This window comes from [Lactobacillus] timonensis (assembly GCF_900240275.1).
Classification (GTDB): domain Bacteria; phylum Bacillota; class Bacilli; order Lactobacillales; family Lactobacillaceae; genus Limosilactobacillus; species Limosilactobacillus timonensis.
Genome location: NZ_LT964761.1, coordinates 295,691 through 353,361, shown reverse-complemented (window position 1 = coordinate 353,361; position 57,671 = coordinate 295,691). Strand labels below are relative to the sequence as shown.

The following is a 57,671-nucleotide window of genomic DNA, read 5'->3' as shown; positions in this document are numbered from 1 at the left end:
CACGGCACGTCACAATGAAGCCGAAGGGTGGACAAAACGCACTGGAATGGCTGATTGACTTCACTAATTCCATCGTGCGGGGACAATTTACTGCGGATACAGCAGGGTTCTTTGAATTCTTTATCTTTATCCTGTTCGTTTTCCTGTTTGTCTCTAACCAGTTAGGGCTGTTTGTTCAGATTGGCTGGGGTGGTCACGAATTAGTCAGAAGTCCAACTGCTGACCCCGTGATCACGTTAACCTTCTCCATGAGTGCGATCCTGTTATCACACTTTGCGGGGATGACTCACCGGGGCCTCAAGGAGTACTTCAAGGGCTATGTTCAACCAAATGCAATTATGATGCCAATTAACTTTATTGAAGAGTTCAGTAACTTCTTAACGCTGGGTCTTCGTATTTTTGGGAACATCTATTCAGGCGAATTGCTTTTGAAGCTGCTTGGTCAGTTGGCCTTTTCTCACGGGGTACCAACCATCCTGGTTAGTCTGCCAATTGAAATGGTATGGCAAGGCTTCTCGGTCTTCATTGGTGCCATTCAAGCTTATGTCTTTGTAACATTAACATCGGTTTATATTTCTCGGAAGGTCGTTGGCGAATAATCTATGGTCAACACCTTCACCACATATTTTTAGGAGGATTTTTATTATGGGTGCAATTTCTGCAGGACTTGCAGCTGCTTTTGCTGCTATTGCCGCTGGTTTCGGTAACAGTATTGTTATTAGTCACACGATTGACGCTATGGCTCGCCAGCCAGAAATCGTTGGTGATCTTCGTACTACTATGTTCATCGGTGTCGGCCTTATCGAAGCCGTTCCGATCCTGGCCATCGTTGTCAGCTTCCTGGTCATGAACAAGTAATCTTGAATTTTTCAATTCAAGACAAATCATTGAACAGGAGGAGGTGTCAATAGATGTTTGTCTTAGCTGAGTCCAATCAGTTATACGTGGGCGATATGCTGTTTTACCTGATTTCGTTCATTATCCTGGCTGCACTGGTTTGGCATTTTGCCTGGAAACCAGTCACCCAGATGATGGAAAAGCGGGCAAAGCGGGTTGCTAACGATATTGATAGTGCCCAAAAGAACCGCAAGGAAGCCGCAGCATTAGCCGCCCAACGGCAGGCTGAACTGAAGGGTTCCAAACATGAAGCGGCACAAATTGTCAGTGACGCTAAGAAATCTGGTGAAAATCAACGCACTAAGATTGTCGAAGCGGCCCAAAACGACGCTGCCAGCATCAAAGCACAGGCAGCGATCGACGCTGAACAGGCTCGTCAAGATGCGCTGCTCAGTGCTAAGGACGACGTAGCAAACTTATCTGTTGAGATTGCTTCTAAGCTGATTCAAAAGCAGTTGAATGCTGATGATCAACAAGCATTGATTGATTCATACATTGAAGGGCTGGTAAAACATGAAGCTTGATAAGAAAACGGTCGCCCGCCGTTACGCGCGGGCTCTCTTTGAGCTCGTCGACGAGGCCGGTCAATTGGACCCGACTTATCAAGAACTGCTGGCGCTTCGCCAGGTGATCACTGCCAATCCACAGCTGGTCCCTTCATTAATGGGGGTTCAGTTAACTGCCGCCCAGAAGAAGCCGCTGGTCGATGCCCTGAAAAGTGGTGCTGCCCAGCCGGTCGCCAACCTCGTACAGATGGTTTTTGACTATGGGCGTATGAATGACTTGGTCGCAATTATTGATGAGTTTGAACGGCGGTACGATGCCCACTACCAGCGGGTGCACGCCGACGTGGTTACTGCAGTTCAACTAGATGACTCCCGTAAAGAAGAATTGTCCAGCGCCTTAGCAAAACGCTTTGGTGCTTCCGAAGTGGTCCTCAATGACAGTGTGGATCCTTCAATTCTCGGCGGAGTGATTGTTAAAACGGCGAACCAAACCCTTGACGGGAGTGTTCGCACCAAGATTGAACAAATTCGTCGGTTGCTGGTTAATAAAGATGTTTGATAATGAAGAGGTGAAATCCGTATGAGCATCAAAACTGAGGAAATCAGTTCACTCATCAAGAAGCAGCTCGCTGGTTACCAGGACGAGATTGTCGTTGCCGAAACCGGGACGGTTACCTACGTTGGTGACGGGGTTGCTCGTGCTGATGGCTTGGAAAATGCCATGGCTGGTGAGTTGCTCGAATTTAGCAATGGCGTCTACGGAATGGCCCAAAACCTCGAAACCAGTGACGTTGGTATCGTCGTATTGGGTGATTTCACCGGGATTCGTGAAGGCGACACCGTCAAGCGGACGGGTCGGATTTTGGAAGTTCCGGTTGGCGATGAATTACTAGGACGGGTTGTTGACTCCCTAGGCCGGCCAATTGACGGCTTGGGCGACATTAAAACAACAAAGTCCCGTCCAATTGAAAAGAAGGCTCCTGGTGTTATGCAGCGGAAGAGTGTTTCCGTTCCACTGCAGACCGGGATTAAGGTGATTGACGCGCTGGTTCCGATTGGCCGTGGTCAACGTGAGTTGATTATTGGTGACCGGAAGACCGGGAAGACGTCAATTGCCATTGATACAATTATTAACCAAAAGGGTAACGGGATGATTTGTATCTACGTTGCCATTGGTCAAAAGGAATCAACGGTTCGTTCCCAGGTTGAAACCCTGCGTAAGTACGGGGCTTTAGACTACACGATCGTTGTTTCAGCGAGTGCCTCCAACCCGGCGCCAATGCTCTACATTGCGCCGTATGCTGGTGCCGCAATGGGTGAAGAATTTATGTACAACGGTAAGGACGTCCTCATTGTCTATGATGACTTGTCGAAACAAGCCGACGCCTATCGTGAACTTTCCTTGATTCTTCGCCGGCCACCTGGTCGTGAAGCTTACCCAGGTGACATTTTCTACACTCACTCTCGTCTGCTCGAACGGGCTGCACGTTTGTCTGATGATATGGGTGGTGGGTCAATGACGGCTCTGCCAATCATTCAGACGCAAGCCGGTGACGTTTCTGCCTACATTCCAACCAACGTGATTTCGATCACCGACGGGCAGATCTTCTTAAACTCCGATGCCTTCTATGCCGGTCAACGGCCAGCGATCGATGCCGGGACTTCAGTTTCCCGTGTCGGTGGTGACGCGCAGGTTAAGGCGATGAAGAAAGTTTCCGGGACCCTTCGTCTGGATATTGCTGCTTACAACGAACTGGCATCATTTGCTCAATTCGGGAGTGACCTGGATGCAGCTACCCAAGCACGATTAGCCCGTGGTCAACGGACCATGGCCGTGCTGAAGCAGGGGCTGCACCAGCCAGAAACGGTTCCAGAACAAGTTGGAATTCTGTTTGCCCTGACTCGTGGCTACCTTGATGATGTACCGGTTGACGACCTGCCGCGGTTTGAAGCGGAAATGAAGGAATTCATGCACGCTAACCACCAGGACGTCTACGATGGGATTACCAAGACTGGCAAGCTTCCTACTGATGACAGCCTTGGCAACGCAATTAAGGACTTCAAGGACAACGCCTTTCAAACGACTGCTCAACTAGAAGCAGCTAAGAAGGGTGAAGACGTCGACAAGAAGGACGAACAATAAAATCAACCAGGAAAGGATGGTGACAGTTAGTGCCTGCATCATTAGCTGCTGTAAAGCATAAGCTTGAATCCACACGCAGTACGCGTCAGATCACGACGGCTATGCAGATGGTTTCAACTTCCAAGTTAAACCAAATTCAGCACCACACAAAAACGTATGAAGTATACGCGGCCAAAGTAAAATCGCTGTTGGTCAGCCTGGTTGAATCGCACTATGCCGCACTAGCAAAAAAGAACAAGGATAATGAGCAGGGGACTGACGTGTCTGAGCTCAGTCTTGTTAACCAGCTTTTTCATGGTCGGAAGGTTCAAAAGACTGGAATTCTGGTCGTTACTTCTGACCGGGGACTAGTAGGGTCATATAACAGTAACGTTATTAAGGCTACGCTAGACTTGATGGAGCAACATAATTTAACAAAGGATAATACTGTCTTCCTGACTATTGGGAAAACGGGTTCCGAGTTCTTTAAAAAGCGCGGGATGAACGTTGTCTACGAGTACAATGGTGTCAATGACGTGCCGCAATACGCTGAAGTGCGTAAAATTGTGACGCAGAGTGTCCAAATGTACTTTGATGGCGTTTATGATCAGCTGTACATGTCTTACAGTCACTACGTTAACCGGATCACTTCCAGCAACATTACCAAGGTAGTGCTGCCAATTACAAAGGAATCACTGGGTATTGACGAAAAGAACAAGAAGGAAACCAATACTGAATTTAAGACGAGCAACGGGACGGAGTTGTATCCTTCTGCGAGCGAGTTAATTAAGGTTCTGGTTCCCCAGTACTGTAACAGTTCGATCTACGGGGCTATTTTGGATGCGAAAACGTCTGAACATGCCTCCAGTGCTAATGCGATGCGGTCTGCCTCTGACAACGCCAACGATATTATTTCAACGTTGCAGTTGCAGTATAACCGTGCGCGGCAAGCGGCAATTACCACTGAAATCACTGAAATTGTCGGTGGGATGGCTGCTCAAGAATAATGATTTTTTAAAGGAGGAAACAGCATGAGTGCTGGTAAAGTTTCACAGGTTATCGGCCCGGTCGTTGATGTTGAGTTCCCCCAGGATGAAAAGCTGCCGGAGATTAACACCGCGCTGAAGATTCACCTCGCTGATGACAAAACGCTGACGGTCGAAGTTGCCCTCGAACTGGGTGACGGCCTTGTGCGGACGATTGCCATGGACGGGACCGATGGACTTCAACGGGGAATGACGGTGGAGAACACCAACGCTTCTATTAGCGTACCGGTCGGTGATGACACTCTTGGCCGGGTGTTCAACGTTCTGGGCGAACCAATTGACGGTGGTCCAGAATTCGGACCAGACGCCAAGCGGATGCCGATTCACCGTGATGCGCCGAAGTATACTGACTTGAACAACTCAACCGAAATTCTGGAAACCGGGATCAAGGTTATCGACCTGCTCGAACCATATGTTCGTGGTGGGAAAATTGGGCTGTTCGGTGGTGCCGGTGTTGGGAAGACTGTTCTGATTCAGGAACTGATCCACAACATCGCTCAAGGTCACAACGGTATTTCTGTCTTTACGGGTGTTGGTGAACGGACCCGTGAAGGTAACGATATGTACTACGAAATGAAGGCTTCGGGGGTTCTGAACAAGACGGCCATGGTTTATGGTCAGATGAACGAACCTCCTGGTGCCCGGATGCGGGTAGCGTTGACTGGTTTGACGATTGCGGAATACTTCCGTGATGCGAAGGGCCAAGACGTACTGCTGTTTATCGATAACATCTTCCGGTTTACGCAAGCCGGTTCTGAAGTTTCTGCCCTGCTGGGCCGGATCCCGTCAGCCGTTGGTTACCAACCAACGCTGGCTACCGAAATGGGGCAGCTGCAGGAACGGATCACTTCCACTAAGGAAGGGTCTATTACTTCTATTCAGGCCGTTTACGTGCCAGCCGACGACTACACCGACCCGGCTCCAGCAACGACGTTTGCCCACTTGGACGCAACGACCAACCTGGAACGTCGCCTGACTCAGATCGGTATTTACCCGGCCGTTGACCCACTGGAATCAACTTCAACTGCCCTGACACCGGAAATTGTCGGCAAGGAACACTACGAAGTTGCTACTGGGGTTCAACACGTACTTCAACGTTACCGTGAACTGCAAGACATCATCTCCATTTTGGGGATGGACGAACTGTCTGACGAAGAAAAGACGATTGTGGCTCGTGCCCGTCGGATTCAATTCTTCCTGTCACAGAGTTTCGCCGTTGCTGAACAGTTTACTGGGACTCCAGGGAAGTATGTTCCACTGAAGGAAACAATCCGCGGCTTCAAGGAAATCCTTGAAGGAAAGTATGACAACCTGCCGGAAGAAGCCTTCCGTCTGGTTGGCGGCATCGACGACGTGGTCGAAAAAGCCAAGGAAATTCAGGCACATACTGAGAAGAACGAAGCTAAAGCAGAGGCTAAGAAGTAGTAGGAGGGGATCAACATGGCAGCAAAGACCTTTCAGGTCACCATTGTGACTCCCGACGGCAAAACTTATGATCACCCTGCCACCATGCTGGTTATGCATACCAGTGATGGTGAACGGGGGATCATGGCCAATCACTTGCCGGTGATCGGTGCTCTCAGTATCGGTGCCCTGCGGCTGAAACACGAGGATTCTGGTGATGCTGACGACGTAATCGCGGTTAACGGTGGCTTTGTTGAATTCAAGGACAACGTAGCAACGATTATTGCTGACAGTGCCGAATTGCCAGAAGACATTGACGTTTCGCGGGCGCAAAACGCCAAAAAGCGCGCTGAAGAATTGATTGAGCGTGCAAAATTAAATCACGATATGGATTCGCTTGGGCGGGCTGAAGTTCACCTTAAGCGCGCGATCAACCGTCTACAAATTTCCAAGACGCTTGACCGTTAACCAATATCTGCAATTAAAACCGTCATGGGTATTCCCGTGGCGGCTTATTTTTTAAGTAAAGTTAATAATTGCTGATAAGTTTCGTCTCCAGAAAGCCAGTATGTTAAGATTAAAGGGATTACGGCAAGGAGGAAGAGAAATGACAGACGTCTCATCTTTAATCAACCTGCTCGTCCAGGTTGGTTTTATCTGGGTGGCTTTTCGGGCAATCCAGGGTATTCACCTGGAGACGATGTGGAACCGGCCGCCACGAACGTTATCCCTGCTGATTACGTTGCTCGCCGTTGCTATCGGTGAAGGATGTGCGTCCTTTGTTATTACTTTTTTCACAACGCTACGCAACTTTTTACTGGCGTTGAAATAGGTCTGCGAGGTTTTTGATCATGGAAAAAATTATTGTACATGGCGGTAACCGCTTGGTCGGTACCGTGAATATCGAGGGTGCAAAGAATGCGGTTCTGCCTATCCAGGCGGCATCCATCCTGGCGTCGACGGGACAGGTGCACTTAACTAATGTGCCGTTACTGTCAGACGTTAAGATGATGAACGCTCTCTTGCAGTTCCTTAACGTGGGTGTTGATTTTGACCAACAGCATAACGAGCTTACCTTTGATGCTACTCGTCAGCTATCGTCCGAAGCACCGTTTAAGTATGTTTCTAAGATGCGGGCATCGATGGTGGTGATGGGACCGCTGCTGGCACGGACGGGTCACGCCCGCGTCGCCATGCCCGGCGGCTGTGCCATTGGTTCACGCCCCATTGACCTCCACTTAAAGGGGTTGCGGGCACTGGGTGCCACCATTATCCAGCACGACGGCTACGTGGAAGCCTTTGCTAAAAAACTGATTGGCGCGAACATTTATTTGGACTTTCCGAGTGTCGGCGCGACGCAAAATGTGATGATGGCGGCAACCCTGGCGCAGGGGATTACCGTGATTGAAAATGCTGCTCGTGAACCAGAAATCGTCGACCTGGCCAACGCCCTTAATAAGATGGGTGCCCGTGTTCATGGTGCCGGGACCGATATTATCCGCATTCAGGGGGTTAACTTCCTCCACGGTTGTGAACACAATATTGTTCAAGATCGTATCGAAGCGGGGACCTTTATGGTCGCTGCAGCCGTCACCAATGGTAATGTGTTGGTCAAGGGTGCCATCGCCGAGCACAACCAGCCGCTGATTGCCAAGCTGGAAGAGATGGGGATGACGGTGATTGAAGAAGATGCCGGCATCCGCGTCATCGGGACTTCGGTCATTCTACCAGCTGATATTAAGACCCTGCCGTACCCGGGCTTTCCGACTGATATGCAGCCGCAGATGTCGGTCTTGCAACTGTTAGCTAACGGAACGTCGGTCCTCAACGAAACGGTCTTTGAAAACCGCTTTATGCACCTTGAAGAGTTACGGCGGATGAATGCCGACTACAAGGTGGAGGGATCAACTGCCGTCTTAAACGGGCCAACGATGTTTAACGGTGCCGAAGTGGCAGCAACTGACCTGCGGGCCGGCGCAGCCCTTGTCCTGGCAGGGTTGGCAGCTAACGGGATTACCCAGGTTTCTAACCTCAAGTACCTCGATCGCGGCTACTATCACTTTCATCAGAAGCTGGCGGCACTCGGTGCCCAAATTGACCGGGTTGACTTCGATGACCAAACGACCCTGACGATCAAGGCATTTGATAAGAAAACTCAAAGAAATTAGCATTACTGGTGCACTAACCGGGTTCAGCACCCGGTTGGTGCCAGTTTTGTGTTACAATAATGCGTAGTTTTTAAACCGGAAGGAGAAATAACGGCAGATGGCGACTGATATTGGGATTGACTTAGGGACTGCCAACGTCCTCATTTACGTACAGGGTAAGGGAATTGTACTGAACGAACCCTCAGTAGTTGCAATTGACACGAACACAAATAAGGTTCTCGCGGTGGGGTCCGAAGCTTACCGAATGGTGGGCCGGACCCCTAGCAACATTCGCGCGATTCGCCCATTGAAGGACGGGGTCATTTCGGACTTTGACGTAACCCAGGAGATGCTGTCGTACTTTATCGGCAAGCTGAGCGTCAAGGGCTTTATGTCCAAGCCAAACATCATGATTTGTGCGCCAACCAACATTACCGAAATTGAACGGAAGGCGATCATTCAAGCGGCTGAACAGTCTGGTGGCGGCAAGGTTTACCTGGAATACGAACCGAAAGTGGCGGCCATTGGTGCCGGACTGGATATCTTTAAACCGCAAGGCAACATGGTTATTGACATGGGTGGGGGAACTTCTGACATCGCCATCCTGTCACTCGGCGACATTGTTTCCAGCAAGTCTGTCCGAATGGCCGGGGACAAGATGAACATTGACATTGCGTCCTACATTAAGAACAAGCATGGTCTGGTCATTGGTGAGCATACTGCCGAAAAGATCAAGATCGAAATTGGGACGGCGTTGCACGTCGATGACCCGAAGACGATGGACGTTCGTGGTCGTGACGTTGCTACCGGGATGCCAAAGCAGATCGAAACCAACGAAAACGAAATCGAAGAGGCGCTCCACGACACACTGGAACAAATCGTTAACGCGTCGGTTTCCGTTCTGGAGACCGTTCCGCCGGAATTGGCTAGCGATATTATTGACCGTGGGATTATCCTGACGGGGGGAACGTCGCTTTTGCACGGGATCGACCAGCTGTTTAGCTCGCGGCTGAAAGTGCCGGTAGTGGTTTCTGAAGACCCACTGGACAACGTGGCTAAAGGCGCCGGTGAAATGCTGGAACGGATGCAAAATAATCAGTCGTCACCAGCAGAGCAGTCAGAAGAAAGCAGCGAGACTGCCAAAAAGGGCGGTTTCTTCTCCCGCTTCTTTAAGAACTAGGATTTAACTAACGGGTGAGAACGTGTCAAAAAGAGAAAAAAAGGTTGAAGTGAGTGTCAAGGACATCGAGCGGGGCGGGCAACCCGTCCAGCAGGTCTTTATTCGCGGTCGGCTGATTGGCGAAGTGCTTACCAATGGGCAGCGTTTTAAAGCTATCATGCTCAATGACGGGAGCGAATTTGGTGTTCGTTCTCAAGAAGAGGGCCTCGAAGTCGTCCTTCAGCAATTCCATCTTCACCAGTATTAAAAATAACGGGACCCGTGGCGATCGGCCTTGGGGCCCGTTTTCGACCAATTCGAGGAGAGTTGATTTATGCAGCAAGCAAAAGTAAATCGCGGCGACGACGAGTCCCGGATCGACTGGGGTATTATCTTCTGTGTACTATTGCTGGCCTTGATCGGGCTGGCATCAATCTTCGTTGCTGCTTACCACGATAAACAGCAGGTCAGCATTGCCCGCCAGGTAGTTACCCAGTTGGTATGGTATTTAATCGGGACGGTGATGATCGTTGTGATTATGCAATTTGATGCCGAACAGTTATGGAAACTAGCACCGATTGCTTACTGGATCGGGATTTTTCTGATGTATGCCATCCTGGTCTTCTACAGCCGGTCGTACTTTGCTAGTACTGGGGCGAAGAGCTGGTTTGCCGTCGGGCCCTTCACCTTCCAGCCGTCGGAAATTATGAAGCCGGCCTATATTTTAATGATGGGGCGGGTAATTACCACCCATAACAACGAGGTCGGGACCCACACCGTCAACAGTGATTGGCGCTTAATCGGGACGATGTTCTTGTGGCTGTTGCCCATCCTGATTTCGCTCCACTTCCAAAACGACTTCGGGACGGCGCTGGTTTTCTTCGCAATCTTTGCGGGGATGGTCCTCGTCTCCGGAGTGACCTGGCGGATTATTGTTCCAGCGGCGATCATTTTGGCGGTTGTTGGGGGAACGGCCCTCTTCCTGGTCACGAGTGACTGGGGACGAACGATTCTGGAACACCTGGGCTTTCAGGCCTACCAGTTTAACCGGGTCGACACCTGGCTACACCCGAACGCCGATACGTCCAACCAGGGCTACCAGCTGTGGCAGAGCATTAAGGCCGTGGGTTCCGGGGCACTTTTTGGGACCGGTTTTAACAATTCCCACGTCTACGTCCCTGTTCGTGAGTCCGACATGATCTTCTCCGTGGTCGGCGAAAACTTCGGCTTTTTTGGGGGAATTCTGTTAATTCTGCTGTACTTTTTACTGATTTACCTGATGATCCGGGTAACCTTTGATACTAAAAACGAGTTTTATGCCTACATCTCGACAGGGGTAATCATGATGATCCTCTTCCACGTCTTTGAAAACATCGGAATGAACATCGGACTCTTGCCGCTGACCGGGATCCCGCTGCCGTTTATTTCGGCGGGTGGTTCCAGTCTGATCGGGAACATGATTGGTGTCGGCATGGTGATGTCGATGAGGTACCACCATCATTCCTACATGTTCAGCAACAAGAAAGACTTTCGGTAGGTGGCCAGCATGAATCAACATGACGACTGGTGGATAGTCAAGGAGCCGGGTGCTCGGGGAACCGTGGCAACGATTGGCTTTCGGACCGACCGGTTAAAAGAGTGGGGACGCTTGCTCTTTTTAGACCTGCCTAATAAGGGTGCTTACCTGGCAGCTGCTGACTTTTTTGTTTCCATTGAGGCCCGGCAAATGATTACTTTTTCGGCAGCGCCACTCAGCGGTCAGGTCATCGCCATCAACCCGCTGCTGAACGGCTGGGTTGATACAGCGGCAAGCGGCAGCGAATGGTTACTAAAACTGTTAATTAAAGATTAATGTTAGCGGAGCTGTTGACAACTTGTTCACAGCTCCGTTTCTGTGAAGGGAGGAAAGAAGATGAACGATGTGGCAATTGATGCGGCGGCAATGGCGTTAGCAAACCTCCATGACCAGGCCCGTCGCGGTGACCTTTTTGGCAAGTTAGGCGAAGAGGTCGGCAAGGTCGTCGCCAGTGTTCCCCAACGCAAGCGTACCCGGGTCGTCTTACCACGGGTGAGCACTGGCTACAAGAAAGAAATCGAGCGGCTAGCCAAGCGGGTCGGCAAGCAGCCGCTGCCGGGGATTAGCGATGACTTTCTCCAGCAGATGCTGACCGCCTTCCAGGTGCGCAACTGGGATGTGCGGGCTCGTTGGACATACTACGTCTGGAGTACGATGCTGGCCACCGGGGTCCTGACTGATAGTCAGATTCAGATCTCTTTGCAATGGGCACTGTCACCGGAGCACCTGTATTCTCACGTCCTGGAGCCTGACAACAACGCGGTCTTTACCCGGGCGATGGCCTTAGCGATGATCGTTCTCTTCTTATACACCAACGCCCGCCAGATTATCACCCTGCCTGACGATAATATCCGCCAGCTAGGTGATGCGGTGGCGCTGCTAACCGTTCTTGAACATGATACCCGCGGCTTTGTTCGCCGGGACGGCTGGGCTCACATGATTATTGAGCTGGCTAACGCCCACTACGAACTGGTTCATCAACCGCAAATGACGCGCGGCGATAACCTCTTTTTCCTGACAACGGTGATTGAGTCCTACCGGAATTTGACCACCCCGGTTGTTAGCGGTGAAGGCGAGCAGTTAGCAATGCTCATCGTGGAATTACTCAACCGGCACAAGATTTACCGGCAGTACTTTAAACACGAACTCCGTCGCTGGGCCAAGTGGATGGATAGTGAAAACCCGCTAAAAACGGAGCAGCAGTGGACGCAGTTATTTAATTACCGCCGGTTGATGCAGGCCCTCCTGGTTAATGGCGACCTGCCAGATGAGATTGGCCGCTTGATTGCTAATGGCGGACAGCAAACAGACCCGTCACAGCAATAATTGCGTTGCTTGTCGCTAATGGTCATGGTATACTTTAGTTTCTGGAATTTAACGGAAAAAATAACAAACAGAATAGGTGGTTTAAGTAATGACAACCAAGAAACTCCACGTCGCGCTACTGTTCGGGGGCAACTCGTCGGAGCACGACGTTTCCAAACGTTCGGCGCACAACATTTACGATGCAATGGACAAGGACAAGTATGACGTCTCCTTATTCATGTTTACGACTGACGGAATCTTACTAAACAATGAACAATCACTGCGTATTTTTAACGGTGAGCCGGAAGAAAAAGTGGTCAAGGAAGCCTACGCAACGATGGATACCTCTTCACCGCTGGCACCGCTGACGGCACTCAACACCGTCAAGGATATTGACTTCTTCTTCCCGGTAATTCACGGTAACCTGGGGGAAGACGGGACCGTTCAGGGGCTTTTTAAGTTGCTGAAGAAGCCGTATGCTGGCTGTGACATTGCCGCTAGCGCAATCGCCTTTGACAAGGACTTGACGAAGAAAATCTGTGATCAAGCAGGCATCCGCAACGTCCCGTACGTCTTGTTAACACCGGAAAACCGTGACCAGTACAGTTGGGAAACGGTACAAAACGAACTTGGCTCGATGGTCTTTGTTAAGCCGGCCAACCAGGGGTCATCAGTGGGGATTCACAAGGTTACCTCTGCTGATGAATTCATGGCGGCATTAAACGATGCCTTCCAGTACGACGTCAAGGTGCTGGTGGAAAAGGGAATTGACCATCCACAAGAAATTGAAATTTCCATCCTTGGTAACCAGAAGCCAATTGCTTCTAAGACCGGGGCGGTTCGTGTGCCAAAGGGAGACCCGTTCTATGACTACGAGAACAAGTTTGTCGATGCTTCCCAGGTGGTTTTCGACTTGCCGGCGAAGATTGACAGCAAGCTGGCTGCGGAAATCACCAACATGAGTTTAAAGGCCTTCCGTGCCATGGGGATGACGGGACTGTGCCGCTTCGACTTCCTGGTCGACAGCAACAACGTGCCATACCTGAGCGAGCCAAACACGATGCCGGGCTTCACCAACATTTCCCTGTACCCGCAGATGTGGGAAGTATCAGGAATCGACTACAGCACGCTGATCGATCGGATCATCAAGCTGGGCTTGGCGGAGTTTGAGCGGAAGAGCAAGATTAAGCATAGTTTTAAGAAGCTGGGGACCGAAAAAGTCGGCGAAAAGAACTATACTGAAAAATAACTGCCAGCTTGGGTTGGTTAATAGTTGAATAAAGGTTGCAGCATCAGCTTGTTGCAACCTTTTGTTGTGTCACGGAGGCGGAGAATATGGTAGAGTGGCCACTTTTTAGCTACTGTTGGATTGGGATAATGGGACAATTAATTGCCAGTGACTTGTTAGTGGACCATCCCGCAGCGCAGCTAGCATTTACTGCAGTCTTGGTTGGCCTGCTTACCTGGGTAATAGCTCACCGGCGGGGAATTAGTGAGGTCAGCGAATGGGCCTGGCTGACTGTTGGGACGATTATTAACTGGTTACTTCTCTTACCTGTTGGTGCTTTGGGGTCAACGACCAGTGTCGAGGCGCTGCTGCCACTGCCAGTTCCTCTGTTGCGCCTGCTAATTCTGGACCGCTGGAAGATTGTGCCCGTCTTAGTAGTCATTTGGTTGCTTCTCGGCACCTGGTGGTTAATGTGGGGACGTCGCTTTATTTTGGAGCGAACCGGCGGCTTGCTGGACGGTATCTCCTGGGATGGCAGCCGGGTGCTATGGATGGCGGTACTGACCGTTACCCTGGTCTTTTCTGGCGTCCTTGTGCAACGTTACTGTCCAGACCTAATTGCGGCTGGTTGGTGGCTGCTAGTAGTAACCATGCTGCTCAGCTACTGGTTCACGGTGGTCGTTAAGTGGTTCTGGCAGCTGCCAGATGAGGATTCAACTAGCTGGCTAACGGTGCTGCCGGTTAAGTTACTCAGCGTTGGGTTCGTCATCGCGCTCGGGGCGATCTTTATCGGCCAACAGCAGGCAACCGCGATGATCAACCACCCGCTGGTGATTTCTCACCGCGGCGTTAACGGCAATAACGGGGTACCCAACACCGTCCAGAGTCTGTCTTCAACAGCGAAATTACACCCTGACCGGGTCGAAACCGACGTTCAGTTAACCAAGGATGACCGTTTTATTACTTTTCACGACAGCAAGTTGGACAAAACGACGGCTCTTCGCGGAGTGGTTCGCCAGTACCCGCTGGTAAAGCTAGCCCACCAAACGGCAGTCGTGAATGGGCACCACGCTCAGCTAACACCTTTTAGTGACTACTTGCGTTATGCAAACCAGCGCCAGGTACCATTACTGGTGGAGCTGAAGCCGCAACAGGGAGTGGCGCCAGCAACGACTGTCAAATACTTCCAGCAGCAGTACGGCTTGGGCGTGCACCATCCGTATTTTTGGCTCCACTCCGTAGATATCAAGATTGTTACAATCGTGAAAAAACGCCAGCCGAATGCTAAAATTGGGATAATCTTTCCGCTGGTGGTTAGTCGGATGCCACTAAATGGTAACTTCTATTGTATAAATTATCATATGCTCAATGAAAATTTAGTCGAAGCATTACATCGTCATCATAAAAAAGTATATGCTTGGACCGTTGACCGGACGGGAGATGCCTATCGGATGAAACAATTAGGCGTTGATGGTATAATAACCAACGATTATGAAAAAGTACTTGAAATTTCACGCAATAACAAGTACATTTTAAGTAATCAAGTAGCTGGCAAATTATTGGAATTACTTTAAATTTATAATCTATTTCAACAAAGAAGGTAATAGCATGCAATTACGGGGTGAAGAACTACGAAAAATCCGCCGTAAGCGGGGCCTGTCACAAACAGCCCTTGCGGAGGGGATTTGTACCCAGGCAACGATTAGTTTGATGGAAAAGCAGAACCGGATTCCCAAGATGAACATCTTGACGGCCATCTGTGCCCGCTTAGACATTAAGACTGACCAAATTATCAAGAGCGATGATGTATCGCTGACGAGCATCTTTGATGAAACTAGCATCCTGCTGGTTCATGACGAATACGAAGCCGCTCGTAAGGAATTAAAGAAGATCAAAGTCAAGCAACTGAGCACCGACGTTGATAAGCAGCTGTACTACTACCTTCTGGGCCGCATCCAAGTGGCGAGTGACCAGGTTGACGAGGCGATCTTCAACTTTGAGCTGGTATTAACCCAATTTTCGACCACTAGTGCCAATATTTACCTGGCAATGACAACGGTCGGGATGGCCTTAGCTTACGAAAAGCGGGGTAATAAGGAACGAGCACAGCGCTTTACCATGCGGGCAGTCAACTTGATCGACGACAAGCAGCTGATCGGTGGTACACAGCAATGGGTCATTCTTTACCACGACATCACTTCGCTGTACCTGCGCCTTGGCCAATACAAGGCAGCCCTGCAGACGGTTAACCGCGGGATCCGGACCGACCAGGCTGATTCATCACTCTTTTTACTCGACGACCTCTACGAAATGCGGGGGAACGCCGAGTTGGGGATGCATGACAATACTCAGGCTAAGCAGGACTTACAAATTGCGGATAGCCTGTCCATCATCATGCAAAATGATGACCGGACCAAACGGTTGGACCAGCAACTGGCCGCAATGTAACCCAAAAAGAAGAAAGGCGGCGTTACGCCGCTTTTTTCGTGTCTTGACGACTGCTATTAAGAGGGGTATGATGTTGTATTCCGTTGCGACGGACAAGAATGAAGGAGGCACCATCATGCAAGTTGATTCCGCAAAGTTTAAACGCTTGTGTTACGCGTCGATTCTCGATTACCTAAAAGCCAAGAATATTCCCTTTGAATCCACCGGCCAAAAAGGCTACTACCATTTAAGCGATCACGATTCGCTGGTGATCGTCGCTGCCGGAACCAGCCATTACCGGACTGATACCTTCTTCTGGAATTCACGGGGGCTCTCGGGGAACCTTTTCCGGTTTATTACCGAGTACATGGGCATTCCCAAGGGGCACTTCGTCGATGAAGTTCTCGCAACGCTGGGTAACGATGCGGGTCCGCAGGGTGACTGGACGGTCAAAGATGAGGCATCCTTCGATGAACGACGGTGGCCAGACTCGGGCTATCACCAGCAGGTGACCAAGCTCCTGGCGGATTATTGTCACTTTTCGTCTGCACTGGTTAACCGGTTGTTCGACCTCGACATGCTTCGCCAGCTGGCTAACGGCGAAGGGATCATGCTGTGGCGAGACCACCAGCACAGGATCGTTGGTGCCAGTCAGCTGATCGAACAAGATGACCGGTTAACAACCCGGACTAGCAAGGATTCAAAGCACTACTATGGTTTCAATTTTGGCTACCATTACCAGGAAGGTGCTGACTACACCCTGCTGGTCTTTGAAGACCCGTTGCGGGCACTGGCTTATTACCGCTTGTTGGACAAGAGCAACGCCACTGGGGCCTACCGTTTCCTGTCAGTTGGCGGTTCGGGAACCCGCCTGCCCGCCATCGTTAACTACATCAAGGATTGGGGGATTCCACAAGCAATCCGCCTCTGTGTTGACAACAGCGATGCCGGTTTGATCATGGCCGCTAAGTTCTACGCAGATTATGATGGTGATGATGACCAAGTAACGCTGTTGGTCGATAAGCAGTGTTGCCAGGTAAAGATTAACTTTGACCAGGCGGCTGCCGCTGCTGGTAACTTGATCCAGCAAAACGCAACCGCAGTGGCTGGCCCGCAAGTACTGACCTACCAGCAACTGCTGGATGCCTTCGATCAGAGTCGCGAGGCCGGAGCTGCCCAGCACCTGATTGATACCACGCCGGGCATTGGGAAGCAGACATCGACGATGGCGGACGACCAAATGAGTGTGGACACCATGTTCGACATTGATGAAGATGAACTACCATTCTAACAAAAAATCCACTGGCACTGTTTTTCTACAGTGCTAGTGGTTTTTCTGTTTTACCAGGTCAGACTGTCAACTGAACGGTCGCGCGGACTTGGGGAGAGCTGGCCAGCATAGAGATTAAGGAGGACCCGGTTATATGCGGTTAAAATATCAGCGATGGCGGCGATTTCCTGCTGGTTGCTTGTGTCAGTGAAGAGAAAATCTTCGGCACTATAACCGCCGTGAAAGTAGTTATTGCGAAGAACGCGGACGTAGTTAAAGAAGATCCGCAATGCCATGGTTGCGTTAGGGGATGCTGGGCAAGGATGATTAAGGTGGCGGTGATAGGCGTTAACGGTGTTGAGCAAGCCGTTGATGGCGCTGCAGTAGCGTTTATACATTGTTTGTTCACCTTCCTCGTCGCCCGTGGCGGCCAGCTTTCTGATGGCGTTAATGTGGTCCTGATTGAGACTGGAAGCCCGCGGGTAAGTGACCACCTCGCCGTTGCGCTTTTGATGGAAGGTCAGCTGGCCAAAGTGCATGAAAAGCGGCAATAAATCATCGTTAACATCGTGATCTTCGTTAAGCATCTGGAAGAAGGGGACGATGAAGTTCAGCTGCATCCAGGTATAATTGAATTTTTCCACTTCTGGATAGGCGAACCGCTCTTTGTGGGCGTCCACAAAGCGGGCCTCCGTCCGCGCGGCATCACTGACCAGTTTGATAACTCGTCGTGGCGGCAGGTTTAACACGAAGTCAGTCGCGAGCTGGTTTGGCTGATCAAAGGCAGCTGATTGGCTGAAGACTTTCTCTGCTAAGTATTGCAGCGTTTGGGCGTCGTTGTCGCCCCGATTTTCCGCGGTCATCGGCCGTTGGAAGATGGTCGAATAAATAGTGTTTAAGCACCGCCAGGAAGAATCAAACCGGTGACGGTTGTCATTACTGGTGGCACCGACGAATTTTTTCAGGGCAACCAGCAGCGGTTGCTGGAAGCGGTCAGTGGTGGCAAAGAGGTCCCGTTCGTTGGGAACACCGTCTGCTAACTGCAGTTGGTGGTCGCGGTGGGCGAATGGCTGGTTAAGCTGGCCCTGGCTGATCGTTTCCTGTTGCTGGAAGTTGCCGGCCAGTGATTGGTTAACTGGCGTCTGGTAGTCAATCCCGGCAATGACAAAGCTGCCGTGGTAAATCCGGGTGGCGTAAAAGAGGAGCGCTTTTTCCAGTTCAAGACGGAAGTTACTGCCGAGCCCCAGGACATTGGCGGCGTGTAGACTGGCGGTTGACCGGCGAGTTCCCCAGAGAATTAAGCAGTTTTGCTGGTCATTGTGGACAAAGGTCAGCCGGTCTTCGTTATTGAATAGGTAGTTGCTACCCGCCGTGGGGTGCCGCCAGCCGGTGTAGGCGAGACTAATCCCGTGCGAATGGTAGCCTGCTTCAGGAACGGCAGCAGTGAGCTAGTTGCTGGCATCCGCGGTCAGCTGCTGATCATTAAAACCGCTCGGAAAGGCTAGTTGGACGGTGAAGCGAAAGTCCTGTTGCTGGTTATTCGTTTGGTAAGCCATGAGGGTCCTCCTGAAAAGTCAATAATGATATTGTAAGCAACTGTCAGCAAAAAGAAAAGCCCGCGTCATTGCGGGCTGTTTCGTGTTATTGGTGATGTTTATTTACGGTGGTGAGTCTTCTTCCGACCGTTTTTAACGGGGATTGGCTGGTTGTCCAGGTCCGTCCGAACCACCAGAACATCACAAATGGCTGTCCGGGTAACAAATTCAGTAACTGAACCAATCAGAATCCGTTCCACGGCGTTAAGCCCCGTTGCACCAATCATAATCAGGTCGGCATGCATCTTTTGCGGGACGTCTCTAGCAATGATGGTCTTTGGCGCACCATATTCAATGGTGTAGGAAACGTTGGTTAACCCTTGCTTCTTAGCGAAGTCCACGTATTCATCCAGCGTCTTCTTCGCAGTTTCGGTAACTTGTTCTACCATGGAACTGTCAAAACTGGAAATGTTCTGGAATGCGCGCGTGTCGACAACGTGAAGCAGCCTTAATTCGGTATCATCACCGTTACGTTTGGCAACGGCAACAGCCTTCTTAAATGCCAATTCCGCTTCCTGGGATCCATCAATTGGAACCAGGATGTGTTTGTATTGTTGTGCCACATCAATAACCCCCTCTCAACTATTTCTACTATTATCATACACCAGGTTTAACCAATTGGTAAAGGTCCTTGATCGACTATTTTTAGGGCCATTAGGGCAAAAAAGACCCCGGTGGTTTAAAAGCCACCGGGGAGAACTCCGTTCGTGCCGTTAATTGTCATTCAGTGTTGACCTGTGTGTAAAACAGGTGGGACTTGGCCGCCAAGTTTCCAACTACCAAGTGAAAAGGCATGTTGTCCGCGAGACGATACCGCTGCCCCAATATTATAAGACTGTAAGGCAAACCTGCGTTTAGACAAGGCGTACACAACAGAATGTCTACCTGTATGGTAGCATGCTCACTCTGAAAACGCAATCAAAGCGACATCTCCAAGTTTGCAACGAGGCTACAGTTTGTTCAGGCCACGTTCCTGGGCCCGTTTGAGTTTCCAGTACTGGTCTTTGAAGGCCGCCTCAAAGTTGCCGTTGCCCTTCGGATTGAAATACTGGGCGTTTTTGATCTTATCCGGCAGGTACTGCTGGGCAACCCAGTCTTGAGGAAAGTCGTGAGGGTAGCGGTAGTTTTTGCCGTGGCCCAGCTTGGCCGCTCCCTGGTAGTGGGCGTCTTTGAGGTCGGCTGGGACCTCGCCGGTACCGCCGCGGTGGATCTGGGTGATGGCTTTGTCGATGGCGGTAATGCCGGAGTTGGACTTCGGTGACAGGCACAATTCGATTACCGCGTCAGCTAGCGGGATGCGCGCTTCCGGAAAACCAAGCCGCTCGGCTGCCTGGACCGCGGTGACCGCACGCTGGGCTGCCGGGGGGTTGGCCATCCCGATGTCTTCGTAGGCAATCACCATCAATCGTCGGGCGATGATTGGCAGGTCACCGGCTTCTACCAACCGGCCCAGATAGTGGAGGGCCGCATCGGTATCAGAACCACGGATTGACTTTTGAAAGGCCGAGATGACGTCGTAGTGGGCGTCACCATTGCGGTCGGCGGCAATGGCCTTTTTTTGAATACTTTCTTCCATTACCGGCAAGGTCAAATGGATCTGGCCCTGGTTATCCGGATCGGTAGACCGGGCTGCTAGTTCCAGGCCGTTCAACGCGGAACGCAGGTCGCCGTTGGTGGCGGTACAAAGGAGTTGCAGCGCTTCATCGGTCAGCTCAATTGGCATCTTGCCCAACCCGCGGGTCTTATCGGTCACTGCCCGCTGGACGGCCACTTTGATATCCGCCGGAGTTAGCGGGTGGACCGGGAAGATTTGCACCCGGCTGCGGATAGCGGGGTTGATGGAGATATAAGGGTTTTCCGTGGTGGCCCCAATCATGATCACCCGCCCGCTCTCCAGGTGGGGCAAGAGAAAGTCCTGCTTTGACTTATCCAGGCGGTGGATTTCGTCGAGCATCAAGATCACCGTTCCGCTCATCCGCGCTTCGGCAACGACGGCTTCCAGGTCCTTCTTGGTATCGGTAGCAGCGTTGAGCTTTCGGAAGGCATACTTCGTTGAGCCGGCAATCGCGCTAGCAATACTGGTCTTGCCAGTACCCGGTGGTCCATAGAGAATCATCGAGGAGAGCATTTTGGCTTTGACCATCCGGTTGATGATTTTTCCTGGTGCCACCAGGTGACGCTGACCAACAACTTCGTCGATGGTTCGTGGCCGCATCCGGTAGGCAAGCGGTTCTTGCACGGTAAAACTTCCTTTCTTGCTTAGTGAAACAGGTGCTGCCAGCCAGTTGTCGACTGGCGATCAGCTTGGCTGCGTGGCGCTTGGTGATCATTGGCGGCAACCTTTTCAACGTCAACCGGCGACTGGTAGACCGCGTGGTCATTGGCAATGACGATTGCCAGATCCGTTGGCCGGGTGTGGTAGAAGGGGTCGGTTTTAATCGTAAAACGATCACTGGCCTTAATTGCCACCAGCTGGTAGGGATGGGTAAGTTTGCTTGGCAGGTTGCCGTTGATGATTAACTGGGCCTGCGGGTGGTGTTCCATTACGCTCTGCACCGTTAATGTCCAGTCATGCTGGCGGGCCTGACCAACGCTGATGGTGAGGTAAACCCGTTCGCGAAAGGTACCCAGGTAGTGGTGCTGTTCATCGGGTTTGAGGGCCCGCGGACCATTCATACTGTCCTTGAGTCGTTGTTCGGTTTGATCTTCATGTTCTTCAGCCACACGATCGCCTCCGTTTTATTACCAGCATATTGTAACATTGCTGGCGGCGGCTTCACAAAATAACCGCGGCCAGCACAATTAAGGCTAAATCTTCCGGTAAATATCAGCTAATGGTTGGCGAACCTTGGGCGTGATTGGCTGGTCACGGTAGCCGAAGCTGACCATTACCGCAGCGTGCCAATGTTTAGTATCCACCAGGTGGTGTTCTTTCAAGTACTGGTTCATCTTCCGGTAGTTGAACCCTTCAATTGGGCAGGAGTCAATGCCGAGTTCGGCGGCGGCCGTCATCATGTTAGCCATCGCAATGTAGCATTGTTTTGCGGCCCAGTCGAACCGTGCCCGTGGGCTAGCTAAGTGAAGGTCGTTTTCCTGAAAGTGCTTGAAACTCTGGGAAACGGGACTCAGCTTGCTGTAGAGGTGGCCCTTGATATCGCGGACCAGGCGGGCAACATAATCGCTATCGTAAGCAACATCGGTCCGGGCAAGGATTAATAGGAGCTTATCGGCCCCGTTAATGCTGTTGACCGCACCCCAGGAGAAGGGCTTAATGTCTTGCTTGACTTTATCGCTGTCAATTAAAACAAACTGCCATGGTTCATAGCCAAACGAACTGGGCGAGAGACGGCCAACTTCAAGGATCGTCCGCCAGTCGGCCGGGCTAATGTGCTTACTTGGGTCATACTTCTTGGTAGCGTACCGCCGGTGAGCCGTTTCAATGATGGCTTGGCGTTGTTGTTTCGTGTTCATTCAATCATTTCCTTTCTAAAAGTAAGTATAGCACACGACCATTATCGGATTGATGGCACAATAAAAAAGCACCCGGAAATTCCGGATGCTTTTCTTGAACAAAGCCAGGTAATCGGTAAAGATTACTTGTTGTAGTATTCAACGATAAGGGCTTCGTCAATGTCAGCGTTCATGTCTTCACGTTCTGGCAGACGAACCAGCTTACCTTCCAGCTTGTCCTTGTCGAATTCAACGTATGATGGACGGCTGACAACAGCGTCAACGGCACTCAGAATAACGTCAAGCTTCTTGGACTTGTCGCGAACAGAGATCACTTGGCCAACCTTAACTTCGTATGATGGAATGTCAACGCGCTTGCCATCAACAGTGATGTGGCCGTGGTTAACCAGCTGACGAGCCTGGCGACGGGTAGTAGCCAAGCCGAGACGGTAAACCATGTTGTCCAGCCGACGTTCCAACAGGATCATGAAGTTAGTACCGTGAGTACCTTCCTTAATCTTGCCGGCACGTACGAATAGGTTAGCAAATTGACGTTCGGTCATCCCGTACATCATGCGCAGCTTTTGCTTTTCGCGCAGTTGCATCCCGTATTCAGACATCTTACCGTGACGGTCGCGGCCATGGTCACCAGGTGCGTATGGGCGACGTTCGAGTTCCTTACCAGTACCAGAAAGTGAAACACCAAGGCGGCGAGATACACGCCAGCTTGGACCAGTATAACGAGACATATTAATGTTCCTCCAAGTAAATTAATTTGGAGTAAAATAATTCGATCGTGAGTTTGGCATTCGTGCAGGCTGATTTGAATCGTTCACCTATGCAGCCGCGGTTACTTGAAACACCGCTTGGGCACCAGTCTGTTGACGAGCTTGCCACTCACCGCTGCAATTATTTTACACAAAAACCATCTTACCGCGTCAGCGTCTTCCTGTCAATCCAACAGTCGTTAAGAAAATCACAAACGACAATGAATCTTTTCCTATAATTATGATACAATTTCAGTGATATTACGCGCTAGGGTGGAGGAATTTTTTCATGTTTAAGGTATTAGTGGTTGTTTTGGTGGTCGTCATCGTCATTTTAGTCAGCGTGCTGTATCTGCAGCACCAGGGCAAAGAGACTGTCGCTCAGCTAAAACAGCTGCGCCAAGGGATTAACGAAAAAGAAATTGTTGACCAGCTGCACAAGCTGGATGAAGCTAACCTTTCGGGACGGACAAAGGAAGCGGCTGCTGGCGTTGCGAAGAACTACCACGAGCAAGTCATTGAGCCGCTTCAGCAAATTGACGACCAGGTTGGTGAAGCCGGACAACTCTTGCAGGGCACCAAGCTGTTTAGCTCCCGTGGCCAGCTCAACGACCTGGCTGCCGAGCTGGGGGCTATTCAGCAAACGTCACGGAGTATTAGCAAGGACATTAATGAACTGACCCAGTTGCAAAGCAAACAGCAGACGGCCGTCGCGACCCTCGGTAAGCAATTGCAGGACTTCCACCAGCAGTTTGATGACGACGGTTACCAGTTTGGCAAGAGTATCCACCTCCTGGAAAAGCAGCTGGCCGACCTGGAGGGCGATTATCAGCACTTTGTGAAGATGTTTAAGAGTGGCGACTACTTGGCTGCTGATGAACTGCTGAAAAACCTCCTGACCGAATTAACCGCCTTCCAACAGCTGGTCGCAAAGGTGCCAGCCCTCTACAAACCTTTGCTGACGGTTTACCCGGATCAACTTAAAGAATTACGGGGTGCCGTTGAACAGCTTAGCGACCAGCACTACCACTTCGTTGAAGACCACCTTGAAGACAAAATCAAGAGTCTCCAGCAGGAGGCCACGACGGCCCTTGAGCAGCTCAACCAGTTGCAGTTGGGAGATGTGGCCCATACCAATGAGCACTTGAAGACCCAGATTGACCACTACTACGATATTATGCAACGAGAAATTGACGCCCGTGAACATGTTCAACCGGCACTGGATAACCTTGGCTCCCACCTTGACCACGCGCAAAAGCAAAACGATCAGCTCAAGTCGTTATTGAACCGGCTGAGCGAGTCCTACACCTTTAATAATGATGAGCTGGCCAATACCCGGGAATTAGATGAACAATTGGCGTCGATTGCCAACCAGTACCAGGAAGACAAGGCGGCAGTTAAGGACCGGACGGCGGTCGACAGCCGCATCCTGGAACACTGCCAGCAGGGTGAAAAGTCACTCAACGACGTCGAAGTTCAGCAGCAGAAAATTAACGATAACGTCGCGATGATGCAGGAAGACGAGCAGCGGGCCCAAAAGGCGGTTAAGCACTTTGCCAGCCAGATTAAGGCGATCAAGCGCCACGCCGAAGCTTTGAACTTGCCAGGGTTGAGCAAGCACTACCTCGACTATTTCTTCATGGTTAGCGACGAAATTGGAAAACTCAACGAAAATATCCATGCCGAAAAACTAAACATGGACGAGATTACCAAGCAGTTGCTGATGGTTCAATCAGATATGCAAACGCTGAGCGACAAGACCGACGATCTCCGCGATGCCGCCCTTCTTACTGAGCGGTTGATGCAGTACGCTAACCGCCTAGAGGACAATGATGACGTCACGGAGGCGGCAGCCGAAGCACAAAAGTACTACGATGCCTACGAATACAAGAAAGCCATGGAGAAAATCGCCACCGCCCTCGAAATCGCTGAACCAGGGACCCTCAAGAGGATTGAGGATTCTTACTATAACGATGTTAAGAACCGGACGCTGATGTCCGACTAGGTCCAGAGCTTTGCCGCTGTAATTTAGCCCAGGATTTGTTATAATATTGCGGGTTTACTGAAGCCTAACGTTCATGCTGGACGTTAGGCTTTATTGCACATAACGATAAATGAAAGGAAGAGGCCAACTTGATTTACTTCGATAACAGTGCCACCACCCGTCCGTTACCGGCGGTTCTCGATACCTTTAATAAGGTGGCTACCGACGTCTGGGGCAACCCGTCGAGCCTGCACAAGCTGGGCGAACCAGCCTGGAACCTGTTGGAACAGGCGCGGGCGCAGGTTGCAAAACTATGTGGGGTCAAGCCGGGAGAAATTATTTTTAACTCTGGTGGTTCAGAGGGTGACAACGCCGTCATCAAGGGAACAGCCTGGGCCAAACGGCAGTACGGCAAGCACATTATTACGTCCAGCGTGGAACACGGTGCCGTTGCCAACACGATGAACGAGTTAAAGGAACTCGGCTTTGACATCACGGTACTGCCGGTTGATAGCGAGGGCCGGGTTAACCCCCAGGACGTGGCAGCTGCCATCCGGTCGGACACGATTTTAGTGTCGATCATGGCCGTTAATAACGAGATCGGGGCGATCCAGCCGATCAACGAAATCGGCAAGATCCTGCAAAAGTACCCGAAGATCCACTTCCACGTCGACGCGGTCCAAGCAGTGGGCAAGGGATTGGATTCGATGGTCTTTGGCCCCCGCGTCGATTTTGCGACCTTCTCAGGACACAAGTTCCACGGCTTGCGGGGGACGGGCTTCGTCTTTCACCGTGCTGGTCGTAAGCTGATGCCGCTGGTTGCTGGTGGTGGTCAGGAGCATAACCACCGCAGCGGGACGGAAAACCTGGCTGGCGATGTTGCCCTGGCCCGGGCCCTGCGCCTGGTCAAGGAGCGCGAGGACGAAAATGTTCAAAAGGAACTGTCCATCAAGCACCGCATTTATCAGCACCTGGTCGGCAAGCCGCACGTGAAGGTTTTTTCCGGCGACAGCGATAATCCGCACTTTGCGCCACACGTGCTGACTTTTGCCATCGTCGGCGTTCGTGGGGAAACGATCGTTCACGCCTTCGAGGAACACGGCATCTACATTTCGACCACCTCGGCCTGCGCTTCCAAGAAGACGGACGAAGCCGGCACCCTGGTGGCGATGAAGGTTCCCGATAAGGAAGCGACGAGCGCGGTCCGGGTCAGCCTCGGCGACCAGAATACACTGGAAGAAGCCGACCAGTTTAACCGCGTCTTCGATCAGCTTTACGCTGAGTTTCAAAAGATTATTAACTAAGGAGGATTGACATGACCGTCAATTACGATGAAGTAATGGTCCGCTACGGAGAACTATCGACCAAGGGCCATAACCGCAAGTCATTTATTGACCGCCTCGGCAGCAACGTCCGCCACGCCGTTCACAACTTCGCTGACGTCAAAGTGCACCCCGGTCCTGACCGGCTCCACATTACGTTGAATGGGACGCCGAGTCAGCCAGTAATGGACCGCTTGTCGGCTGTCTTTGGTATTCAGAACTTTTCACCAAGTATCAAGGTGGAACGGACCTTTGACGCGACGAAGGAGGCGGCCATCGCCCTGGTGAAGAAAGTGGTGAACCACCCGCAGACTTTTAAGATTCAGACACGGCGGGCCGACCACGATTTTTCAATGGATTCGATGCAGATGAACCGTGACCTCGGTGGGGCGCTGCTCGACGAGTTTCCGGACTTGTTGACCGTCGACGTTCACCACCCCGACCTGGAAATCCGGGTAGAAATCCGCAAGAACGGCATTTTCTTGTCCTGCGAAACAATCAAGGGCGCTGGTGGACTACCAGTCGGAACGGCTGGCAAGGGGATGATGATGCTCTCCGGCGGGATCGACTCGCCAGTTGCCGCTTACCTGGCGATGAAGCGGGGCGTTGACCTGGAGATGGTCCATTTCTACAGCCCGCCATACACCAGTGAGCAGGCCCTCGCCAAGGCTAAGGAGTTAACCGCTAAGCTGGCCAAGTACTCGGGACGAATCAAGTTTATCCAGGTTCCGTTTACCGAAATCCAGGAAACGGTTAAGGAAAAGGTGCCGGAGGGTTATTTGATGACGGTCCAACGGCGCTTTATGCTGCGCCTTGCCGTCGAGTTAGCCCACCGTCGCCGCCGTCTCGCCGTCTTCAATGGTGAATCACTCGGTCAGGTGGCCTCGCAGACGATGGAGAGTATGCGGGCGATCGAAGAGGTTACCAACCTGCCTGTTCTGCGGCCAGTACTGAGCTACGACAAGACCGAAATTATTAAGATTGCCGAAGATATCGACACTTATGACCTGTCGATTTTGCCATACGAAGACTGCTGTACCGTCTTTACGCCCCCACGGCCGAAGACCAAACCGCGGGTGGATAAGGCTCGCCAGTACGAGCAAGCGCTGGACGTTGACGGTTTGATGCAACGGGCACTAGATGGTATTCAGATCACCACGATCCACCCGGGAGACGAGTTCTTAAACGCCAACGAAGACGTTTTTGCGGAACTGCTTTAATGAACGATGAAAGACTGTCTTTTGCCTGGTTCTGAGGGGTAAATTATGTTATCCTAAAGATAATTTCAGATTAAAATTTAATGAGAACCAGTGGTTTGAGCAGGCAACTGGTTTCTCGCCGAAAGGAGTGTTTGCTCGTGGAAGTTACGTTTAAAGGCCAGCCGCTGTCAACCGTTGGCGATTTGCCAAAGGTGGGTGAGGATATTCCGCACTTCAAGTTATTCGATCAGGATAACCAGCGGGTAAAGACACGGGAATTGTTCGGTAAGGTGACCCTCTTTAGCGTGGTTCCTAATATCAATACGCCAGTTTGCAGCATGCAGACGCGCAAGTTCAACCGGGCGATGGAGGACTATCCAGAGGTGAACTTCATTACGGTGTCAACCAACACGGTCGCTGAACAGCGTGGTTGGTGTGCCGCGGCCGGTCTGGACCATATCCAGCTGATGTCTGATTACGAACAGTCTTTTGGCTACGCCCTGAAGTTGTTGATCCCGGACGAAGCCCAGCTGGCCCGTTCGATCATCATCATGGATGAAAACGGGAAGATTATCTACGAGCAAGTGGTTAAGGAACAAACTCACGAGCCAGACTACCTGGCGGCACTGCACGTTTTAGACCAGCTAAAAAAGTAAGTCTTGACTGTTGAAGTAAAGTTGATTAACATTTAGACATTAAACGTTGACCGAGAGGGGATAATCACCAGCTGCACAGGAAGTGCCCGTTGACTGAGAGGGTGCCAGCAGTGGTTATTCAAGTAGCTCGCGAGTGCGGTAGCTGAACTAACAGTAGGTTATCGCGGAGTGCCACTCCGTTACCAACTTCAAGCGGGGTTGTAAAACCCAAGTTAGGTGGTACCGCGAGTTAGCTCGTCCTAGTTATTAGGACGGGCTTTTTCTTTTGGCGAGTCGATTGCTCACGCCAGTGCATGCGGGAACGTAGCGGGGACACTTTGAGCCTAACTGTCCTACTGGAACGAACTATGCCTGGCTTGCGGAGATGGGTATATATCTCCTTATATCCCGCCAAACTCCGGTCTGTAACGTAGTGACCACCATTTGAAGCCAAGCAGGCTTGTCTTCAAACTGGGGCTTTGACTAAGCGTTAAAACGCTAAGTCAAATATCACTACTGAGACCGGATGGCGGTCATAAGGAGTTGCCACTGCACCTCGTTGATATTTACCGATCATCTTGACTAAGCATCGATATCGGCTAGGGCTCAGCCGTGAAATTGTCGTTAGTGAAGCAAAACTGAACTTACGACAAGACCAAGCTTCAAGACAAGTAACGCTTGGCTTGAAGTTGTGTCCACGGCGTTCCAGCCCCATCAGCCGATAATGATGCGGTCAGTTCCAAACGCGGGATAAGTAAGCCACCCTCAGTCAACAAGTCAAAGGTTATGAAGCAGAATTGGAGGATTTATTATGGCAGACAACAAATCAATGTCGACCAAGTACGATCCGCAAGCGGTCGAAAGCGGCCGCTACCAGTGGTGGATCGACGAAGGTCTCTTTAAGCCGAATGGTGATAAGAAAGCCCACCCGTACTCAATCGTTATCCCACCGCCGAACGTTACCGGTAAGCTCCACTTAGGGCATGCCTGGGACACGACGCTGCAGGACATTATTATCCGTCGCAAGCGGATGCAGGGCTACGACACTCTCTGGGTTCCGGGGATGGATCACGCCGGGATTGCCACCCAGGCGAAGGTGGAAGCACGGCTGCGCAAGCAGGGCGTTTCCCGCTACGACCTTGGTCGGGAAAAGTTCGTTCAACAAGTTTGGAATTGGAAGGACGAATACGCCGACATCATCCACAAGCAGTGGGCTAAGATGGGGATTTCCGTCGACTACGACCGCGAACGCTTTACCCTCGACGAAGGGTTGAACAAGGCGGTTCGCAAGGTCTTCGTGGACATGTACAAGAAGGGCCTGATCTACCGTGGTACCTACATCATCAACTGGGACCCGCAAGCCCGGACGGCTCTGTCCGACATCGAAGTTATCCATAAGGACGACAAGGGTGCCTTCTACCACGTTAAGTACCCGTTTACTGACGGGACGACCTTCAACGGCAAGGGCTACATTGAAATTGCGACGACGCGGCCAGAAACGATGTTCGGGGACGAAGCGGTCGCGGTTAACCCGAAGGATGAACGCTACAAGGACCTCGTTGGCAAGCACATTCGCGTGCCGTTGGTTGACCGGGAGATCGAAATCATCGCTGACGACTACGTTACGCCTGACTTCGGGACCGGGATGGTAAAGATTACGCCGGCCCACGACCCGAACGACTTCCTGGTTGGTAAGCGCCACAACCTGCCGGAACTAAACACCTTTAACGAAGACGCTACGCTTAACGAAAATGGTGGCAAGTACCAGGGGATGGACCGCTTTACCGCCCGCAAGGCGATTGTCCACGACCTGGACAAAGGTGGCTACCTGCTGAAGGTGGAACCAATCGTCCACTCCGTTGGTCACTCTGAACGGACCGGGGTTCAAGTGGAAGCTCGCCTGTCGACCCAGTGGTTCGTCAAGATGAAGCCGCTGGCCCAGACGGCCTTAGACAACCAGAAGACTGACGACGCGGTTAACTTCGTACCGAAGCGGTTCGAGCATACCTTTGAACAGTGGATGGAAAACGCCCACGACTGGGTTATTTCCCGTCAGTTGTGGTGGGGTCACCAGATTCCGGCCTGGTACAACAAGCAGACCGGTGAAACCTACGTTGGCATGGAAGCACCGAAGGATGCCGAAAACTGGGAACAGGATCCCGACGTGCTGGACACTTGGTTCTCCAGTGCCCTCTGGCCATTCACCACGATGGGCTGGCCGGACACGAACGCCGCTGACTTCAAGCGTTACTTTCCAACCAGCACCCTGGTGACCGGCTACGACATCATCTTCTTCTGGGTTTCCCGGATGATCTTCCAGAGTCTCCAGTTTACCGGCAAGGCACCGTTCCGCAACGTGATCCTCCACGGTCTGATCCGTGACGAACAGGGACGGAAGATGAGTAAGTCGCTGGGCAACGGGATCGACCCGATGGACGTCATCGACAAGTACGGGGTTGACGCTCTGCGCTGGTTCCTGACTAACGGGTCAACGCCGGGCCAGGATATCCGCTTCTCCTACAAGAAGATGGACGCTGCCTGGAACTTCATCAACAAGATCTGGAACGCCAGCCGTTACGTGATCATGAACCTGGCGGATGACACCAAGCCGGTTCTGCCTGACGAAAGCAAGTGGAACCTGGCTGATCGTTGGATCTTGAGCAAGCTCAACGCGACGATCAAGCAGGTCAACGACCAGTTTGAGAAGTTCGAATTCGGGGAAGCCGGCCGGGCAATGTACAACTTCATCTGGAACGACCTGTGTGACTGGTACATCGAGCTGACCAAGGAGACGCTCAACAACGGGACGGACGAGGAAAAATCCAATACCCGTGACATCCTGGCCTACGTCCTCGATCAAACGCTGCGCCTGATCCACCCGATCATGCCGTTTGCGACGGAAGAACTGTGGCAGTCAATGCCTCATAGCGGGAAATCCATCATGGTGGCCGACTACCCGACGATCCATGATGAACTGGCTAACCCGGATGCGGAAGTGCAGATGGACCGCCTGATCGAGCTGATTACCGCAGTGCGGAATATCCGGAACGAGGCCAACGCCCCACTGTCCAAGCCGGTCGAACTGCTGATTAATCCGGGTAACGATGAGGTGACACAGATTTTCGCCAACAACCAGGACTACATCCAGCGGTTCTGCAACACCAGTGAAATCAAGCTGGATGCTAACCTGACCGCACCGAAGCTGGCGATGTCCGCCGTAATTACCAACGCCGAGGTCTTCATCCCGATGGCCGAACTAGTCGACCTAGATGAAGAACGGCAGCGGATGGAAAAGGAAATCGCCAAGCTGCAGAAGGAAGTTGACCGGTCCGCCAAGAAGCTGGCCAACAAGAAGTTCGTCGCCAACGCCCCTGAAAAGGTCGTTAACGCCGAAAAGCAGAAGGCGGTTGAATGGCAAGACAAGCTGGCGGCTGCTAAGGACCGTTTGGCTAGTCTGAAGAATGCTTAATATCTTGAGCTGACAAGTTGAATACGAAAGACGATGGTGGAGAGCCATCGTCTTTTTGATTGAAGATTGTCATGAATTTGGCAGACAACTGGCTTTTTGCTAATTTTGGGTGATGATAACTGTTACAATAGGACCAGAAACAAATTTGGGAGGGTCCACCATGTATGATTACCGCAATGAATTAATGGAATTACTGAAGCACACCAGTGACGATCCCGCCAGCCTCAAGCAAACTCAGCGGAGTTTGACGATGATTTTACGGTTGCTCAACCGCTTGCAGCCGGTCGACGACTGGGCAGTGGGCGAGGGGGATGAAGACTGGAACCACCATTCCCGCCATCATCACCACCGGGACTACGAAAGCCAGCAGGGTAGTCGCCGTTTTCGGATGCGGCGGCGCCACGATGACCACCAGCCAGCGGCGGAAGAAGGCCACCGTGATGACCATCAGGGACAACACCATCGGCGGACGCAGGAGCTTGTTGACCACCCTGGGGAGAAAATGCCCAAGCAGGTCAGTGGCGAATTTGCATCGCTGCTGGACAAGTCATTGAATAATGCCGCTGACCAGGAGGAGAGCACCCCGTTGACCGACCTGGTTGATGATGCACCGGCAAAAAAAGACCAGGAGATAACGGAACCGGCTGGTGATGAGCAACCGGCAGAGCCAACGGAAGCTGAGCTAGCTGCTGACAACCGGTACGTGGTTCACCGTAAGCTCAGCGGGGCGATGATCAACCGCCAGTATTACTCCGAACGGGTCCTTCACGCCCTGCCATACGAACTGGAAGATGGCGACGTGGTTGAGCTCGGTGAACGTCATGGTGCCGGATTAGCACCGATCATCAAGAAACTGAAAGTCCAGCACGGCGGCCGACCAATCCAGGTGCTCCGCAAGGCGCCACTCCATGAAGTCGCGGGGACGAAGATGTTTCAGATCACCGAAACCCAGAACGGTGATTCACCGCTGGATGCCGAAGAAGGGGCTACGTTGCTAATTGACCCGAAGCGTTACGGCAAACTCGGCCTGCACGCGGGGATGCCAATTGACTTTGCCTATTACGACCATGGTCACGGGATGCGCGATGCTGCTTCTGGAACCCTGCGCTGGGCCTATGAAGAAGAGACTGTCAATGTTGACCACGACAACCAGGAAAAGGCAAAAACCATAGCAAAACCGGTAGCCAAGTCGACCACGACCAAGCCTGTTGACCCTCACTTTGACTTGCACCAGCGCAAGGTGCTGATTATCAGTGCCAAGCCAAAGCAGTGGGGACCGTTGCGGGAAGTCATGGCGGACCACCATGGTGTCTTCTACGGCTTGGACGCTTCCCGGCCACAGAACGTGACGTCGAGTAAGATCAAGCAGGCCCTGCGCCAGGTTGACGCTGCCATCGTGTGTGTGGATGGTGTTGATGGTAAGGCGGTCAAGTTGGCTGCCCGTCACGCGGGAAAGTACGAGGTGGCCTTTGAAAAGGCACCGTCCAGCGACCAGCACCACGTTGAACACGCACTTGGTCGCCTGCAACTAGACTAAAGGTTAAAGTGGGTCCTGGCATCAACCAGGATTTTTTAAGAAAGGATAAAGTCATGAAAAAGTGGTGGGTTAACTTATTGTTAGTTTTGCTGGTCATCGGCCTGGCCGGTTGCACCAGTCGCCAGTCCCAAAAGAAATGGGTCAATTCGACGACGCCGACGATCTTTGTCCATGGTTATGGTTCTAGTTCGCGAGCCGAGGACTCAATGGTCGTGGCGGCTCGCAAGGCGGGGGTGACTGATATAGTTGTCCAGGCACAGGTGAAGTCCGATGGTCATGTCACCCTGCATGGTCCGTCAATTAAGGGCAAGCGGAATCCGATTGTCCAGGTGAACTTGCAAAACAACCGCAGCACAGATATGGCCGAGGGTGGCCGCTACATTCGCAACGTAGTCTGGAAGCTGAAAAAAGAGGACGGCATCAAGACTATCAACCTCGTTGGCCATTCCATGGGTAATACTGATAACTTTGCCTTCCTCAACGATTATGGGCAGGAGCAGGGGATGCCAAGGCTGAAAAAGCAAGTGGTCCTCGCGGGTGCCGGCATGACCGGTGCACCGGTCAACAACCGGGTCTTCCAACGGATGCTCACCCACCTACAAGACCTTAAAAATAACTACCCCCACGCCCAGGTGCTCAACATCATGGGCAACAAGGGCGGCGGCACCGACGGACGGATTGATAATCGATCTTCACGGTCAATCAAGCAGATGCTCGGCGACCGGCCCGCATCGTACCGTCAGGTTGTTATTCACGGTGCCAAGGCCCAGCACAGTAAACTGCACGAAAACCCGCGGGTCTTTAAACTGATCAACCAGTTCTTGTGGGGAAAGTAAGTAGAGTATTTTATTTTGGCCCCGTTCGTGGTAAAATTAGAAAACTCTAATAAAATGAATGGGGGAATTAGCGTGGAAAAAGAACCAGCAAACGAATTAAAACGTTCACTCGGGTTCTGGTCGGCACTGTCAATTGTGATTGGGACGATCATCGGCTCCGGGATCTTCTTTAAACAGGGCTCAGTTTTGGATAGTGCTGGTTCCTCCACGATGGCACTGGTCGCCTGGGTACTCGGTGGGGTCATTACCCTGACCGGTGGGCTGACGATTGCCGAAATTGGGGCGCAGATGCCTTACACCGGGGGTCTGTACGTCTACATTGAAGAACTATACGGTCGTCTGATGGGCTTTATGGCTGGCTGGATGCAGGTGATTGTCTACGGACCGGCGATTATCGCCGCGGTGGCTGGCTTCATGAGTATCCTGATGGCCAATTTCTTTGGTTTATCGGCTGCCTGGCGGATTCCGTTGGCGGTGATTACGATCGTCCTGATTGCCCTGATGAACATGCTGGAAAACAAGGTCGGAGCCGCCTTTGCCGTTATCACAACTGCCGGCAAGCTGATCCCGATTGCGGCAATCATCATCTTTGGGATGCTGTTTGGTCACCAACACGCCCTCGGGCAAACCCTGACGGAGGTTCAGCAGAGTGCCGGCAATTTCGGGGTGGCCGTCCTGGCGACCCTCTTCGGCTACGATGGCTGGATCCTGATTGCTAACCTCGGTGGTGAAATGAAGAATCCGCAGAAACTGTTACCGAAGGTGATTATTCTGGGGATTACCGCCGTCCTGGTAATCTACACCTTGATTACTTACGGTGTGTTTCGTTTCTTGTCGGTCAGCCAGATTCACCGCTTAGGCGAAAACGCTACTGCCTACTTAGCGACGTCGGCTTTTGGTCAGGTCGGGGGCAAACTGCTGTCACTGGGGATCATCATTTCGATGATGGGGACCCTCAACGGGAAGATGATGACCTTTCCGCGGATCGTCTACGCGATGGCCAAGCGCCGTGACTTACCGTTTTCGCGTTTTCTAGCTTACGTGACGCCTAAGTCGCGAGTGCCAGTTAACGCCACCATCTTTATCCTGGTGCTGGCAACGGTGATGATGTGCTTCTTTGACCCTGACCACCTGTCGGACCTGTGTGTGTTTACGGTCTATATTTTCTATACGATGGCCTTTGTCGGGATCTTTGTTCTCCGTCACCGTCAACCAGACCCGGCCAAGCGGCCATTTTCAGTGCCGCTGTACCCGGTGATTCCGCTAGTCGCCTTGTTAGGTGGTTTATTCGTGCTGATCAGTGAGGTGTTCAACGATCCAGCCGGCGTCCTCCTTTTTATCGGGATCGTCGTTGTCGGCCTGCCTATCTGGGCATTGGTCAAGTGGCTGGACAAGCTACGGGTTAACCATAACGAACAGTTTAAAGATTAGTAATGAAAAATTAGCACCCGACATATCTGTGTATAGGTCGGGTGTCAAAATTGAGAATTCGCGAATTTCTAAATTACTGATACGACCAATTTGAATATTTGTCGTATGTCAAAAATGTATTTTCGATTGATATCAAATTAGTAAAAGAAAAACGCTGGTTAATCACTTCGTTTTTTTGTCATAGTTCCGGTTCTATTAATTGCTTGAATTTAATATACTAAATCAACTACTAAATTCACGGTACAGAAAGTGATGGACAGTTAACGTACAAGTTGTTCGTATCAACATAGTTGTAATGAACAAGATTGTTTTTAACAATTATTATATTCTCTATAGCTGTCATTATTGGCAGGCCTAAAACTATCTCACGGTTTGTTAGTCACAACATATTGCATGTGAATAATAGGGGAGGGTTATTGCTCAATATATTGACTTTTATTAAACTACAATGGACATAGTCTTAAATTTCTATGTTGGTTAGTTGCTTTTCTTATTCGATAAATTATGCTGGCCTATTTTACTATAGAGGTTGGTTTCGAATTGATTAGTATTCGTTATAGCCGCTAACTAATACCGATGTTTAAATTAATGAATAAAGAAAAATAGATGTTGTAGTTGTAGATGATATTCATGAAGGGTAATAATTTCAGGTGACCAAAGTGAGGTTTTAAACTGGAGCTTTGAAATGGCAACAGCTATCAAATTGTGATTTGTGGAATGTTATATTATTAATGGATATATCGGATAATTGTGAGGAGAGAGTATTTTAAATGCAACACTTTAAATTATACAAGGCTGGGAAGCAATGGCTGATTGCTGGTATGATTATTTCTGCGCTAGTGGGTTTGTCCAACGGGATCACTGTTCATGCGGACAGCACTAGTGCAGAGGAAGCTAGTCAAATAACTAATGTACCGGTAGAGCAACAACCTACTACAAAGGTAACATCAAATATCGATGTACAGACTGAAGATGATCAACAGGACAATCAGACCCATAACAGTAACTACGTTGTCAGTCATGATGGACAGATAAATGGTTATGGTAAGAATGGTAATGATCTTCATGGTTGGCAAATGATTGACCAACATTGGTACTTGTTTGACCAAGCTGGGGTGGCAAATACTAACTGGCAGAAAATAAATAGTCGTTAGTATTACTTTGGAGACAATGGTCAAGCATTGACGGGGTTACAAACGGTTAATCAACATCTTTATGATTTTGACGATGTTAATGCCTGGGCACTAACGGGTTGGCAGTTTGTTAATAATGGCTGGTATTACTTTGATCCAACAAATGCCTGGGCTCAACGAGGATGGTTTAAATCCAATGCTGGAAATTGGTACTATTTTCAAAAGAATGGCCAGGCTGCAAAAGGTCTTCAGCAAATAAATGGTGCCTGGTATGACTTTGATCAGAATAACTCCTGGGCGAATACTGGCTGGCAAAAGTTAAACAATACTTGGTATTACTTAGACCCAACGTCTAAGTATTTGTTAACCGGTTGGCAAATAATCGATAACGTTCCCTACTATTTTGATGGTAACGGGGCTCAGCAAGTTGGCTGGCTTCAGCGAGATCATCAATGGTATTACTATATGCCTAATGGAAATATTGCCACTGGCTGGCAGAAATTAAATGGTCGGTGGTACTACTTTGATCCGCAAACTTATAAAGCAAAAAGAGGGTTTCAACAAATTGATGGTAATAGCTATGATTTCGACCTGCAAAATGCCTGGGCTCAAACCGGCTGGCAGTATCTTAATCAGCATTGGTATTTGTTTGATCAGAATAATGTATGGGCATTAAGTGGTTGGCAACAAGTGGGAGGTAATTGGTATTATTTCAATACTTCATCCCATCAGATGTTGACGGAAGACTGGCACACCATTGATGGTGTTGACTATCTTTTTAATAGCAATGGATCTTTGCAAACTGGTTGGCTGAGTAAAGATCATCATTAGTATTACTATACTAAGTCGGGTTACCGTGCATCAGGATGGGAAAAGATTAATGGCCGATGGTACTACTTTGATCTGCAAACCGGTAAGGCTGCAACAGGTTTGCAGTCAATTAATGGTGCCACGTATGACTTCGATACCGCCAATGCTTGGGCTAATACGGGTTGGCAATACCTGAATGATCATTGGTATTACTTTGATCCAATCAACGCTTGGGCCTGGACCGGGGTGAAGCGAATTAATGGTAATATTTACGATTTTAGTGCTCAGGGGCAGGCATAAACAGGTAATCAGGTATTGAACGGTAAGACTTACCATTTCGATGAAAATAATGCTTGGGCTACGAACGGCATCGAGAAATTAACAAATGAATATCTGATGCGGCCTGTGAATATCTATCAGCCTTCTGAATGGAGACCATATCCTAATGTGGCAGCTACGCCGAACTTCTGGATTTACGTTAGCATCAAGAAAAACCGGGTTTATCTGATGTCTGGAGATAAAGTGATTTATCAGATGTATTCATCAGCAGGCTTGGGTAATAAAACCCCAACGGGAACATTTTATGTTCAGCGTGAACGTGGTTACTCATTTTATGTACCGAGTCAAGGTGAAGGTGCTTGGTACTGGACTTCTTGGTTGCATCACGGTGAATACCTTTTTCACTCGGTTCCGTTTAATGGTAATCACCAGGTAATCGGTTGGGAGGCAGCAAAATTAGGTAAGTAACAAGCATCTCATGGTTGTATTCGTTTAACTTTACCTGATGCTAAGTGGATTCGGGATAATGTGCCGGCTGGAACGAAGGTAGTTATTAGTTGGTGGTAAGTTTTTGGTTTAACGAAGATGCAATATGCTTTTGAAAAATCGGTACAAACTGTAAAAGTGTTAATTACATATGTTTGTTCTAAAAGTGAATATGTTTTGAATCAGGCGCTAAATCCTGGCGAAGTGTATTGTTGAGAGAACAAAAATCTTATATATTTGCTGTGCTATCTTTTATCTAGTTTGGTTAAATGGCTTAAAAAGGAACAATTGAGCAGGAAATGTCTAAAAAGAATACTTACACTTCTTTGTGATTGGTAATAGTAAACAGCTGTGGCAAAAGTGCCTTTTAATAAACCATTCAGAATTTTTAATTTTATCTACACGTGAAAGTAATTTTATGTAATAATTGATTGGTTTAGTAAAGATAAATATTTCATGGTCTAATAGGGAGATTCCATAATGATTGATGTGGCCGTATTAATTCCTTGTTACAATGAGGCTAAAACTATTGATAAGGTAGTTAAAGATTGCAAGAAAGCCATTCAAAATATACCTAAATCGGAGATTTTTGTTTATGACAATAACTCTTCAGATGATACTGCGCAAATAGCAGCAAATGCCGGTGCTAAAGTAAGGTATGAGTATAAACAGGGTAAAGGTAATGTTATTCGAAAAATGTTTCGAGAAATCGAAGCTAAATGCTACGTAATGATTGATGGAGATGACACTTATCCAGCCGAAGAAATTCCGAAAATGGCAAAGTATGTTCTAAATGAAGATTATGATATGGTAGTTGGTGATAGGCTTAGTTCTAGCTACTTTTCTGAAAACAAGCGACCGTTTCACGGCATTGGTAATAAATTAGTTCGTAGTAGCATAAACTACTTTTTCAATACAGATATTAAGGACATAATGACTGGCTATAGGGCTTTTAGCTATCGTTTTGTCAAGACCTATCCCGTTCTTTCACATGGGTTTGAAATTGAGACTGAGATGAGCATTTTTGCTACGGTAAATAATTTATCTGTTAAGAATCATGTTATTGATTATAGAGATAGGCCTGCAGGGAGTACTAGCAAACTCAGTACGTTTTCTGATGGATTTAAAGTATTGAGATTGATTTTTACATTATTCCGAAACTATAAACCATTAAGATTTTTTGGCTTTTTAGCTTTAATTTTGATGCTTTTGTCTTTGGCATTTTTTGTTCCAGATGTTTGGATTCCGTATGAGCAGACTGGCAAAGTTTTAAATATACCAACTTTAATTGTCTGTGGTTTTTGTTTTATTGCTGGAATTTTATCTTTTTATAGTGGGCTTATATTGGATGCTATCCAGCGAAAAGAACGGCGAGAATATGAATTTAGGGTACAAAAATCGCAGTGGAGAGAAGAAGACAGCGATTATTAAGTTACTCCCAAAATCAGAACTGATTTTGGGATATTTTAATGTATAAAGTAGACAAATAGGAGTATAGGTTATGACCAAAAAAAGATTAATATGGGTTGATGTTGCAAAAGCCATCGCAATTATATTGATGGTAGCAGGGCATGAATTGCCTCAGGGACCGTTTCGTGTTTGGGTGTTTTCTTTCCATATGCCATTATTTTTTATTTTGTCAGGGTATACATCCCATCGTGTACGTGATTGGGCAGATTTTTGGAATACCGCCCGAAAGCTTTTTTTAAAGATATGGTTATTGGCGTGCATAATAACTTTTTTGTTTCATTTAGAATCTTGGATTATTTCTGGATATCATGATACTTATGAACAACTGTTTTCAAGTTTTATTGGTGCAGTTTTTTGGGGTTCTGACGTTCCATTTAGCAACCATCCCACTGCTGGTGTAATGTGGTTTCTTTTTGTCTTCTTCTGGGCTAAATTATTTTTTGATTTGTTGAATCTTGTGTTTAAGCGGCGAGTGATCTTTTTTGCAATTATTTTTGCTTTTGCTGCTTATTTAATATCTACAAGATTTTGGTTGCCACAATCGTTGGATATTGTTCCAATTGCTTCGTTATTTATGGCTGTTGGTGGTGAGCTCCGTGGCAGGGCAATTTTAGAATCTAATTGGACATTTCTAATTGCTATTGTGAGTGTCATTCTGTGGCTAACTTGTGTACAAAATGGTTTATACATAGAGCTTGCGACACGCCACTACCCACAATTTACTTGGTCGATAATGGCAGCTGTAGGTGGTAGTATTGTTACATTCTTATGCTCTATGGCTCTTACTAGAAGCTATCAATTGCGGTGGTTACAGTTGATTGGTAGGCATACTTTAGCGATTATGTGTATTCACCAGCTAGACTTATTCTGGCAAAATTTTCAATTCATGTTGCCGCATAAATCTGTCATTCTTATCATTTTTCGCTTGTTACTCGATTTTGGTTTATTTTTCGTATATATTTTATTTTTAAAATTGTTGAATGCTAAAAGACAAGGATAATAACGTATTTCCTTAAAATATAACATTGCTGCGTTAGATCTTACTTAACTTGTTTAAGCTTGCATTCATCTTGGATTATATTGCTTAAGAGATTATCAGTTGCCGTTGTCTAACTAGTGTCTTAATAGTTAGATTCAAACTTTTACGGTTTGAACAATTTTAAAGTTTATCGCTTTTGGACGGACTTTTTTCTTGAACATAGGGACTTGATCGTTAAATAGGGGGGAATAAATTGAACACTAGAATTGTTAGTAGTAAAAAAAGTAAATGGATAATTATTATTCTTTTATCTATTTGTATTTCATTACCTTTAAAAATAAGCGGCGAATGGCAAGGTGGTCTTAATTTATCCAAGCAAGATATGTTGTTCAAATTGTTAAATGAATTTGTACAACCTTTTACGCAGATTAACATTTTTGTTTTTTTTGGAACTTCTGTTATTTTATGGTATGTAATTAGTTCCATAAGGGCATTCAAATTACCAGTAGCTGCTAAGATTTTTACGTTGCTTTATGCGATTGTTTTGGGATTTTATATAAATTATGGACGGATATCACGTTTAGACGTAGTAAGTATTTATGTTTATCATAAATTTAAATTAGCTATTTTTTGTGTTTCTTCGATTGGGATAGCTATTTTTATTTATTTAATGTTGAACGCTTTAGAACAGTCGATTCTGATTTCTAAAAAGAACGTTGTTAATAATCATAGCGAACAACAAATAAGTTCTAATGCTTTGAAATTTTTTTTAACTATTTTGATTTGCTGGATCCCCTATATTGTTATCCTTTATCCAGCAACAATGAGTGCCGATACGTATAATCAACTGTTAGAGTTTTTCGGTCATGGGGATTGGGCTAGAGATATTTACCCTATTGGCTGGTATTTACTTGGTAAGCATCCGTTTTCAATTTCCAATCAGCACGATTTTTTGGTAACTCTTCTTTATGGGACTAACTTTAAGATTGGTCTAAAAATTTTTCATAGTGCAGGAATTGGACTTTTTATAAGTTCGTTAGAACAGGTGCTAGCAGTTGTTTCATCTCTCACTTATAGCTTAGTTTCGTTTCAGCACTTGGGCATGTCCATTAAAAAGGTTAATTATTTCAAATGGTTTTATGCTCTTTTTCCGATGTTACCCATCATCAGTATGTTTTTAACGAAAAACGTTTTGTACAGCGCGGCATTATTAGGTACTGTACTATTATTAGCTAATCTATTACATGATAGGTTGCTGTTCAAAAAAATTTGGTGGTGGCTTGGACTGATATTAACGTTATTTGTACAATTAGCCACTGAAAAGTATGCAGTGTATATTATTATGTTCAGTGCGGTTATTTCGGCAGTTCTGTATTTTAAAAATAAACACATATTGCGCATATCGATCGTATCAGTAATGGTTGTTATTTGTTTTTTGAGTGGACAACACCTGCTGTTTAGCATGTTGCAAGTACCTGTAAGTGACCCGATTGAAGGAGAAGCTGTAATGATTCAATCAACAGCTTTATATCAAAAACGATTTGGTTCTTCGTTGACTACTTCAGAAAAAGAAGCTATTAATCGAGTTTTTGTTAGAAAAAATTTAGCCAAATTATATAATCCTGTCGACTCGGATCCTATTAAGTCTAGTGGTGATAAAGAAATAGGGTTAAAATCGAACGGAACGTTTGATCATCATATTAAGAAAAGTTTTGTGATAGGTTATAGATTTAGAACTGTTACAAAGAACGATATTCGTGACTACAAAAAAGTGTGGCTTCGTTTAATGATGCAACATCCAGAAGTATTAGTAGAGGCATTTATGAGTCAAGGATATTCATATATTGATCCTGTTAGTGTCCAATATAAAAATGTGTCCCCGGAATGGGCGACAAGTACATTAAATGTTGCACCGGTGAATTTTGGCTTACTGGTGAATGGACAATGGTTAAAGGTAAACTATTCAAAGCACTGTCCACAGGCACGAAAGCTAATAGCAATTTTGTATAATATTTTCTCACAAATGCCACCGTTTGCTATCCTGTTGAATGGTAACTTAATTATAATGATGGTTATTTTAGCCTTTTTAATTACTTTGACCTTTGGATTAGATAAAAATGCTATGGTTATTTTCGTAGTATTGTTACAGGTTCCCATTTTTATGATGTCGCCTATAAATGGTTCGCAAAGATATATGTATCCATTTTTTATTTTAATTGGTGCAATTATAGGTTTGGTTACTTGCTGGATTGATGCTCCAACAAGTAAGAAGTAATTTATATATTTGTCAATTGGTGCTGATAGCCACATTTGATCAGTTCAAGCGGCTCGACTGCTTGGACTGATTTTTTGATGCCTATGAGTCATGGTGTGCAGATTTTGGCTAAATGTACCCGCCCCAAATTGAGGATTAATCAAATTAACGGTTTTGTTTCCAAAGCGAACTAATTAATTAGCTGACAAAAAACGGGGCTGTGACATAAGTCCCTTATAATGAATGAACCGTTCGGAATTCGCTGTAATTCCGAACGGTTCTTCTTTTTGTGATACAGTCTCTGAAAAGATCGTCTCCTATCGGCGATCTTTTTCATATTTNTACGATAAGGGGGGCTGTGACATAAGTCCCTTATAATGAATGAACCGTTCGGAATTCGCTGTAATTCCGAACGGTTCTTCTTTTTGTGATACAGTCTCTGAAAAGATCGTCTCCTATCGGCGATCTTTTTCATATTTAAGGCCATTAGGGCAATCCCCATTTGCCTTTTGGCTTTCTTAAGACCACGTACCGTGAATCTCTTGAAACCCAAATAAGCCTTCAAATTACCAAATACCGTTTCCACGTCATATTTACGACGGGAGTAGGTATCAGAATTTGAAAGCGAATGACGTGCTTTGGCCTTAAAGTATTCCCACTGTGGATTTACCATGATGCGCTTGATGTTTCCACGTGGGGTCAACGCTTGTGGAATAAGTCGATGATTTTCATCAAATCTTTCTGCCTGATAAACTTTAAAATCTCGGCGGAACCCATAACTATCACGACGATAGGTATAACGCTTAAAGTTAAAACGGACGCCATTCGGATTGATATAAAAATCATCCTTTTCATGGTATTCCCAGTTCATGACTTTGCGATCATCAGACTGCCATTGACGGCTATTCTCCTTAAGCATGGTACTGTAAGGAATCAAGGCCGTTTTATCTGGAAAGTGATCTTCAATATATTTGTAGTTACGTTCAGAACCATAACCTGCATCGGCGACAATCTCTCGTCCCAAAACTTCGTTCTGGGCGAGTTGATTTAAGAATGGTATGAGCGTCCGGGTGTCCGTGGGATTTTGCATCAAACCATATCCTAAAACATATTGTGAATTAGTCATAATTTGTAAGTTGTAGGCCGGCTTGGTTTGACCATTGCGCATCGGATCTTCCTTTAATCGCATGAAAGTCGCATCATGGTCAGTCTTAGAGTAACTATTCCTGGAACCAGCGATCTGCTTTTGCGTTTCATATTCATGATGTTTTTGACGAATATGTTTAGCTGCCCGCAGATATTTCTTCGCATGACGACGTTCTTGCTTGGCGGGGTTAGGAGAAACCTTCGCGGTTTCGGTAACTCGTTGATTTAATTTCTCAATGCGTTGTTCTAACAGCGCAATCACGGTATCCAGTTGATCCAGGTCCATCTCGGTCTTGTCAAAATCAATCTTAACCTCAGCTGCCTTTAATTCCTGAAGTAATGCCTGCGCTTTTTGTACGTTTAGTTCACTGTACTTAATGGTCCGTTTCTTCCAGACAAACGAATACTTATTGGCGTTGGCTAAAATCTTCGTTCCATCAATAAATGATGCTTCATCGATTAAGCCTTCATCTTCAAGGTAATCATGAAACTTTTTAAAACTGGCTTGGATCATGGCTTCCAAATCAGTTGACACCACAAAGCGTGCAATGGTCCGATAAGTTGGTTGATGTTCTTGTGTTAACCACATCGCCACAACATTTTCGCGAGCGAAGCGCGCAATCTTGCGGCATGAAACTAATCCATAACTATAAGCGAGAAGAACAAGTTTAAGCATCATCCGTGGATCATATTCACGAGGCCGTCCCATTACCTGTGTGTGTTTAACAGCTAGCTTTTCGACTAGCCGATTAATGTAGTGTGCTGGATGGTCGGCCTCCGGTTCATAGGCAGTTGAGATGTTCAAACTGAGTTGGTTTATGTTATAATCAATATCCAATGTTTTGTATCCTTTCGAGGGTATTTTGGGAGGCATCGACGGTCCGGTCGATGCCTTTTCTATTTATTTTAAAGGAAAATGGATCTCAATGAAATCCGAAGATTTCATCGAGATCCATTTTTTATTAGGGACTTATGTCACAGCCCCGTTTAAATTTAGTTGCTATTATGTTGAATTGTAGCGTTTGCCGGTAGCGGGCCAGACCAGTCGGCATAATGAATTTGACTTTGACCAGGCACGGTTTGACGGTCCATCCCGTCACTATCAACGTGGTGGGTAACACCGTTAGCATCAGTCCAAACAGCAACGTCGCCCAGACCTAACTGGATATTACTGTGTTGCTGTGAGCTCGTGGAACTACTGCTGTTCGTCGATGCTGAAGAGCTGCTGTTAGAGTTAGCAGCACTTGACGATGAACTATTGGCTTGTTTAGCCTGTTTCTTCTTTTTATTATTAGTAGTCTTCTTCTTTGATTTCACAACTTTACTGCTAGAAGTATGACTTTCTGCAGCGCTGTGGTGACTGCTGTTGTTACCACAAGCAGCGAGCATCAGTGAGCTCATTAAGGTTGCGGCAATTAAAGATAGTTTTTTCATGGAGAATCCTCCTTTAAACTTTCAAACTAAACGAAATTATACTACATTCTACCAGTAAAGGTAGGTCTAACGCAAAATTCATCTTTTGTTCATAGAATTGACCCATGCTTAGCGGTACAATTAAAATATTGATGAAAGGAGGAGAAACTAGTGGTTGCTGATGCAAAAATTATGTTCTTTTTTGGGACGCGGGCAGAAGCCATCAAGCTATCGCCAATTATTAAGCTGATGGCGTCTTCGGCCAAGTTTCAACCGGTCCTGACGGTTGCCGGCGCTCACTCGACTCTCCTCCAGCAAACGATGCAAAACTTAGATTTAGAGCCGGACTTTGATCTGCAAACTCTCCCAGCCAAGTTAGACAACCTCGAAGGGCTCGCAGCGATGATTCATAACCTTAACAACGTGGTCAACGCGGCGCAACCGGATATGATTATTGTGATTGGCGACACGACGGTCACCTTGGCAGGGAGCCTCTGTGCCTCTTATCACCGCTTGCCATTAGCCCACGTAGAAGCGGGGCTGCGGACCCACGATAAGACGCGGCCATTTCCTGATGAACTGCAGCGGCAGCTGGTCGATGTGATGGCCGACCTTTACTTTGCGCCAACCAATATTGCCCGTCATAACCTCTTGCTCGAGCACCATTCGGACCGCCACATTCACGTTACTGGTAACACGATTATTGATGCCGTTCAACAGAACCTGCAGACTGACTATCGGAGTCCCTTGCTGGAGCAAGTTGGTGATAAGCGGATTATCCTCCTGACCGTCCAGCGACCGGAAAACCGTGGCGAAAAGTTAGAGCGACTGTTAGCGACGATGAAGGACATTGTCGAAACCAACGATGATGTTCAGCTGGTTTACCCGCTTTACCCGGTGCCAGAGGTAATGAGTGCAGCTGAACGCATCCTGGACCACCATGAGCGGATCACGATTACCCAGCCATTACCGTTTACCGATTACATTAACCTAGCGGCGCGTAGTTACCTTTTAGTAACCGACTCGGGTAGTGCGTTGGAAGAGGCGTCAGTGTTAAGAAAACCAGTCCTTCTCTTGCGCGATAAGACGGAGCGACCGGAAGTGGTCAAGCATAAGCAGGCCAAGCTGGTCGGCACTGACCCCACCAAGATCCAGCAGGCAGTCTTTGAGCTTCTCCATAAAAAGTTCCGTTACTGGTTGATGACCAGGAGTCGGGACTCCTTTGGTGGCGGGAAAGCTGCTCAACGGATTGTGGACATCATTGAACAATACTTACAACAAAAAATAAGCTGAGAAACGGCCCGCGTTTCCCAGCTTTTTTCTTATCGTTCAAATTTTTTCTTTTCGGTGAAAATCAGGAACTTCGAGAAAATGAAGTTGGCAATGATCACCACGACGTTGTCCAACGTTTTGACGACCAGTTGTTCAAGCGGCGAATTAAACTGCAGAACAGTGACACCAACAAACATGAAGGCCACATCGATCAGCAGGGTCAGTCCCCGGTAAAAGTAGAATTCTACAAACTCAATGGCAAATGCCTTGATGGTGGTGTAGTGGGAGTTAAAAACCCACACCTTGTTGGTAAAGTAGGCGACGAGGACGGAGAGAAACCAGGCGATGATGTTAGCGACTTGGTAATTCATGTGAACACCTGAACTCAGCCACTGGAAGACTCCGATGTTAACGACGGTGGTCACGACACCCCAGAACAGGTAGGACACCACCTGCTTATACTTGTTCCACAACTGTTTGAGCACAACGTAACTCCTTAATTAGCGGCCTTGACGAGCTTATCGGCAAAGCTGTCCAGCGTCTTAATATCGTCCTGATCTGGCGCCAAGTTGATGTGGACAGGACCAGCTGCCCGCTTGGCGCCCGTTTTGGCAAAAGCGGCGTCAAACTTATCAACGGCCTTGCAGTAGTCATCGGCGTAGGCGGTATCACCAGAACCAGCGACGCCAAACACCTTTCCGCTGAGGTCTTCTTCCTGCAGGTCATCGTAGAAGTCTAGTCCTTCGTCGGGTAGGGCCCCTTCATCGTAAGTGTACGGGCAGACTACGCAGATGTCAGCGTCATTGAAGTCAGCAGCGTCAGCCATCGTAATTTCAGTTTCTTCAACCTCGACGCCCTGATTTTTTAATTCTTCGGCCACGATGTCAGCAACGTCTTCGTTATTGCCGGTAATAGTGGCGTAAACAACTAGTGCACTTGCCATAATCTTTGCCTCCTGGATAAATTGCTCCCGTTAGTATATCACAATCGGCTTTCTGCTGCCGGGGACTGTGGCAAAGTGCTATACTGGAACAGTAATTAAAAAGAGGGAGCGTTAATTAATGATTAGTTTAAAGTCACCGCGGGAGATTGAAGCGATGGAGAAATCCGGCGCCGTTCTCGCGGGAATGCACGTTGGTTTGCGGTCAATTATTAAGCCGGGAATTTCAAGCTGGGAAATCGAAGAATTTGCCCGCCACTACTTTAATGAACACGGGGCAATTGCGGCCCAGATCGGGTTTGAAGGCTACAAGTACGCGACCTGCGTCAGTGTTAACGATGAAATTTGCCATGGCTTTCCTCGCAAGAACCTGGTCTTGAAGAATGGTGACCTGGTCAAGGTCGACACGGTCGTTAACCTCGATGGGGCCTTCAGTGATTCCTGCTGGAGTTATGCTGTTGGCAAGCCGGACAAGGAAGTCCGCGACCTGATGGCCGTCACCCACAAGGCCCTCTACATGGGGATTGACCAGTGCGTGATCGGTAACCGGATTGGTGACATTGGTGCGGTAATTCAGCACTACACCGAAGATGAACACGGCTACGGCGACGTGCGTGAATTCGTTGGCCACGGGATTGGACCCACGATGCACGAAGACCCGATGGTGCCGCACTATGGCGAACACGGTCACGGTGTCCGCCTCCGCGAGGGGATGACGATCACCGTCGAACCAATGATTAACACCGGGACCTGGGAAGCAGATACTTCCGACCCGAGTGGCTGGCTGGCGAAGACCGCTGATGGGAGCCTCAGCTGCCAGTACGAACACACCCTGGTTATTACCAAGGATGGTCCAAAGATCCTCACTTCACAGGATCCGGAAGGCGACGCTAAGTACCTGTACGATGATAACTACATCAAATACTTTAACGAGGCTACGAAGGAATTTAAGTAGGCTGGAAACAAAAGAAGCGAACCGCTTTTGACGACGATTCGCTTTTTGTACGTTCAAGAGGGGCTATTCCTGGTAAAATGGGCGTTACAAATGGAGTCAATAATGAAACAAATTCCCCACAAAACTAAACATTTTATCCAGGTCTTTATGAAACATTTCCGGATGGCTCAGGTGTCAGCGTCGGCGGCAGTGCTGGCTTACTATACGCTGCTGTCGATTTTCCCGGCGATTATCGTTGTCGGTAACCTGATGCCGATGATGGGCCTCGATGCCGACACGGTGACATCTTATCTGCAAACAGCGATTCCGACGTCAATTTACAGCTTTATCCGTCCCTTTATTTACGCCTTTTTGCAACGGGGGAGCGGCGGCTTGCTGACTACCGGGGCATTGATCGCCCTCTGGTCAACCAGTACCGGGATTGCCGCCTTTCAACGGAGTGTCAACCATGCTTACGGGGTGGCGGAGAACCAGAATCCGGTCATTAACCGGATTGTTTCTTTTCTGTGGATGGTCGTGGTGATCGTGATTCTCTTCTCCCTGATCATTCTTTATGGCCTGGGTGAACAAGTCCTTTTGGCAATTCAGCCGCTGTTCCACTTCAGTATGACCTACATTGAATTATTTACTTCCCTGAAGTGGCCGGTCACTTTCGGCGGTCTCTTTGTGGCGTTGAGTTTACTTTACTACTTCGTACCGAGCGCCCGCGTGCGCCTGCGGTACGTGGTGATCGGGGCACTGGCGGTGACCCTCGCCTGGATGGCGTTGTCGCGACTCTTTTCTTACTACACCGTTGTTTTCTCTCACAGCATCACTTCTTACAAGACGATCGGGGCCTTTATCATGCTGATGATTTGGCTCGATATTTCGGGGATGCTGGTGATGGTGGGGGCAGTGATCAATGCTACCGTGCAGGGGTTAATTGAAGGGCCGGCCAAAGAGCGACGGACCTTCTTTCAGCTGGTACGCAACCTGGCAACAAATAAAAAGGACAGCGACCATCATTAGTCGCTGCCCTCGTTCGTTTATACTGGGAGGTTAAAGTCTTCCTTATTGAGGATTACTTCTTCGGTCGTGGTAATGTACTTGGCGGAAACCGGCTGCACATACAGTTGTTCGCCGTCCTTGGCAAATAGTTGGCTATCGGCCAAAGCTTTCATTTGCTGGGAAATTTCTTCCTTGGTCAGGCCATCTTTGACGTAGTTGATCTTCAACAGGTGGGTTTTACCGAGGCTGCCCTTGTAAGTTAAGTTTAAGCTCTTCATAAGTTAATAACTCCTTTGCTTAGTTCAGTTGGGAAGTGACAACGAGTTGCTTGTCTTCAATTGTTCCAGCAGTGAAGGTCTCGATAGCGGTCTGCAAAACGTGCAGGCTGTCGGTGCTCGGCGATTGGACCAGGTTGTTGAAGGTGATAATCGTCTTGTTCTTGTCACCGATGCCTGACATTTCCAGACGAAGCTTAGCTGACTTAAATGCGGGATTATTCATAATTAGTTCTCCTTTGGTTGGTTAGTGGTAAGTGGCGGCCGCTGCTTACACTTATAGAAACGATCGAGGAGCAGCAATGTAAAGGGATGATTTTAAGAAATGGCGAAGATTACTAAAATTACCGTCCAGAAGAAGGCGGGAAGGTATAATATTTACCTCAATGGCAAGTTCGCCTTTCCGGTTAGCGAAGAAGTGTTGATCAAGTATCGCCTGCTAAAAGGCGTTGAGCTAAATAAACAACAGGTGGCGACGGTCAAGCACGCCGATCACCAGTCCAAGGTATATTCGCGGGCACTTGACTACTTGTCTTACCAGCCGCGAACGGCGGCTGAAGTGGAGAAGAAGTTGACCGATTTGGAAGCCACTCCGAACCAAATTGCGACCGTGTTAGAACGGCTGAAGCGCGAACGGCTGGTTGATGATCAGCAGTATGCTAAGTCGTATGTGCGGACGATGGTCAATACTTCCTTAAAGGGGCCCCACGTGATCAGTCAAAAGCTTCGTCAGAAAGGCGTTAACCCATTAGACATTGAAGCGGGGCTGACGGAATTTTCCACCGAACAGCAGGAAGCTAACGCCCGGAAGTTGGCGAATAAGCTGTACCGCCGTTATCACCGGCAGGCAGCTCGGCAACGCCGGCAAAAGGTTGAGCAGTCGCTGGCAACCCATGGCTATGGTTTTGACCTTGCTCGTCAAGTGGCTGGCGAAACGGAACCAGCGGTATCAGTTGATGAACAGCACGATTTAATGGTGGCCGAAGCTGAAAAGGCCTGGCAAAAGTACCGGCGTTATCAGGGTCGAGACCGCGACCAGCGGGTGCTACGACGTTTGTATGCTAAGGGGTTTGACCTGGATGAGGTCAAGAATTGGCTGGAAAATCATCAAGAAGGTCTTTCCTAAGTGGCGGTTTACTGGTATTGTTAATAGGATACATATTAATCGATAAAGAGAATGAAAGATGAAGAGTAAAGATATTCATATTAATGAACAACAACTTAATCATCAGTACGGCTATCGCTTCATTAAGCGCCTTTTTGATATTATCGCATCGGCGCTTGCCCTGGTTATTCTGAGCCCATTACTGTTGATCATTGCGATTTGCATTAAGGTGGACGACCCGAAAGGGCCGGTCTTTTATTCACAGATTCGCGTTGGTAAAGACGGGAAGCACTTTAAGATGTTCAAGTTTCGTTCCATGGTGACTAATGCTGACCAATTGTTGGAAAAGTTGCGGGCCAAGAACGAGGTTGACGGGGCCATGTTCAAAATTAAAAATGACCCACGAATCACCCGTGTCGGTCGAGTTATTCGTAAGTATAGTCTAGATGAACTTCCGCAACTGGCTAACGTTGTGCTGGGCTCGATGAGCATCGTTGGACCACGACCACCGCTAGTGAGCGAAGTGGCAGAGTACACTGACTATGACAAACAACGACTAATGGTAAAACCAGGTGCGACTGGAATGTGGCAGGTTGGCGGCCGGAATGATGTTTCATTTGATGAAATGGTCCGACTGGATTTGACTTACATCCAAAAACGGTCAATTTGGTTAGATTTAAAGATCATGTTTGAGACCGTGAAGATCATGATTATTCCTAATGGCGCCTACTAAAAATAATCAGGAGAACAACAGTGAAAATTAAAGTACTAGTTGCTGCACATAAAAATTACGCGATGCCCAAAGATCCAATGTATTTGCCGGTCTTTGTGGGGAAGGACTTGCATCCAGATGTTAACCATACTTTCCAGGGCGATAACACGGGGGATAATATTTCCAAGCAAAACCCCTACTATAACGAATTGACCGCTATCTATTGGGGATGGAAGAACCTTGACGTTGACGCGCTAGGGGTGGTTCATTACCGTCGCTACCTTAGCCTTAATAAGAAGAAGTCGTTAGATGCAGTGCTATCCGAACAGCAGGCACAAGAATTATTGCAGCAGTATGACATCATCCTGCCACAGAAACGTAATTACTACATCGAAACCAACGAGTCCCACTACCTCCATGCCCATGAGCATGAGCCATTCAATGTGATGCGCAAGGTAATTCAGGAAGACTATCCGGAATATACTGATGCTTTTGAAACGGTAAGGAAACGAACCTGGGCGCACATGTTCAACATGTTTATCATGAAACAGAAACCGTTGGATGAATATCTGACGTGGATGTTTGATGTTCTTCATCGGGTCGAAGCGCAAATCGATATTACTAATTACTCGACTTACGAACAGCGAGTTTATGGTTTCCTGAGCGAATTGCTGCTGGATGTGTGGTTGATCAAGCACCCTCAGTACAAGATCCACGATGTGAAGTATGTTTTTATGGAACATACCAACTGGCTGGTCAAGGGCGGTAAGTTCTTGAAGCGGAAGGTTGTAGGACACGCTTAATGTCTGGGAGGATTAGCGGTGAAAACACTATCGATTATTGTTCCTTGCTACAACGAGCAAGAGTCTATTCCTCTGTTTTACCCTGCGGTAGAAAAAATTATTGAGCAGTTAAATGCGAAAATTGAGTACTGGTTTGTTAATGATGGCTCGTCAGATCATACGCTTGATGAATTGGAAGAACTACACGAAGAACATTCTGATGAGGTTCACTTTATTTCTTTTTCTAGGAATTTTGGCAAGGAAGCAGCATTATATGCTGGTCTACAAGCATCAACTGGGGATTATGTGGTTGTAATGGACGTGGACCTGCAAGATCCGCCTTCGATGTTACCGACCATGCTTGACTATCTCGAGAGCGGAGAATACGACTGTGTTGGAACTCGCCGAGTTGACCGAAAAGGAGAGAAAAGGTTCAAGTCATTTCTCTCCAATGAGTTCTACCACGTAATTAATCGTATTTCTAAAACAGAAATTATTCCTGGCGCACGCGACTACCGAATGATGACTCGTCAGATGGTTAATGCGGTTCTGTCTGTTTCTGAATACGATCGCTTTTCCAAGGGTATCTTTAGCTGGGTTGGTTTTAAAACTAAATACCTCGATTACCATAACGTTGAGCGTGCTGCTGGTGAAACAGATTGGTCCATTTGGAAACTGGCAAGGTATGCTTTAGATGGAATTATGAGTTTTTCTGATGCACCACTGTCATTGGCCATTTGGACTGGCCTTGTTTTTTCAATCCTTTCTTTCTTAGGGTTGTTGGTAATCGTAGTGCGTCATTTTGTTTCACCAGCGGCGAGTGCCTTTGGTTGGTCATCTTTAGCATGTATTATTTTGCTGATGGGCGGTCTCCAGTTGTTATTTATTGGAATTGTTGGAAAGTATATTGGTAAGATTTATATGCAGACTAAGAATAGACCAATATATATCGTTCAGGAGAAAAAATAAGATGGATGCCAAAGAAAAATTCAAGGTTGGCAGGCATATGGACAAAATTTTGAGTTATAAGTGGAGTGATAATGATATATATTCAATAGCGTTTGTCATTTGCTTGTTTGTTTCGTGGATCATTTCGACAACTTTTATGCAGTTTATATCTTATAAGCCATTAAATCTGCTGTTAGCTATTGCTATTGGTTTGATGATTTTTAAGATTTACTTGCTTGATGATTCTTCTGCGATTGAAATCTTTTGGGAAACTATCATTATAGGACTCAGTATATTATCTGAAATCAAATCGCATTCCAATTTAATACTAATTATGACATTATTGGTCATTGCTGCACGAAGTGTAGATTTTAATCATCTTATTTATATATACTACGTTGTTGGTTGTATTGTCATAACTGCAGTAATGTTGTATTCCCTTATTGGAATAATTACTAACTTATCTTTTCACGCGGCAAACAGACCGATTAGATATGCTTTAGGGATCGTTTACCCAACAGACCTATCGGCACACGTGCTATTTTTAATATTAGCGAATGCTTTTTTAAATAGAACTCGTTTAACCTTTAGGCGTTATGCAGTTTATTTGTTAATTCTAATAGCGACGTTTAAAATTACTGATGGCCGATTAAGCTGCGCAGTTGGCATGTTGGCGATTATAGCAATCATATTAGCTGATTTTGCTCAAAACGGTCATACTATCTGTAAGTATATTTCATCAATATACTGGGTGTTTATTCCTGCTCAAGCCTATCTCATTATCTTTTTATCAATCTTTTTTAATCCATCTAACAAAGTATTTGCCAAATTGGATCGACTTCTTTCAGGACGATTGTATTTCGGGCATGAAGGAATTCACAAATATGGGTTTCACTTATTTGGTAATACGATCGAAGAGCATGGTTATGGAGGGGTCAAAGGGGCACAACTATTTCAAGGCAAGACCAATGTCGGTTATTTTTATATTGATTCTTCATACGTAAGACTTTTTTTAATGTACGGGACGATTATGGCCTTGCTCGTCATTATTGTAATGACATATATAGCGTTGCGTGCTACCATTGAGAATCAATTTGTATTTGCAGCAATAATTCTAGCCGTAAGCTCTAGTTGTATGGTCGAACAGCATCTCTTGGAGTTATCATTTAATCCATTCCTTATTGTTTGGTTAGCTAGTCTCAAAAATCCTGTATCAAAAGACCTTGGAGGAACATGATGAAAAAGATCAATATGAAAGAATTATTTTCTATCCTATGGAAGGATGCTCTAGGAATTATTGGTTTGGCGTTACTATTTGGTGTGTCTTTTTGGGGATATGCTAAGCATAAACAATCAACTTACTACGTATCTACTCGCAACGTTTTAATTGGACACACGGCAAGTAGGGCTCAATCTCGTCATCCTTATTCCCAAACCAATTCAGATTTAGCTAATTTAAAGACTAATGCTGACGTTATTGGGGATAGTATCATTACTGATCATGTATACAGTAGGCTTCCTAAGGGAATGAAGCATTCAATGAATCAGCACACCGTTAATGAAGCTATTAGTACAAATGTACATAATCAGTCTCTAGTTTTAACGATTAAAGCCCGCGGAGTGACTGCGCCTCAATCTTCTAAATTAGTAAATTTGACTGCTGATGTAGCGAAAGACGAGTTGCCTCGAATTAATCCAAGCGTAGGATCGGTAACTCCCCTTGCTAAAGCAAAAAGTAAAGATGCAAGACATGTTAAAACTGTTTCTGCAAAAAAATATGCATTTGTGGGTGTAGCTTTTGGTGCACTAGTTGGTATGGTGTTGGCGTTTGTAGCAAATAGTTGGCGGCGTTTTGTGTGATTAGGAGCGTATTATGACTGTGTACGTAATTACTCATAAAAAATTTTCATATGATTTGCCCCGTGGCTATACACCACTTTTGGTAGGGGCAGATTACAATCAGCATGTCCCTGGCTACTTAAATGATAATTTAGGGGAAAATATTTCTTCCAAAAATAAACATTTTTGTGAATTAACTGGACTTTATTGGATATGGAAAAATACTAATGATCAACACGTCGGGTTAGTACACTACCGTCGTTACTTTTTTAGTCATGATTGGAGTCGTCACACAATGTTGCTGTGGTCCTTCATTTTTGGAAAGACAGTCAGCCCGATTAGTGAGGGATTACTAACTCATTTTTTAGAAAAGTATGATTGGGTAGTTGGAACACCGGATACTATAAATGGAGAATCTTTAGGCTCTCAGTATAAACGATCACACTATGTTGGAGACCTGCAATTGGCATACGATGCGATAAAACAGCTATATCCCGAATATTTAAGTGATTTCGATCAAGTGATCTACCATAATAATAAAATGTCATCATTTAATATGTTCTATACTTCTCGTAAGCAACTGAACAAGTATTGTCAGTGGCTATTTGATATTTTATTTAAGCTTGAACCCAATATAAAATTAAGTAACAGATCGGCATATCAACAGAGAGTTTTCGGTTTTTTGTCAGAACGGTTATTTAATGTCTGGTTACATCACCAAAAGGACATTAGGGTAAAGTATCTGAGCGTATTCAATACAGATAACACGAATCGTAAAATAATTTTTCAACGAGCAGTCAATTTCTTATTGCCAAAGCAGCAAAAGAAATGGTTTAGCAATTAATTTTATCTAAAAATAACAACTGTTTGAGAGATTAAGAAAATCGGACAATGAACTCGTTTGAATTCATTGTCCGATTTTTATAGGCTCTTTGTCAAATCCTGTTGACAGGTAAGAAGGTTCTACACTATTCGGTACTGATGGAATTTTCCATCGGTACCGTTTTTCGTTTATGATGACAATAAAAAAAACGGACAATCACCCCAAAGCCTAAATCGTGGTGATTGTCCTCCAGAAAGGAAATTAATCCTCATGACTAATGATATCAACTTTTTAACCGGAATCCAAGACCCAGGGCTTCAGCTGGATAANGATGACAATAAAAAAAACGGACAATCACCCCAAAGCCTAAATCGTGGTGATTGTCCTCCAGAAAGGAAATTAATCCTCATGACTAATGATATCAACTTTTTAACCGGAATCCAAGACCCAGGGCTTCAGCTGGATAAAGAAGGGGCTGAGACTATTGATGACCAAACCAAAATCATTCATTTGGTCAAGACTGGTGAATGTCGTTGTCCTGTTTGTGGACGCCCGATGTTGAAGAATGGTTTTCGTCATCGCCCAGTAGTCATTACCGCCCTGTCGGTCGCTGGTGTAAAGACCATTCTCATGATTAAAAAACAGCAGTATATCTGTAAGCCGTCCACTAAATGTCCGCAAACCGTGACGAAAATCGCCACGATTAAAGGCATTAGCCGCGGCTGTCGGATTGCTAATAACGTGAAGCAATTCATTATCAAAGACCTTCACCGTAATATTTCACAGAAAGAGTTAGCCCATAACTATTACGTGTCTGCTAGTACCGTTGCCAGAACCATCGATACGCTAGAAAACACCTTTGTTCCTGAGAAAGATTGGCTGCCGGCAACGATTGCTTTTGATGACTTCAAGTCAGGCCAATTCGCTGATAGTGGGATGAGCATGCTCTTAATGAATCCGACTAATCATCGCACCATCGATATTATTAAATCCCGGAACTCGCGTTATTTAAAGCAATACTTTTATCGTCACTTTACCCGGCGGGCCCGATGTGCTGTCCGTTTGATTGTCGTCGACCTTTATCAACCTTACCGGAGCTTAATCAAGGAACTCTTTCCTCATGCCCGAATTATTGCCGATCATTTTCATATCGTTGCCCAGGCGTATCGGGCACTTCAAGCGGTGCGGATTAAAGTAATGAATCGTTATGGTCATGGCACCCACGAGTATCGCGTTTTAAAGCGTTTCTGGAAGTTACTTTTACAAAAAATCGCTCATTTAGATAATATTCACCACTATCCACGGCGCAACTTTCGTGGCGCCTGGTTGTCTGATAGTGAGGTCATTGATCGGCTTTTGTCCATGTCACCCGAATTGCAAATAGCTTATGACTACTACCAAACTTTGATAGAGGCAGTGGATCAAGGTCAAGCAGCAGAGTTAACGGCACTCTTACAACGCAAACTCACTAATCTGCCTAAACAATTACAAAAAGTCCAGCGGACTTTACGGCAACACCAGGAAGAAATCATCAGGAGCTTTCAATACCAGTTAACTAATGGTCCCATTGAGGGTACTAATAACAAAATCAAAGTAATCAAACGGACGGCTTATGGTTTTCGCAACTTTTTCCGGTTCCGGATTCGCATACTAATAGCATTAAAAAATTCGCACATCATGGTTCAGGCACCCATAATCACAAGAAAAACCAGCCCAAGCAAACTAGTTGCTTGAACTGGTCAAAATTAGCG

The 57,671-nt window shown here is 47.6% G+C and carries 57 protein-coding genes, 1 other RNA gene, 3 pseudogenes and 1 other annotated feature (1 of these 62 cut by a window edge); of the genes and pseudogenes, 47 read left to right on the top strand and 14 right to left on the bottom strand.

Annotated features, from left to right (window positions below):
- From atpB to C1710_RS01665, 19 genes are all read left to right on the top strand, one after another.
- A protein-coding gene (atpB, locus tag C1710_RS01755; protein WP_102279385.1) for a F0F1 ATP synthase subunit A crosses the window boundary here: on the top strand, nucleotides 1–599 show its 3' portion. It extends 112 nt beyond the left edge of the window; only the last 599 of its 711 coding nucleotides appear in the window; its start codon lies off the left edge, out of view; it ends in the stop codon at nucleotides 597–599.
- Nucleotides 600–645: 46 nt separating this feature from the next.
- Nucleotides 646–858 (top strand): F0F1 ATP synthase subunit C, encoded by a 213-nt coding sequence (atpE, locus tag C1710_RS01750; RefSeq protein ID WP_102279383.1) that lies wholly within the window; start codon nucleotides 646–648, stop codon nucleotides 856–858.
- A 53-nt stretch (nucleotides 859–911) separates the two neighbouring features.
- Nucleotides 912–1,421: a F0F1 ATP synthase subunit B gene (gene atpF, locus C1710_RS01745; RefSeq protein ID WP_102279381.1), complete on the top strand. Its 510-nt coding sequence runs from the start codon at nucleotides 912–914 to the stop codon at nucleotides 1,419–1,421.
- On the top strand, nucleotides 1,411–1,962 hold the full coding sequence (gene atpH / locus C1710_RS01740; protein ID WP_102279379.1) for an ATP synthase F1 subunit delta: 552 nt from the start codon (nucleotides 1,411–1,413) through the stop codon (nucleotides 1,960–1,962). Before atpF ends, atpH begins: the two co-directional genes overlap by 11 nt.
- 21 nt (nucleotides 1,963–1,983) lie before the next feature.
- Complete coding sequence (gene atpA / locus C1710_RS01735) at nucleotides 1,984–3,546, top strand: F0F1 ATP synthase subunit alpha (protein ID WP_102279377.1); 1,563 nt, start codon at nucleotides 1,984–1,986, stop codon at nucleotides 3,544–3,546.
- A gap of 29 nt (nucleotides 3,547–3,575) precedes the next feature.
- Nucleotides 3,576–4,532: a F0F1 ATP synthase subunit gamma gene (locus tag C1710_RS01730; RefSeq protein WP_102279374.1), complete on the top strand. Its 957-nt coding sequence runs from the start codon at nucleotides 3,576–3,578 to the stop codon at nucleotides 4,530–4,532.
- A gap of 24 nt (nucleotides 4,533–4,556) precedes the next feature.
- Nucleotides 4,557–5,996, top strand: coding sequence for a F0F1 ATP synthase subunit beta (gene atpD, locus C1710_RS01725; protein WP_102279372.1), 1,440 nt, complete (start codon nucleotides 4,557–4,559; stop codon nucleotides 5,994–5,996).
- Nucleotides 5,997–6,011: 15 nt separating this feature from the next.
- The gene (locus C1710_RS01720) at nucleotides 6,012–6,443 is read left to right on the top strand and encodes a F0F1 ATP synthase subunit epsilon (protein WP_102279370.1); all 432 of its coding nucleotides are present in this window, start codon (nucleotides 6,012–6,014) and stop codon (nucleotides 6,441–6,443) included.
- A gap of 139 nt (nucleotides 6,444–6,582) precedes the next feature.
- Nucleotides 6,583–6,807: a DUF1146 domain-containing protein gene (locus C1710_RS01715; RefSeq protein WP_102279368.1), complete on the top strand. Its 225-nt coding sequence runs from the start codon at nucleotides 6,583–6,585 to the stop codon at nucleotides 6,805–6,807.
- Nucleotides 6,808–6,826: 19 nt separating this feature from the next.
- Complete coding sequence (gene murA / locus C1710_RS01710) at nucleotides 6,827–8,143, top strand: UDP-N-acetylglucosamine 1-carboxyvinyltransferase (protein WP_102279366.1); 1,317 nt, start codon at nucleotides 6,827–6,829, stop codon at nucleotides 8,141–8,143.
- Nucleotides 8,144–8,240: 97 nt separating this feature from the next.
- Nucleotides 8,241–9,302, top strand: coding sequence for a rod shape-determining protein (mreB, locus tag C1710_RS01705; protein WP_235857947.1), 1,062 nt, complete (start codon nucleotides 8,241–8,243; stop codon nucleotides 9,300–9,302).
- A 22-nt stretch (nucleotides 9,303–9,324) separates the two neighbouring features.
- Nucleotides 9,325–9,549 carry a DUF2969 domain-containing protein gene (locus tag C1710_RS01700; protein WP_102279363.1) on the top strand — a complete coding sequence of 75 codons (225 nt, stop codon included), beginning with the start codon at nucleotides 9,325–9,327 and terminating at the stop codon, nucleotides 9,547–9,549.
- Between the two features lie 66 nt (nucleotides 9,550–9,615).
- A complete protein-coding gene (locus C1710_RS01695; protein ID WP_102279360.1) occupies nucleotides 9,616–10,818 on the top strand; it encodes an FtsW/RodA/SpoVE family cell cycle protein in 1,203 nt (400 codons plus the stop codon).
- Between the two features lie 9 nt (nucleotides 10,819–10,827).
- The gene (locus C1710_RS01690; protein ID WP_102279358.1) at nucleotides 10,828–11,133 is read left to right on the top strand and encodes a hypothetical protein; all 306 of its coding nucleotides are present in this window, start codon (nucleotides 10,828–10,830) and stop codon (nucleotides 11,131–11,133) included.
- Nucleotides 11,134–11,193: 60 nt separating this feature from the next.
- Nucleotides 11,194–12,183, top strand: a complete 990-nt coding sequence (locus C1710_RS01685) for a DUF2785 domain-containing protein (RefSeq protein WP_102279356.1) — start codon at nucleotides 11,194–11,196, stop codon at nucleotides 12,181–12,183.
- A gap of 88 nt (nucleotides 12,184–12,271) precedes the next feature.
- Complete coding sequence (locus C1710_RS01680) at nucleotides 12,272–13,411, top strand: D-alanine--D-alanine ligase family protein (protein WP_102279354.1); 1,140 nt, start codon at nucleotides 12,272–12,274, stop codon at nucleotides 13,409–13,411.
- Between the two features lie 86 nt (nucleotides 13,412–13,497).
- Nucleotides 13,498–14,964, top strand: coding sequence for a glycerophosphodiester phosphodiesterase family protein (locus C1710_RS01675; RefSeq protein ID WP_102279352.1), 1,467 nt, complete (start codon nucleotides 13,498–13,500; stop codon nucleotides 14,962–14,964).
- A gap of 34 nt (nucleotides 14,965–14,998) precedes the next feature.
- On the top strand, nucleotides 14,999–15,838 hold the full coding sequence (locus C1710_RS01670) for a helix-turn-helix domain-containing protein (RefSeq protein ID WP_102279350.1): 840 nt from the start codon (nucleotides 14,999–15,001) through the stop codon (nucleotides 15,836–15,838).
- Between the two features lie 115 nt (nucleotides 15,839–15,953).
- A complete protein-coding gene (locus tag C1710_RS01665) occupies nucleotides 15,954–17,108 on the top strand; it encodes a hypothetical protein (protein WP_102279347.1) in 1,155 nt (384 codons plus the stop codon).
- Nucleotides 17,109–17,158: 50 nt separating this feature from the next.
- Here C1710_RS01665 and C1710_RS01660 read toward each other — a convergent pair whose 3' ends face one another.
- From C1710_RS01660 to rpsD, 8 genes are all read right to left on the bottom strand, one after another.
- The gene (locus C1710_RS01660; RefSeq protein WP_102279345.1) at nucleotides 17,159–17,950 is read right to left on the bottom strand and encodes a hypothetical protein; all 792 of its coding nucleotides are present in this window, start codon (nucleotides 17,948–17,950) and stop codon (nucleotides 17,159–17,161) included.
- Between the two features lie 467 nt (nucleotides 17,951–18,417).
- Nucleotides 18,418–18,549, bottom strand: coding sequence for a hypothetical protein (locus C1710_RS08420; protein ID WP_268874803.1), 132 nt, complete (start codon nucleotides 18,547–18,549; stop codon nucleotides 18,418–18,420).
- 192 nt (nucleotides 18,550–18,741) lie between these two features.
- On the bottom strand, nucleotides 18,742–19,245 hold the full coding sequence (locus tag C1710_RS01655) for a universal stress protein (protein WP_102279343.1): 504 nt from the start codon (nucleotides 19,243–19,245) through the stop codon (nucleotides 18,742–18,744).
- A 131-nt stretch (nucleotides 19,246–19,376) separates the two neighbouring features.
- A non-coding RNA gene (gene ssrS / locus C1710_RS08550) (6S RNA) lies at nucleotides 19,377–19,564 on the bottom strand.
- A 67-nt stretch (nucleotides 19,565–19,631) separates the two neighbouring features.
- Nucleotides 19,632–20,921, bottom strand: coding sequence for a replication-associated recombination protein A (locus C1710_RS01650; RefSeq protein ID WP_102279339.1), 1,290 nt, complete (start codon nucleotides 20,919–20,921; stop codon nucleotides 19,632–19,634).
- A gap of 20 nt (nucleotides 20,922–20,941) precedes the next feature.
- Nucleotides 20,942–21,406 carry a YueI family protein gene (locus C1710_RS01645; RefSeq protein ID WP_102279337.1) on the bottom strand — a complete coding sequence of 155 codons (465 nt, stop codon included), beginning with the start codon at nucleotides 21,404–21,406 and terminating at the stop codon, nucleotides 20,942–20,944.
- 84 nt (nucleotides 21,407–21,490) lie between these two features.
- Nucleotides 21,491–22,153, bottom strand: a complete 663-nt coding sequence (locus tag C1710_RS01640) for an NAD(P)H-dependent oxidoreductase (protein WP_102279334.1) — start codon at nucleotides 22,151–22,153, stop codon at nucleotides 21,491–21,493.
- Nucleotides 22,154–22,275: 122 nt separating this feature from the next.
- A complete protein-coding gene (gene rpsD / locus C1710_RS01635; RefSeq protein WP_102279332.1) occupies nucleotides 22,276–22,881 on the bottom strand; it encodes a 30S ribosomal protein S4 in 606 nt (201 codons plus the stop codon).
- 307 nt (nucleotides 22,882–23,188) lie between these two features.
- Here rpsD and C1710_RS01630 point away from each other — a divergent pair, with 307 nt between their 5' ends.
- From C1710_RS01630 to C1710_RS01560, 17 genes and pseudogenes are all read left to right on the top strand, one after another.
- A complete protein-coding gene (locus tag C1710_RS01630; protein WP_102279331.1) occupies nucleotides 23,189–24,904 on the top strand; it encodes a septation ring formation regulator EzrA in 1,716 nt (571 codons plus the stop codon).
- A gap of 128 nt (nucleotides 24,905–25,032) precedes the next feature.
- Nucleotides 25,033–26,187 carry a cysteine desulfurase family protein gene (locus C1710_RS01625; protein ID WP_102279329.1) on the top strand — a complete coding sequence of 385 codons (1,155 nt, stop codon included), beginning with the start codon at nucleotides 25,033–25,035 and terminating at the stop codon, nucleotides 26,185–26,187.
- Between the two features lie 11 nt (nucleotides 26,188–26,198).
- Nucleotides 26,199–27,425 carry a tRNA uracil 4-sulfurtransferase ThiI gene (thiI, locus tag C1710_RS01620; protein WP_235857946.1) on the top strand — a complete coding sequence of 409 codons (1,227 nt, stop codon included), beginning with the start codon at nucleotides 26,199–26,201 and terminating at the stop codon, nucleotides 27,423–27,425.
- A 137-nt stretch (nucleotides 27,426–27,562) separates the two neighbouring features.
- Complete coding sequence (tpx, locus tag C1710_RS01615; RefSeq protein WP_102279327.1) at nucleotides 27,563–28,060, top strand: thiol peroxidase; 498 nt, start codon at nucleotides 27,563–27,565, stop codon at nucleotides 28,058–28,060.
- 37 nt (nucleotides 28,061–28,097) lie between these two features.
- Nucleotides 28,098–28,305, top strand: a binding site (T-box leader).
- Between the two features lie 545 nt (nucleotides 28,306–28,850).
- Nucleotides 28,851–31,508: a valine--tRNA ligase gene (locus C1710_RS01610; protein WP_102279324.1), complete on the top strand. Its 2,658-nt coding sequence runs from the start codon at nucleotides 28,851–28,853 to the stop codon at nucleotides 31,506–31,508.
- Nucleotides 31,509–31,668: 160 nt separating this feature from the next.
- Entirely contained in the window at nucleotides 31,669–33,045 is a 1,377-nt protein-coding gene (locus C1710_RS01605; protein ID WP_102279322.1) for a hypothetical protein, read from the top strand.
- 53 nt (nucleotides 33,046–33,098) lie between these two features.
- On the top strand, nucleotides 33,099–33,881 hold the full coding sequence (locus C1710_RS01600) for an alpha/beta hydrolase (protein WP_102279319.1): 783 nt from the start codon (nucleotides 33,099–33,101) through the stop codon (nucleotides 33,879–33,881).
- 54 nt (nucleotides 33,882–33,935) lie between these two features.
- Nucleotides 33,936–35,312: an APC family permease gene (locus C1710_RS01595; RefSeq protein WP_102281706.1), complete on the top strand. Its 1,377-nt coding sequence runs from the start codon at nucleotides 33,936–33,938 to the stop codon at nucleotides 35,310–35,312.
- 770 nt (nucleotides 35,313–36,082) lie between these two features.
- Entirely contained in the window at nucleotides 36,083–36,466 is a 384-nt protein-coding gene (locus tag C1710_RS01590) for a KxYKxGKxW signal peptide domain-containing protein (protein WP_102279317.1), read from the top strand.
- Nucleotides 36,467–36,493: 27 nt separating this feature from the next.
- Nucleotides 36,494–37,276 carry an N-acetylmuramoyl-L-alanine amidase family protein gene (locus C1710_RS01585; RefSeq protein ID WP_102279314.1) on the top strand — a complete coding sequence of 261 codons (783 nt, stop codon included), beginning with the start codon at nucleotides 36,494–36,496 and terminating at the stop codon, nucleotides 37,274–37,276.
- A 12-nt stretch (nucleotides 37,277–37,288) separates the two neighbouring features.
- Nucleotides 37,289–37,360: pseudogene (locus C1710_RS08505) on the top strand (N-acetylmuramoyl-L-alanine amidase family protein); the annotation flags it as partial.
- Between the two features lie 15 nt (nucleotides 37,361–37,375).
- Entirely contained in the window at nucleotides 37,376–37,555 is a 180-nt protein-coding gene (locus C1710_RS01580; RefSeq protein WP_180961270.1) for a choline-binding protein A, read from the top strand.
- Between the two features lie 15 nt (nucleotides 37,556–37,570).
- Nucleotides 37,571–38,002 carry a L,D-transpeptidase gene (locus C1710_RS01575; protein WP_204758470.1) on the top strand — a complete coding sequence of 144 codons (432 nt, stop codon included), beginning with the start codon at nucleotides 37,571–37,573 and terminating at the stop codon, nucleotides 38,000–38,002.
- 15 nt (nucleotides 38,003–38,017) lie between these two features.
- A pseudogene (locus C1710_RS08500) lies at nucleotides 38,018–38,101 on the top strand (L,D-transpeptidase); the annotation flags it as partial.
- 399 nt (nucleotides 38,102–38,500) lie between these two features.
- Nucleotides 38,501–39,451 carry a glycosyltransferase family 2 protein gene (locus tag C1710_RS01570; protein ID WP_102279310.1) on the top strand — a complete coding sequence of 317 codons (951 nt, stop codon included), beginning with the start codon at nucleotides 38,501–38,503 and terminating at the stop codon, nucleotides 39,449–39,451.
- 70 nt (nucleotides 39,452–39,521) lie between these two features.
- Nucleotides 39,522–40,490, top strand: a complete 969-nt coding sequence (locus tag C1710_RS01565) for an acyltransferase family protein (protein WP_102279307.1) — start codon at nucleotides 39,522–39,524, stop codon at nucleotides 40,488–40,490.
- A 232-nt stretch (nucleotides 40,491–40,722) separates the two neighbouring features.
- Nucleotides 40,723–42,744 (top strand): DUF6020 family protein, encoded by a 2,022-nt coding sequence (locus tag C1710_RS01560; protein WP_102279305.1) that lies wholly within the window; start codon nucleotides 40,723–40,725, stop codon nucleotides 42,742–42,744.
- A gap of 334 nt (nucleotides 42,745–43,078) precedes the next feature.
- Here C1710_RS01560 and C1710_RS01555 read toward each other — a convergent pair.
- Together C1710_RS01555 and C1710_RS01550 are read right to left on the bottom strand one after the other, a co-directional pair.
- A pseudogene (locus tag C1710_RS01555) lies at nucleotides 43,079–44,707 on the bottom strand (IS1182 family transposase); the annotation flags it as partial.
- 155 nt (nucleotides 44,708–44,862) lie between these two features.
- A complete protein-coding gene (locus tag C1710_RS01550) occupies nucleotides 44,863–45,303 on the bottom strand; it encodes a hypothetical protein (protein ID WP_102279303.1) in 441 nt (146 codons plus the stop codon).
- A gap of 150 nt (nucleotides 45,304–45,453) precedes the next feature.
- Here C1710_RS01550 and wecB point away from each other — a divergent pair, with 150 nt between their 5' ends.
- Nucleotides 45,454–46,575, top strand: a complete 1,122-nt coding sequence (wecB, locus tag C1710_RS01545; RefSeq protein WP_102279301.1) for a non-hydrolyzing UDP-N-acetylglucosamine 2-epimerase — start codon at nucleotides 45,454–45,456, stop codon at nucleotides 46,573–46,575.
- A 29-nt stretch (nucleotides 46,576–46,604) separates the two neighbouring features.
- Here wecB and C1710_RS01540 read toward each other — a convergent pair whose 3' ends face one another.
- Both C1710_RS01540 and C1710_RS01535 read right to left on the bottom strand, forming a co-directional pair.
- On the bottom strand, nucleotides 46,605–47,039 hold the full coding sequence (locus C1710_RS01540; protein ID WP_102279298.1) for a GtrA family protein: 435 nt from the start codon (nucleotides 47,037–47,039) through the stop codon (nucleotides 46,605–46,607).
- Nucleotides 47,040–47,050: 11 nt separating this feature from the next.
- The gene (locus C1710_RS01535; RefSeq protein WP_102279295.1) at nucleotides 47,051–47,497 is read right to left on the bottom strand and encodes a flavodoxin; all 447 of its coding nucleotides are present in this window, start codon (nucleotides 47,495–47,497) and stop codon (nucleotides 47,051–47,053) included.
- Between the two features lie 118 nt (nucleotides 47,498–47,615).
- On the opposite strand from C1710_RS01535, the gene map reads away from it, so the two are divergent.
- Both map and C1710_RS01525 read left to right on the top strand, forming a co-directional pair.
- Nucleotides 47,616–48,449 (top strand): type I methionyl aminopeptidase, encoded by an 834-nt coding sequence (map, locus tag C1710_RS01530; protein WP_102279292.1) that lies wholly within the window; start codon nucleotides 47,616–47,618, stop codon nucleotides 48,447–48,449.
- A 102-nt stretch (nucleotides 48,450–48,551) separates the two neighbouring features.
- Entirely contained in the window at nucleotides 48,552–49,457 is a 906-nt protein-coding gene (locus tag C1710_RS01525; RefSeq protein ID WP_102279290.1) for a YihY/virulence factor BrkB family protein, read from the top strand.
- 17 nt (nucleotides 49,458–49,474) lie between these two features.
- Here the strand turns inward: C1710_RS01525 and C1710_RS01520 are convergent, their stop codons facing one another.
- The gene (locus tag C1710_RS01520; protein ID WP_102279288.1) at nucleotides 49,475–49,714 is read right to left on the bottom strand and encodes a DUF2922 domain-containing protein; all 240 of its coding nucleotides are present in this window, start codon (nucleotides 49,712–49,714) and stop codon (nucleotides 49,475–49,477) included.
- A 19-nt stretch (nucleotides 49,715–49,733) separates the two neighbouring features.
- Nucleotides 49,734–49,937 (bottom strand): hypothetical protein, encoded by a 204-nt coding sequence (locus C1710_RS01515; protein WP_102279285.1) that lies wholly within the window; start codon nucleotides 49,935–49,937, stop codon nucleotides 49,734–49,736.
- Between the two features lie 99 nt (nucleotides 49,938–50,036).
- On the opposite strand from C1710_RS01515, the gene recX reads away from it, so the two are divergent.
- From recX to C1710_RS01475, 8 genes are all read left to right on the top strand, one after another.
- On the top strand, nucleotides 50,037–50,837 hold the full coding sequence (gene recX, locus C1710_RS01510; protein ID WP_102279282.1) for a recombination regulator RecX: 801 nt from the start codon (nucleotides 50,037–50,039) through the stop codon (nucleotides 50,835–50,837).
- 58 nt (nucleotides 50,838–50,895) lie between these two features.
- Nucleotides 50,896–51,549 carry a sugar transferase gene (locus C1710_RS01505; protein ID WP_102279279.1) on the top strand — a complete coding sequence of 218 codons (654 nt, stop codon included), beginning with the start codon at nucleotides 50,896–50,898 and terminating at the stop codon, nucleotides 51,547–51,549.
- A 20-nt stretch (nucleotides 51,550–51,569) separates the two neighbouring features.
- Nucleotides 51,570–52,331, top strand: a complete 762-nt coding sequence (locus C1710_RS01500; protein ID WP_102279277.1) for a DUF4422 domain-containing protein — start codon at nucleotides 51,570–51,572, stop codon at nucleotides 52,329–52,331.
- Nucleotides 52,332–52,349: 18 nt separating this feature from the next.
- On the top strand, nucleotides 52,350–53,279 hold the full coding sequence (locus tag C1710_RS01495; protein WP_102279275.1) for a glycosyltransferase family 2 protein: 930 nt from the start codon (nucleotides 52,350–52,352) through the stop codon (nucleotides 53,277–53,279).
- 1 nt (nucleotide 53,280) lies between these two features.
- Nucleotides 53,281–54,495 carry a hypothetical protein gene (locus C1710_RS01490; protein ID WP_102279272.1) on the top strand — a complete coding sequence of 405 codons (1,215 nt, stop codon included), beginning with the start codon at nucleotides 53,281–53,283 and terminating at the stop codon, nucleotides 54,493–54,495.
- Nucleotides 54,495–55,118 carry a hypothetical protein gene (locus C1710_RS01485; protein ID WP_102279270.1) on the top strand — a complete coding sequence of 208 codons (624 nt, stop codon included), beginning with the start codon at nucleotides 54,495–54,497 and terminating at the stop codon, nucleotides 55,116–55,118. The genes C1710_RS01490 and C1710_RS01485 overlap by 1 nt, the downstream gene beginning before the upstream one ends.
- Nucleotides 55,119–55,131: 13 nt before the next feature.
- Nucleotides 55,132–55,941 carry a DUF4422 domain-containing protein gene (locus C1710_RS01480; RefSeq protein WP_102279268.1) on the top strand — a complete coding sequence of 270 codons (810 nt, stop codon included), beginning with the start codon at nucleotides 55,132–55,134 and terminating at the stop codon, nucleotides 55,939–55,941.
- 387 nt (nucleotides 55,942–56,328) lie between these two features.
- Nucleotides 56,329–57,654 (top strand): ISL3 family transposase, encoded by a 1,326-nt coding sequence (locus C1710_RS01475; RefSeq protein WP_102279250.1) that lies wholly within the window; start codon nucleotides 56,329–56,331, stop codon nucleotides 57,652–57,654.
- The last annotated feature ends 17 nt before the right edge of the window (nucleotides 57,655–57,671 follow it).

What these genes read in the sequence shown, in the direction of transcription:
- atpA (WP_102279377.1), top strand. Translation starts at nt 1,984, where the DNA reads ATGAGCATCAAAACTGAGGAAATCAGTTCACTCATCAAGAAGCAGCTC.
- C1710_RS01660 (WP_102279345.1), bottom strand. Translation starts at nt 17,950, where the DNA reads ATGACCGCGGAAAATCGGGGCGACAACGACGCCCAAACGCTGCAATAC.
- C1710_RS01720 (WP_102279370.1), top strand. Translation starts at nt 6,012, where the DNA reads ATGGCAGCAAAGACCTTTCAGGTCACCATTGTGACTCCCGACGGCAAA.
- recX (WP_102279282.1), top strand. Translation starts at nt 50,037, where the DNA reads ATGGCGAAGATTACTAAAATTACCGTCCAGAAGAAGGCGGGAAGGTAT.
- mreB (WP_235857947.1), top strand. Translation starts at nt 8,241, where the DNA reads ATGGCGACTGATATTGGGATTGACTTAGGGACTGCCAACGTCCTCATT.
- C1710_RS01690 (WP_102279358.1), top strand. Translation starts at nt 10,828, where the DNA reads ATGAATCAACATGACGACTGGTGGATAGTCAAGGAGCCGGGTGCTCGG.
- C1710_RS01630 (WP_102279331.1), top strand. Translation starts at nt 23,189, where the DNA reads ATGTTTAAGGTATTAGTGGTTGTTTTGGTGGTCGTCATCGTCATTTTA.
- C1710_RS01485 (WP_102279270.1), top strand. Translation starts at nt 54,495, where the DNA reads ATGAAAAAGATCAATATGAAAGAATTATTTTCTATCCTATGGAAGGAT.
- C1710_RS01600 (WP_102279319.1), top strand. Translation starts at nt 33,099, where the DNA reads ATGAAAAAGTGGTGGGTTAACTTATTGTTAGTTTTGCTGGTCATCGGC.
- C1710_RS01685 (WP_102279356.1), top strand. Translation starts at nt 11,194, where the DNA reads ATGAACGATGTGGCAATTGATGCGGCGGCAATGGCGTTAGCAAACCTC.
- C1710_RS01675 (WP_102279352.1), top strand. Translation starts at nt 13,498, where the DNA reads ATGGTAGAGTGGCCACTTTTTAGCTACTGTTGGATTGGGATAATGGGA.
- C1710_RS01505 (WP_102279279.1), top strand. Translation starts at nt 50,896, where the DNA reads ATGAAGAGTAAAGATATTCATATTAATGAACAACAACTTAATCATCAG.
- rpsD (WP_102279332.1), bottom strand. Translation starts at nt 22,881, where the DNA reads ATGTCTCGTTATACTGGTCCAAGCTGGCGTGTATCTCGCCGCCTTGGT.
- thiI (WP_235857946.1), top strand. Translation starts at nt 26,199, where the DNA reads ATGACCGTCAATTACGATGAAGTAATGGTCCGCTACGGAGAACTATCG.
- C1710_RS01605 (WP_102279322.1), top strand. Translation starts at nt 31,669, where the DNA reads ATGTATGATTACCGCAATGAATTAATGGAATTACTGAAGCACACCAGT.
- C1710_RS01570 (WP_102279310.1), top strand. Translation starts at nt 38,501, where the DNA reads ATGATTGATGTGGCCGTATTAATTCCTTGTTACAATGAGGCTAAAACT.
- C1710_RS01715 (WP_102279368.1), top strand. Translation starts at nt 6,583, where the DNA reads ATGACAGACGTCTCATCTTTAATCAACCTGCTCGTCCAGGTTGGTTTT.
- C1710_RS01640 (WP_102279334.1), bottom strand. Translation starts at nt 22,153, where the DNA reads ATGAACACGAAACAACAACGCCAAGCCATCATTGAAACGGCTCACCGG.
- C1710_RS01680 (WP_102279354.1), top strand. Translation starts at nt 12,272, where the DNA reads ATGACAACCAAGAAACTCCACGTCGCGCTACTGTTCGGGGGCAACTCG.
- C1710_RS01480 (WP_102279268.1), top strand. Translation starts at nt 55,132, where the DNA reads ATGACTGTGTACGTAATTACTCATAAAAAATTTTCATATGATTTGCCC.
- atpD (WP_102279372.1), top strand. Translation starts at nt 4,557, where the DNA reads ATGAGTGCTGGTAAAGTTTCACAGGTTATCGGCCCGGTCGTTGATGTT.
- atpH (WP_102279379.1), top strand. Translation starts at nt 1,411, where the DNA reads ATGAAGCTTGATAAGAAAACGGTCGCCCGCCGTTACGCGCGGGCTCTC.
- C1710_RS01520 (WP_102279288.1), bottom strand. Translation starts at nt 49,714, where the DNA reads ATGAAGAGCTTAAACTTAACTTACAAGGGCAGCCTCGGTAAAACCCAC.
- map (WP_102279292.1), top strand. Translation starts at nt 47,616, where the DNA reads ATGATTAGTTTAAAGTCACCGCGGGAGATTGAAGCGATGGAGAAATCC.
- C1710_RS01535 (WP_102279295.1), bottom strand. Translation starts at nt 47,497, where the DNA reads ATGGCAAGTGCACTAGTTGTTTACGCCACTATTACCGGCAATAACGAA.
- C1710_RS01670 (WP_102279350.1), top strand. Translation starts at nt 14,999, where the DNA reads ATGCAATTACGGGGTGAAGAACTACGAAAAATCCGCCGTAAGCGGGGC.
- C1710_RS08420 (WP_268874803.1), bottom strand. Translation starts at nt 18,549, where the DNA reads ATGCCAGCAACTAGCTCACTGCTGCCGTTCCTGAAGCAGGCTACCATT.
- murA (WP_102279366.1), top strand. Translation starts at nt 6,827, where the DNA reads ATGGAAAAAATTATTGTACATGGCGGTAACCGCTTGGTCGGTACCGTG.
- C1710_RS01695 (WP_102279360.1), top strand. Translation starts at nt 9,616, where the DNA reads ATGCAGCAAGCAAAAGTAAATCGCGGCGACGACGAGTCCCGGATCGAC.
- C1710_RS01610 (WP_102279324.1), top strand. Translation starts at nt 28,851, where the DNA reads ATGGCAGACAACAAATCAATGTCGACCAAGTACGATCCGCAAGCGGTC.
- C1710_RS01590 (WP_102279317.1), top strand. Translation starts at nt 36,083, where the DNA reads ATGCAACACTTTAAATTATACAAGGCTGGGAAGCAATGGCTGATTGCT.
- atpE (WP_102279383.1), top strand. Translation starts at nt 646, where the DNA reads ATGGGTGCAATTTCTGCAGGACTTGCAGCTGCTTTTGCTGCTATTGCC.
- C1710_RS01565 (WP_102279307.1), top strand. Translation starts at nt 39,522, where the DNA reads ATGACCAAAAAAAGATTAATATGGGTTGATGTTGCAAAAGCCATCGCA.
- C1710_RS01550 (WP_102279303.1), bottom strand. Translation starts at nt 45,303, where the DNA reads ATGAAAAAACTATCTTTAATTGCCGCAACCTTAATGAGCTCACTGATG.
- C1710_RS01665 (WP_102279347.1), top strand. Translation starts at nt 15,954, where the DNA reads ATGCAAGTTGATTCCGCAAAGTTTAAACGCTTGTGTTACGCGTCGATT.
- C1710_RS01515 (WP_102279285.1), bottom strand. Translation starts at nt 49,937, where the DNA reads ATGAATAATCCCGCATTTAAGTCAGCTAAGCTTCGTCTGGAAATGTCA.
- C1710_RS01525 (WP_102279290.1), top strand. Translation starts at nt 48,552, where the DNA reads ATGAAACAAATTCCCCACAAAACTAAACATTTTATCCAGGTCTTTATG.
- C1710_RS01490 (WP_102279272.1), top strand. Translation starts at nt 53,281, where the DNA reads ATGGATGCCAAAGAAAAATTCAAGGTTGGCAGGCATATGGACAAAATT.
- atpF (WP_102279381.1), top strand. Translation starts at nt 912, where the DNA reads ATGTTTGTCTTAGCTGAGTCCAATCAGTTATACGTGGGCGATATGCTG.
- C1710_RS01475 (WP_102279250.1), top strand. Translation starts at nt 56,329, where the DNA reads ATGACTAATGATATCAACTTTTTAACCGGAATCCAAGACCCAGGGCTT.
- C1710_RS01595 (WP_102281706.1), top strand. Translation starts at nt 33,936, where the DNA reads ATGAATGGGGGAATTAGCGTGGAAAAAGAACCAGCAAACGAATTAAAA.